This is a genomic window from Mesorhizobium sp. WSM4848 (assembly GCF_055811375.1).
Genome location: NZ_JBVVPX010000022.1, coordinates 1 through 57430 on the forward strand (window position 1 = coordinate 1; position 57430 = coordinate 57430).

The window sequence follows — 57430 nt, forward strand, 5'->3', positions numbered from 1 at the left end:
GTTCCTTCTCGATAGCCATGTGATGATTCTCTCCTTTCCATCATCATGGCCTCGCGCACAGAATTCCTGACAGTCCCACGCGCCGGGGATCAGCGCCGCCGAGCGCGAGCGCTACTTGGAAACGTTGCTGCCGGCCGGCTTCCCGCCATGCGCCTCCGACGAGCAACTGGCTAAGATGACCAATCCAAAACGTCTTCCCGAGTGCCCCAAGTAGCCTTCCCGCGAGCTTCCGTGATCACGCAAGTAGCCTTTATAGCAGCGCGCGAAAATTCAGATGGATCTGCTCAATCGCTACTTGCGGGAGCCATCCACAGAGGACATTCTCATCGGAGCTAGCGCTTATACACCAGCTCTAAACTCACGCGCGCAATCCAACTGAACTCCATTGGAACGTCGGAGCAATAGCTTCCGGCCGGACCTAATGCATGTCGCGCAAAAGTGTGCAGCGGTTTTGCGATAACGACATGCATAAAACACAACCTAAAGCGCGTCGCATGAGGCCGGTCAAACGCGACGCGCTTTAGCGGTGTTGGATCAGGTGAAACAGTGCATCCGCTTCCGGCAACCCTGATGCGCTCGGATACACATTAGCCATTGCTTGCCGGGAAAGACGCATGCTGTGTTAACAAGGCTTTCACGACCGATCGCAAGTCGGTAGTTGCTGCCAGGTCAGTCCCGCCGTGAAGCCTATTGGGAGCAAGTCCGGGCCAGCGATCGCCGACTCGCGCCCCAGCGACGCTGCCGCCCATAAGGGACTAAAACGAGCCGCGCGAACCATCTGGCCATTCAGGCCACCGTCAGAGGCGCATGAGCGTCGAGGACACGACGATCAACGAGTTCACTGCAGGGCCGGCAAACCAGCCCTGGTAGGAACGCGCCTGAATGACGCTTGCCATGTTGAGCGACCGCTGGAGGAAGCCGCAGCGCCTTCAAGCCCCGCCATAGCGCAGGGCATCGACGATGACCTTGAAGGCAGGCAGGTTCTGCCGCCGGCTCGGGTAATAAACGTAGTAGCCCGGGAATTTCGGGCACCAGTCATCGAGCACCTGCACGAGATTGCCAGATGCGATGTGACGCTCGACGAGGTCCTCCGGCACGAAGGCGATGCCGTACCCCTTCAAAGCCGCATCGACCATGGCGTAGGAGGCGTTGAAGGTGAGTTGCCCATCGACCCGGACGCGTAGCTCATGACCGTCCTTCTCGAACTCCCAGGCATAGAGCCCGCCGCCACGTGTCTGGCGCATGTTCATGCAGTTGTGCTGGATCAACTCCTGGGGATGCTGGGGCGCGGGATGCGCGTCGAAATAGTCGGGCGAAGCCGCAGCGACCATGCGCCAGTCTGGGCCAATGCGGACGGCAATCATGTCCTTCTCGACGCTTTCACCTAATCGAACCCCGGCGTCGAAGCCATCCTCGACGATATTGCGCAGCCCGTTGCCGATGCTGAGTTCCAGCTTGATGTCGGGATAGGCTGCGAGCGCCGGCCTGAGCTTCGGCCAGACGAGGCTGTCGAACGCGTGATCCGAAAGGGTCAGCCGGATGGTTCCGGCGGGCTTGTCGCGAAACTCCATCAGCGCGGCTATCTCCGCTTCGATTTCCGCAACACGCGGTGCAAGCGACTGCCGCAGGCGCCCGCCGGCCTCGGTCGTCGCCACGCTGCGGGTCGTGCGCATGAGCAGCCTGATGCCCATACGCGTTTCCAACCGCTTGATGGTGTGACTGAGGGTCGACTGCGTGATGCCGAGCTTTGCGGCGGCGCGCGTGAAGCTCTTTTCCTCGGCAACGGCCAGGAACCACAAGAGGTCGTTGAAGTCTTCCTTGGCCATACCGTTTCCCAAACCTATCGCTGAAGATTTATGTCTCCCATCGATCAATGCAAGCGAATTAACGCCCCTAATGCTGTTGATCGGGAGCGGCTAGCCTGCAGGTCCGACAAGCCAATAGCCAAGGCCAACAGCCAGTCGTGTTGGCTTTCCCGCGAACCAAAAAGGTGAAGGCCATGGAACTGACCATCAACGGCTCGACATTTCAGGTCGACGTCGAACCGGATACGCCGCTGCTCTGGGTACTACGTGACACGCTGGGCATGACCGGAACGAAGTATGGCTGCGGCGTCGCCCAGTGCGGCGCATGCACGGTGCTGATCGACGGACAGGCCACGCGCTCCTGCGTGACGACGGTGGACAGCCTCGTCGGAACGGCGATCACGACGATCGAGGCGATCGAGCAGGATCCCGAGGGCAGCAAGGTGGTCGAGGCCTGGGTCGCCAACCAGGTGCCGCAATGCGGCTACTGCCAGTCCGGCCAGGTGATGGCGGCGACGGCGCTGCTCAAGCAGACGCCGCAGCCGACCGAGGAGGATATCGCCGGCGCAATGGTGAACCTCTGCCGCTGCGGCACCTACAACGCGATCTCGGCTGCCGTCCGACAGGCTGCGCAGGCGTGAGGAGGAAACCATGAACGACATGTCTCCCATACGGGACCACTCCACGCGGGGCGAGGACAGGCCGCTCAACGTCTCGCGCCGTGGCTTCCTCGGCGGCGCCGCAGCGCTCGTCCTATCCGTCACGGTGCCGGTCGGACGCGCCCGGGCGCAGGCCGCAGCCACCGTGGCGCCGGGAACGCGCGTCAACGCCTTCCTGGAAATCCGCCCTGACAGCACCGTGCTGTTCCGCAGCGCCTTCATCGAAGGCGGGCAAGGCATCTTCACCGCCATGGCGCAGATCGTCGGTGAGGAGCTGGATGTCGATCCCGTCAACTTTACTGTCGAGGGAGCGCCTCCCCCCGATTATCTTCTGACCGGCGGCGGCCGCTTCACCGGCGGCAGCATGTCGGTGCGCATGAGCTACGAGACCATGCGCAAGCTTGGCGCCTCGGCACGCCAGATGCTGCTGCAGGCAGCGGCCGTGCGGCTCGGGCTGTCCATCGCGGAGCTATCCCCCGAACCGGGCCGCGTGGTCCATGCAGCGTCCGGGCGGGCGATCCCTTACGGCGAAATCGCTGATGCGGCCGCCGCTCTGTCGGTGCCGACGGATGTCGTACTGCGCGACCGTGCCGACTTCCGCTGGATCGGCAAGCCCGTTCGCCGGCTCGACGGGCGCGAGAAGTCGACGGGGCGCGCGCAGTATGCGATCGACCTCAAGGTCGACGGCATGCTTCACGCCGCCGTCCAGCACAGCCCGTGTCTCGGCGGGGAGCCGGGCGCCTTGACGAACGAGGCCGAGGTTCAGGCCATGCCCGGCGTGCACTCGATTCACCGCTTGCCTGGGGCCGTGGCGGTCGTCGCCGACAGCTGGTGGCGGGCGCGCCGCGCGGTGGAAGCCCTGCAGGTGACTTGGACGGAGCCTGCGGCCGCAACGCCTCGCGCCATGCCGGCCGGTTTCTCCTCCGAGACCCACAAGTCAATGTTGAAGTCGACACCCGGAGACGGCGTCGCTTTCGAGCAGGAGGGCGATGCCGCAGGCACCCTTGCCGGCGCAGCGCGGATTGTGGAGGCGACTTATGACGCTCCCTACCTCGTGCACGGGCAGCTCGAGCCGCCCTCGGCGATCGCGCGTTGGAATGCCGACGGGACTCTCGAGCTTTGGACCCCAAACCAGGCGCCCGAGATGTTCCAGGCCGAGGCTGCAAAGCTCGCGGGCGTCGAGCCGGGCAAGGTGATCATCCACTCACCTATGCTCGGCGGCTTCTTCGGGCGGCATTTCCTTTATCAGACGGCCAATCCGTTCCCGCAGGCGATCCTGCTGGCGAAGGCCGCAGGTCGTCCCGTCAAGCTCATCTGGAGCCGCGAGGAGGAATTCCTGCGCGACACGTTGAGACCAATGGGCGTCGCCCGTTTCCGCGTCGGTCTCGACGGCGACGGTTTGCCGGTCGCTCTGGATGCCGTTGCGGTGGGTGAAGGTCCGACAGGACGTTGGTTCGGCCGCCAGCCGGACAAGGTGGACAGCTCCGCCGTCGAAGGCATCGCGGGCAAGGTCTATGCGATTGCGAACCGGCGCGTCGGCCAGGTTCACGTCGACGACCCGGCGATCATCGGCTTCTGGCGGTCGGTTGGTCATTCGATGAACGACTTCTTCTACGAGACGTTCTTCGATGAAATGGCCGACGCAGGTCAGCAGGACCCCTATGAACTGCGGCTGCGGCTTCTCGCGGACAGCCCGCGCCACAGCAAGCTTCTGCAGGCAGTCGCCGATCTGTCCGGGAGGTGGAAGCGCGGTCCCTTTGCGGCAGAGGACGGTAGCCGCCGCGCGCGCGGCGTCGCGATGGCCTCGCCCTTCGGCAGCGAGGTGGCGACGATCGCCGAAGTCTCGCTGCGCGACGGCGAGGTCGTCGTGCACCAGGTCTGGGTGGCCATCGATCCCGGAAGCATCGTCAATCCGGCGATCATCGAGGCGCAGGTGAACTCGGCGGTCGCGCTTGGCCTGTCCTCGGCACTGCTGGAGGAAGTCGTCTATGTCGACGGCATGCCGCAGGCGCGCAATTTCGACGGCTATCCCATCCTGCCGCCAGACCGCATGCCGCGTGTGCATGTTCGCATCGTCGAAAGCGGTGCGCCGATGGGCGGCATCGGCGAGCCTGGCCTGCCCGGCGTGCCGCCGGCAGTGGTTAATGCCGCCTCGGTGCTCACGGGCCAGCGTATCCGCAGCCTGCCCCTCTCGAAGCTCGACCTGAAAGGCATGGAAGGATGAGGAATCTCATACTAGCTGCCTTGACGATGATTGCAGCACCCTGGGCAACGGATCCGTCCGTTGCCCAAGAGGCGGGTCCCGGTTCAGGAGAGCGCCTGTTCCGGCAGCGCTGCGGGGCCTGCCACCAGATCGCGACCACCCGGAACGGTGCCGGACCTCACCTGCAGGGCGTGGTCGGCCGCGCCGCCGCCAGCGTCGAAGGCTTCAACTACTCGCCCGCCCTGCGCGACTCCGGCATCACCTGGACGTCCGAGACGCTGGAAACCTACCTCGCCAATCCGACCGCCATGGTGGGCGGCACACGAATGGTTCAGCGCTTCAACAATGCCGAGGAGCGGCGCGCCATCGTCGAGTTCCTGAACAGCCCGTAGCGCGGCGCTATTTTCTCGTTCCCAATCGACGAGACGCCAATCGACGACAGCATTCCACAGGCTGCACCCGTTGCAGACATTGAGCGGGGGCGTAGCTCCGTCGCAGCGCGCCGCCCGCCGTCCCAACAATTCAATGGCAGACCATACAGGCCGAACAGCGGTGCAAAGCCATAAGCTCGCGCTTGCGACATATCACCTCTCGAAAAGCCGCGGCTGCATGCTAAGAGACTCAGAACAGCAAACGGACTGAACTGAGGAGGCGGCCGGCATGACAGGCGAAAACAAGAAAGCAGCCCGGTCGGACCTCGACGAAGCCGCCCTCTATTTCCACAAGCACCCACGCCCTGGAAAGCTTGAAATCCAGGCGACAAAGCCGCTTGGCAACCAGCGCGACCTGGCGCTTGCCTATTCGCCCGGCGTCGCGGCGCCCTGTCTGGAAATCCGCGACAATCCGGCGGCCGCCGCCGACTACACGGCGCGCGCCAATCTGGTTGGCGTCGTCTCCAATGGTACGGCGGTGCTCGGCCTCGGCAATATCGGCCCGTTGGCCTCCAAGCCGGTGATGGAAGGCAAGGCGGTGCTGTTCAAGAAATTCGCCGGCATCGACGTCTTCGACATCGAGATCGACGCGCCTGACATCGAGCGGATGGTCGAGACGATCTCGGCGCTGGAGCCGACCTTCGGCGGCATCAACCTGGAGGACATCAAGGCGCCCGAATGCTTTGAGGTCGAGGAACGGCTGAAGGCCCGCATGGCCATACCGGTCTTCCACGACGACCAGCACGGCACTGCGATCATCGTCGCCGCCGCGGTGCTCAACGGGCTGGAATTTGCCGGCAAGACGATCTCCGACATCAAGATCGTCACCTCCGGCGCCGGGGCAGCCGCCCTCGCCTGCCTCAACTTGCTGGTTTTGCTCGGCGCGCGCATCGAAAACATCTGGGTCACCGACCGTTTCGGCGTCGCCTACAAGGGCCGCGTCGACGAGATGGATCGCTGGAAGGACCCCTATGTGAAGGACACCGAGGCGCGCACGCTGGCCGATGTGCTGCCGGGCGCCGACGTGTTCCTGGGTCTTTCGGCCGCCGGCGTGCTGAAACCGGAATTGCTCCAGCACATGGCGCCAAAACCACTGATCCTGGCGCTGGCCAACCCCAACCCCGAGATCATGCCGGAAGCGGCACGGGCGGCGCGACCCGACGCGATGATCTGCACCGGCCGTTCCGATTTTCCCAACCAGGTCAACAACGTACTCTGCTTTCCTTACATTTTCCGTGGCGCGCTGGACTGCGGCGCCAGCGCCATCAACGAAGAGATGAAGATGGCTGCAGTGCGGGCGATCGCAGCCCTGGCCCGCGAGGAACCGTCTGATGTCGCCGCCCGCGCCTATTCCGGCGAAACGCCGATCTTCGGGCCCGATTTCCTGATCCCCTCGCCCTTCGACCCCAGGCTGATCCTGCGCATCGCGCCGGCGGTGGCCAAGGCCGCCTGCGACACCGGCGTCGCGACACGGCCGATTACCGATTTTGCCGCTTATATCGACACGCTCAACCGCTTCGTCTTCCGCTCCGGCCTGGTCATGAAGCCGGTGTTCACGATGGCCAAGACGTCGAGCGCCAAGCGCGTCATCTATGCCGACGGCGAGGACGAGCGCGTGCTGCGCGCCGCCCAGGTGGTGCTGGAGGAAGGCATCGCCGAGCCGATCCTGATCGGCCGCCCGCATGTCATCGAAGTCAGGCTGAAACGCTACGGGCTGCGCATCAAGCCGGGCGTCGATTTCGGCCTGATCAATCCCGAGGACGATCCGCGCTATCGCCACTATGTCGACCTTTTGATCGAGCTCGCCGGCCGGCGTGGCGTCACGACGGAGGCCGCGCGCACCATGGTGCGCACCGACAACACGGTGATCGCCGCACTTGCCCTCAAGCGTGGCGACGCCGACGCCATGGTCTGCGGCCTGGAAGGACGGTTCGAGCGGCATTTGCGCAATGTCACCCTGATCATCGGCCCGCGCGCCGGCATCAAGGATCACGACCTGTCGACGCTTTCCATGCTGATCTCGCAGCGCGGCATCATTTTCCTCACCGACACCCATGTCACCGTCGATCCGACCGCCGAGGAGATCGCCGAGATGACGGTGCTGGCTGCCGAAGAAATCCAGCGCTTCGGCATCGAGCCCAAGGCCGCCCTGCTGTCGCATTCGGATTTCGGCTCACGCGACTCGCCAAGCGCGCTCAAGATGCGGCAGGCAGCGGCGATCCTGGCGCGCATCGCGCCAGACCTGCAATGCGACGGCGAGATGCATGCCGACTCGGCTCTGTCGGAGCCGCTGCGCCAGCGGGTTTATCCGCATTCGCGGCTGAAGGGCGAAGCCAATCTGCTGGTCTTCCCCAATCTCGATTCGGCAAACATCACGCTCACCGCGCTGCGCGCGATGATGGACGCGCTGCATGTCGGGCCGATCCTGCTCGGCACCGACAGACCGGCGCATATATTGACGCCGTCGGTGACATCGCGCGGCGTCGTCAACATGACGGCGCTCGCGGTGGTCGAAGCAGCCCATAAGGCGCAGGCGGTCGTAACTCTGGGCGAAACCGGCCTTTCGCGGTAAGCTACATGAACAGTTAACCGCGGACGCGGTAACCTTCGCAACGGATGAGGCAAGCGGAGTTCCGGATGGGCGGGAGGTGGAAGCTGACGCATGCCGCCGCATCAACTGTCGAAGTCGGCGCGGCCCCTCATCGCCCTGCCGGGCCCCCGTATGGTGACGGGGAGAAGGCGGCTGGCCGCAACGCAGATGCCCTTCTTGCAGCGCTGGCGATTAGCCAAACCGTCGATGACAGCGCCCCTCTCCCCGTCACTATACGGGGTGAGGATGCCGGCAGGCAGGTGAGGGGCAGCGCCAACGCCCGGGGCTTGAAACCGCCGAAGCTGACGCGCGCCGCAGCGCTGCTCGGTGCCCTGGCGTTGTCAGGCTTTGCCGCCACCGAACTGCAGGCCGCCTCCGATGTTTGCCGGCAGCTGGAAGCCGATCTCGCGACCGCTTCGCGCGGTGGCGGCACCAAGCCGGCCCTGCTCAGGAAATATGATGATGCAATCGTGCGGCAGCGCCAGCAGATTTCAAAGGCCGTCAGCCAATCCAGCCGCGCCGGCTGCGGCTTTTCGCTGTCGCGCCGCAACGCCAGCGCATGCGCCACACTCGACGCCACCATCGGTCGCATGGCAGCCAATCTCGACGGCTTGCAAGCCAAGCGCGCTGAACTCGCCGGCGGCGGTGCCCGCCGCGATCGCGCACGCATACTGGCCTCGCTCGACGCCAGTGGCTGCCGCGATGATGCGGCGCCGCCAAAGCCGGCAACGAGCCGCGACGCCAGCCGTGGAACCGGCGACCGAAACTTGCTCGACCAGCTTTTGGGCAGCGACGCAATTGAACCCGGCGTGCCCGACCGGCCTGAAGAGCCCAATCAAGCCGTGGGCCCGCGCGACATCCGCAACATGCTCGATAATGCCGACGACATGGGCCAGCCGCACGGCGAATTCCGCACCATGTGCGTGCGCACCTGCGACGGCTATTTCTTCCCGATGTCGAACGCCGCCTCGCTGGGCGATTTCGAGCGCGACCAGAAGAACTGCGATTCGAGTTGCCCCGGCACCGAGATGCAGGTGTTTTATTCGCGCGGCTTTGGCGACGACTCGGCTGGCATGACGTCTTCGGTAACCGGCAGGCCCTACAGCGAACTGCCGACCGCCTATCTCTACAAGCGGCCCGCGCGTCCGCCGGCCTGCGGCTGCAACGCCGCGCGAAATTTCGAGATCATCGCCGGCAACCCGCCAAGCCCGGAACAGGCTGACCCCGCCGACCCCGAGAGTTTGGCCAATGTCGAAGGCCGGCTCGATCGCGAAGCCATCGAGCGCCTCGCCGAAAAACCCTCGCCGACGACATTGCCGCCGCCGGAACAGCGCAAGGTCAGGGTCGTCGGGCCACCGTTCCTTCCCGACCCAGCAGCGGCAACAGATCTGCAAGCTCCGGCCCCGAGGGCTGGCCCGTAAGCGCCAACCTGAGCGGCGTGAACAGCGCTTTGCCCTTGCGGCCGGTTGCTTCCCTGATCCTGCCGGTCCACTCCTTCCAGACCGATCCGTTCCAGGGGTCTTCCGGCAAAAGGTCGAACGCCTGGCGAAGGAACTCGCGGTCGGCGTCGGAAAAGTCCGGCTGCTCCTGCGGGCCGTCGCGAAGCGTGCGCCACCAGATCGCTGCATCGGCCAGCCTGTCGAGGTTGCCGCGCACCGCCAGCCAGAAGGGCTCAGCCTGTTCGCCGGAAATGCCGAGCACGATCAGCCGGTCGCGCGCCTCGGAAAACGGCATGTGGTGCAGCAGCGTGCGATTGAGCACGAAGAGCTCGTCCGGATCGAATTTGGCGGCGGATTTCGATGTCGCCGCCGGATCGAAGCGCTCGGCAAGCTCAGCCATCGTCTGCACGGCGACGACGTTTTCCGAGGTGCCGACGAGCACCGCCAGCGAGGCGACGGCCATCGGCTCGATGCCGGTTTCGCGCAGGCTTTCGATGGACAGCGCCCCGCTCCGCTTCGACAGGCCCTCGCCCGACGCGGTGGTCAACAGATTGTGGTGGCCGAACACCGGCGGCTCGGCACCCAGCGCCTCGAACAAGGCTAACTGCACGCCGGTATTGGTGACGTGGTCGTCGCCGCGGATGACATGGCTGATCCCCATCTCGATGTCGTCGACCACCGAAGGCAGAGTATAGAGATAGGTGCCGTCCTCGCGCATGAGAACCGGGTCGGAAAGCGAGGCAAGGTCGACGGTTTCCTCGCCGCGCACCAGATCGTTCCAGTGGATTTCGGTGCGCTCCGGCTGCAACGGGTCGCTGGTGAAATTGGGCAGGAGAAAGCGCCAATGCGGGCGGCGGCCATCGGCCTGGTATTCGGCGACCTGCTCAGCCGTCAGCGTCAGCGCCTCCCGGCCGTAGACCGGCGGCAGGCCGCGCGTGCGGCGCACCTTCCGCCTGAGATCGAGTTCTTCCGGTGTTTCGTAGCAAGCATAGAGAAGGCGCGCCGCCTTCAATTTCTCCACCGCCGCATCGTAGATCTCGAAGCGCCGTGACTGGTATTCCGTCGCGTCGGGAAAGATGCCCAGCCAATGCAGGTCGTAGAGGATGGCGTCGGAGAATTCCTGCGTCGAGCGCGCGACGTCGGTGTCGTCAAAGCGCTGGATGAAGCGGCCCTTGTTGTTCATGGCGAACAGCCAGTTGAACAGCGCAGTGCGCGCATTGCCGATATGAATGCGGCCGGTGGGTGATGGGGCGAAACGGACGGTAACTGTCATGAACGGGGCGTACCGGATGGTTTTGCTGTTGACAAGAGACGCCCCCGCGCTTGGCCGCAGAGATAGAACATGACGAAGGCGATGAAAAGGCGGCAGCGCCGCGCGTCGCTCTAACAAACGCACGCGGCGCCAAGTCGTCAGATCGCCAGCCCCTTGGTCAATTCGAGCGCCTGGCGCTCGAACAGCCGGCGGTAGATGCCGCCTTGCAGCCGGATCAGCTGATCATGCGAGCCCTCCTCGACGATGCGGCCGCGATCGAACACCAGAAGCCTGTCCAGCGCCCGTACCGTCGAAAGCCGGTGCGCGATGACCAGGGTCGTGCGGCCGACCATCAACCGCTCCATCGCCTGCTGAATCAGCACCTCCGATTCCGAATCGAGGCTCGATGTCGCCTCGTCCAGAATGAGGATCCGCGCATCGGCAAGGAAAGCCCTCGCGATCGCCACCCGCTGGCGCTCGCCGCCCGATAGTTTCACGCCGCGCTCGCCGACCAGCGTGCCATAGCCTTTCGGCAGATCGACGATGAAGTCGTGCGCGCTTGCCAGCCGTGCGGCATGCTCGATCTCGGCCTGCGTCGCGCTCGGCCGGCCATAGGCGATGTTTTCGGCCAGCGACCGGTGGAACAGGATCGGCTCCTGCTGGACGATGGCGATCTGCCCGCGCAGCGATGCCTGCGCCACCACGGAGATATCCTGGCCGTCGATCAGGATGGTTCCCGCATTCACGTCGTAAAGCCGCTGGATCAGCTTGACGAAGGTCGTCTTGCCCGAACCCGAATGGCCGACCAGCCCGACGCGCTCCCCCGGCGCGATGTCCACCGAAAAGCCGCGATACAGTGGCAGTCGGTGGCTGCCGTAATGGAAGGTGACGTTGTCGAAGCTGATGCGGCCGTCGGTGATGCGGATCGGCCTGGCGCCGGGCACGTCCTCGATGCCGAGCGGCTCGGACTGGAAGTCGACCAGTTCCTCCATGTCGTTGATAGAGCGCTGCAAATTGCGGATGTGCGTGCCGATATCGCGCAAATAGCCTTGCAGCACGAAGAACGAGGTCAGCACGAAGGTGACGTCGCCGGCGCTCGCCTGCCCCCAAGACCACAAAAGCAACGAAAATCCGATCACCGCTGTTCGCAGAAGCAGCAGCATCGAGCCTTGCGTGGTGCCGTTGATGGTGCCGCGCACCCAGGTGCGGCGCGTGCGGGCGCGCCATCTGGCGACGACTTTGGCAAGGCGCGTTTCCTCGCGTTCCTCGGCGCCAAAGCCCTTGACCACAGCGTTGCAGCTCACCGCATCGGCCAGCGATCCGCCCAGGCGCGTGTCCCATGCATTGGCAAGCCTTGCCGCGGGCGCGACATAGCCAAGCGACAGCAGCGCCGTCACCGCGATGAACAGCACCGAGCCTGCGGCGACGACAGCACCCATCAGCGGCCAGAACCAGCCGAGCAGCAGCGTCGAGCCGACGAGCATGACGACAGACGGCAGCAGCGCGATCAGGATCGTGTCGTTGAGCAGGTCGAGCGCCCACATGCCACGGGTTATCTTGCGCACGGTCGATCCGGCGAAGCTGTTGGCGTGCCAGTCGGTGGAGAAGCGCTGGACCCGGTGGAAGGCGTCGGCGGCGATATCCGCCATCATCTTCAGAGTCAGTTCGACGATGGCCATGAAGGCGAGGTTGCGCAGCACGACGCCGGTGAGCGCCAGCGCCACCAGCATCGAAAACGCCGTCATCGCCGCATTCCAGGCAACCTCGTCGGCCGCAGCACTGCTGGCGACGGCGTCGACCAGCCGGCCGGAATAGAGCGGCGTCAGCACGTCGGCCAAGGTCGACAGCAGGAATGTGCCCATGATGAGCGAAAGCCGCCACGGCTGGCGCCGCCAATGACTGAGCGTGAAGCCAAGGACGCTGCGAAAGGCGCCGGCGCGCAAATCGATCTGAAAACGAGCCATGATGTCATTCGGGCGCAAACGAGCCCGGTCCCGGTAAGGTCGAAATTGAGAAAACCGCGTTGGGCGCGTGAGTGCCCAGGAATGCGAAAGGTTCGGCATATTTGGCGGCTCGCCCCGAATACGGGCGGCTACCGGCATCGACGAATGCCTGTCGTCAGATTGCCTGGCCCATGAAGGTGAAAACCTTCCGGCGCGCCCTCTGAGACCTAGGCTTCGCGGCCTCGCAAAACGATGTCAAATCCTGGCATTCGGTCCTCCCATTAGAGCGACGTGCGTCCATACGGACGCACAAAGTACGCTCTAACTTCTTGAATCTGCGCATCGTGCTTTGAAAATCGATTCCGATATTCAGGCCGATGCGTAGGATCGCGGAAAGGCGTTTATAGAGATGTGTCAACGTGTCGCCAAGCCAGCAAGTTGCCGAAAGCGCATCTGGCCCAACTGGTGAGGCGATTTTGCAACAATCGCGGGTTGTGCACTCCCTCGCGGCAACCATTTCACAGGAGCAAAAACGGCGATCTACCCGCCATCCCTGAACCGGTTGGTGATGGGATAACGGCGGTCGCGGCCGAAATTCTTTTTGGTGATCTTGACGCCCGGCGCTGCCTGCCGGCGCTTGTATTCGGCGATGTAGAGCAGATGCTCGACGCGCGTCACCGTTGCCCGGTCGTGGCCGCGGGCGACGATCTCGTCGACACCCATCTCGTTCTCGACCAGACACTCCAATATGTCGTCCAGCACCGGATAGGGCGGCAGCGAATCCTGATCCGTCTGGTTCTCGCGCAGTTCCGCCGACGGCGCCTTGTCGATGATGTTGTTCGGGATCACCTCGCCGGAAGGGCCCAGCGCACCAGGCGGCATATGCGTATTGCGCCAGCGCGCCAGCTCATAGACCTGCATCTTGTAGAGGTCTTTTATCGGGTTGAAGCCGCCATTCATGTCGCCGTAGAGCGTGGCGTAGCCGACCGACATCTCGCTCTTGTTGCCGGTGGTCACCACCATCGAGCCGAACTTGTTGGAGATCGCCATCAAAATGGTGCCGCGCGCGCGGCTCTGCAGGTTTTCCTCGGTGATGCCTTGCTTGGTGCCCTCGAAAAGCTGCGTCAGCGTATGCAGGAATCCCTCGACCGGCTCGAAGATCGGCACGATGTCGTAGCGGCAGCCGAGCGCACGGGCGCAATCCTCGGCATCCCTAAGCGAGTCCTTCGAGGTGTAGCGGTAGGGCATCATCACGGCGCGCAGCCGCTCCTCGCCGAGCGCATCGACGGCAAGCGCTGCGCAGATCGCCGAATCGATGCCGCCGGAAAGACCGAGCACGACATTCCTGAAACCGTTCTTGTTGACGTAGTCGCGCAGGCCCAGCATGCAGGCGCGATAATCGGCCTCCTCCTTTTCCGGGATTTTCGACATCGGCCCTTCGGAGCAGACCCAGCCCTCGGAATTATTTCCATTTTGCGCGCCTGCGGCGACGCGGTTGCGCTTCCAGGTGGTGACGTTGACCGTTTGCTCGAACTGGCTCATCTGGAAGGCCAGCGTCTTGTCGGAACCTATGGCAAACGACGCGCCGTCGAAGATCAACTCGTCCTGGCCGCCAAGCTGGTTGGCGTAGACGATCGGCAAGCCGCATTCGATGACCTGGCGAATGACAATTTGGTGGCGAACATCGACCTTGCCGCGATAATAGGGCGAGCCGTTCGGCACCAGCAGGATTTCAGCACCGCTTTCGGCCAGCGTCTCGCAGACGCTGACATCGCCCCAGATGTCTTCGCAGATCGGAATTCCCAGCCGCACGCCGCGAAAATTGACCGGCCCCTGGATTTCAGGGCCGGCCTGGAAGACGCGCTTCTCGTCGAATTCGCCGTAGTTCGGCAAATCGAGCTTGTAGCGCTCGGCAAGGATCTTGCCGCCGTCGGCAAAGATGATCGAATTGTGCGTGCCGCTCTTGCGCTTCAGCGGCGTGCCGATGATGACGCCGGGCCCGCCATCGGCAGTGTCGCCAGCGAAATCCTGCGCCGCCCGCTCGCAGGCCTTCAGGAACGCCGGCTTCAGCACCAGATCTTCGGGCGGATAACCGGCGAGGAAAAGCTCGGTGAACAGCACGAGGTCGGCGCCTTGTCGGGCGGCATCCGCCCTCGCCTCGCGCGCCTTGGCGAGATTGCCGGCGACATCGCCAACCGTTGGATTGAGCTGGGCGACGGCGATGCGCAATATGTCGGAAGCGGTGTTGTCGGTCATGCCTGCTGACTTAGCGCGACAGAATTCGCCGGGCAATGGCGTTTGCTTGGACCACCCCGGACCGAATGTCCTATGTCATTTGTGTCAGACGGATCGGACCGCCGGATACCGATCGCGTCCTATTCGCCCATATATTCGCGCAGAGCCTGCGGCGAGTGGTTCTCGCCGATCGACATCGCCAGGATGCGCGAAATATGCCGGCGCGGCAGCCAGGTATCCGCCGCCCAGGCATTGATCTGGTTCTGGATCTTGTCGAGATCCCGCTTCGATGTCGGGTGTTCGGCGATGTCCAGGCCGGCGTCGCGCAGTGCCGCCGCCATGTCGCCTGAGATGATGAAGGCGTCCCACTCCAGCCACCTCAAGAAATACTGGCCGGTGTTGCCGCCGAGCCGGCTGCCATGCTTGCCGAGATAGGCCATCAGTCCAACCTGGTCGTCTTCTGGCCAGTCGGCGAGGAACCTGCCAAAGCCGCCATGCTCCTTCGACACACGCTCGACGAAAGCCGCGTTTTCGCGAACCGACTTGATCTTCTGCGGATTGCGCACGATGCGCTCGTCGGCTGTCAGCTCGTGCCAGAAATCGTCAGGCTGGAACAACAGCCGCTTCGGCTCGAAGCCGAGAAACGCTTGTTCGAAACCCGGCCATTTCTGTTCGATGACGCGCCAGACGAAGCCAGCGGCAAAAACACGCTCGGCCATCGTCGACAGGATGCGGTCATCGGGAATTTCAGCCACCGCGGCATTGTCGGGCATCGGCCCCAGCAGCGACGTCAGCACCGCTTCCCCGCCCTTGCGTTTGGCCGCGCGGGCGCGGATTTTCTGAAAATCCATCATTGTTTCCTGACCCTGTCGCGTCAATCTACCACTTCCCGCGCGAACCGACAGCCTTTAGGTCTATCACCTCTACGTCTATCGCTGACGACGGAGGCGACAATGAACAAGACGATCGAAGATCTGGCAAAGCGCTGGCTGAAGCGAAGGCCAGATGGCCTGAGCCAGGTCGAGAGCCAGGTGCTGCAAAGCACGCTCGAACGCACCACGATCGCGAAGGACACCAACAAGGCCGTCGCATTTCACCAGACGTTTGGCGACCGCCTCGCCGATTCCATCGCCCGGATCGGCGGCTCGTGGTCCTTCATCCTGGTCTTCATCGCCTTCCTGATCCTGTGGACGTCAGGCAATGCCTGGCTTTTGTCGCGCGACTCCTTTGATCCCTATCCCTTCATCTTCCTCAATCTTATCCTCTCGATGGTCGCTGCGCTGCAGGCGCCGGTGATCATGATGGCGCAGAACCGCCAGGCCGAGCGCGATCGCATCGACGCCGCCCACGACTACGAGGTCAATCTCAAGGCCGAGATCGAGATCATGGCGCTGCATGAGAAGCTGGACGAACTGCGCCACAGCCAGATCGTTGGCATGCGCGACGAGATCGCGCAGCTGGCCGAGCAGGTGAAGCGGATCGACGAGATCCTGTCGAAGCAGCGGACGCCTTCATGACGGATGCCATCCATAATCTCATCGAGCAATATGGGCTGATTGCCGTCTTTCTGGGCTGTGTCGCCGAGGGCGAAAGTGCCGCCCTCCTCGGCGGGTTTTTCGCGCATCAACATGTTTTCGTCCTGTGGCAGGCGTTTCTGGCGGCCGCCATCGGCGCCTTTGCCGGCGATAGCTTTTTCTTTATCCTCGGACGAAGCTTCGCCGACCATCCGTTCGTGGTCAAACTGAAGGGCCGGCCGGGTTTCAGCCACGCCTCTCGTCTTGTCTCCACCCATCCCGACATTTTCGTGCTGTCGAACCGTTTCATTTACGGCCTGCGCCTGGTCGGCGGCATCGCGGCCGGATTGTCGGGCATTGCCGTGACGCGCTTTGTCATTCTCAACGCCATTTCATCCATAGTCTGGGCCGGATTGTTCACCACCATCGGCTATGTGTTCGGGCTGGGCGCGGAGCGCATCGTCGGCCAGGCGTTGGCCCGTCACGAGCGATTGCTGATCGCCCTGGCGATTGGATTGGGCGTGGCCGTCCTTGCCTGGTTCATCGCTCATCACGTTGCCAAAACGGAGCGTAGCAAGGAGACGTGAGGATCAGTCGATGCCGAGCGCCCGGTCGCCGCGATCAAGGATCAGCGGAATGATCAGGTCTTCCTCATCGGCAAGGTGCCGGGTCAGCATGGCGATCAGCCGGCTGTTCTCGTCGGCATAGGCATCGGCGGCAAAGCGCTGCTTGTCCTCGCTGTCCTGAAGCGTGCGGATGAAGGCGTTTGCGGCCTCGGCATTGCGCTCCAACCCTTCATGGATCGTATGATGATCGGCATCGAGAATCTCGAAACCGCGTTTCAGCCGGGTCTCCGCCTTGGCGAAGACCGGGAAATAATGATTGTCCTCGACGTTATGGTGACCGTCGAGATGACCGAGAAAATGGTTGAGGCGCGGCGCGAACCAGCGCGCAAAGTCCGGCGCCGTGAGCCTGCCCTCGCGATAGTCGCTGATACCGTTGGTCAGCATGCCGCCAAGCTCGCGGAACATGTCGTGCCGCTGCAGCCACATAGTGGCCATGCCATGGATGTTGGTGTGGCCCTGCCAGACCTCGCGCGGATATTTCTCAGTCAGCCAGCGCAGATCGTCCGGCAGGCCTGTGCGTTCGAGCAGCAGGGAATCGGCGGCCATGTCGGTCTCCTCAGACCATGATCCCGGAAAGTGGATACCGGGTTTCGGAGCAGATCATGGGATCAGGTTGTGTTGACCGGCATGTAGGGATTTGATGGCTAGATCGGTAGCCCCAAGATTCGCTCGATGATGGCGATGCCCCAGACGCCGGCAACGATCACCACCGAAATCAGCACCGCCAGCGAACCGCAGTCTTTGGCGAGCTGGATATCGACGTTGAACTCCCGGCTGAACGCATCGCATGCAGCCTCGATGCCGGTGTTCAGCACTTCGACCATGATCAGCAGCAGCACCGCGCCGATCAACAGCGCGTAGCCGCGCCACGACACCGAAACAAACCAGCCGAGCGGCAACGCCAGCACGAGCAGCATCAGCTCCTGCTGGAAGGCTTTTTCGCTGGAAGCCAATTTGCGAAATGCCCGCACTGAATTGAAGAAAGCATCGATCAGCCGCTGCATGCCAAACCTTTCCGAGTCACCGGCAGGGGATAGCGCAATGGCCGGATCAAGGGAATAAGGCGATCTCTGCAAAAATCATTCGTCGGCAACCTCGTCACTCATCCGCGACCTTGATCGACGGCGTCGACTTCTCGAACTGCGGCAGCCCGTCGTCGATCGTGTAGTAGTCGCCCTTGTCGCCGACGAAGATGTGGCATTGGCTCTGAAGTCCGGCGGGCTTGTCGAACAGTCCGGCCAGAACCGAGACATATTCATCATCCTGCGGCTTCCAGAACAGCAACGAGCCGCATGTCTTGCAGAAACCGCGCCTGGCAAACGAAGATGCTTCGTACCAGGTGATGCTTTCCGCGCCCATAATCGTGATGTCTGCGTTGGCAACATTGGTTGCAGGTAAAAATGCCCGCTCTGCTTCCGGCACTGCGAGCAATGGCAGTAGATGACGCCGCGCAAGGCCCCTCGCGTCTTGAACCGCACAGCCCCGCACAGGCATGATCCAGTATGCGTGTCGTCCATCTCGCCTCCAACGCAGTCGTCATCCTCGGCATCCCCTGCCAGGATTCCAGTTTTGCAGCGGCTGCGCCCAAGCAAATGCGACATTCGATGGGTGTGTTCCGCATAGCACGGTTTGGACAAAGCAGCGGGCCGGCGCCAGCAGCCTCTCGACGGCGCACCAGATTGTTGAAGCCGAAATCTTTCCATATGAACTTTTATAGGCTATATTTTCCACAGAAAGGAGAAGCTGCCGACAATGCAACCCGATCTCGCCGCCAACACGGCCGAAAATGCAGTCCTGACCAAGGCGACGCTGCGCGCCGCCGACCTGCTGGACGTTACCGCCAGGATGCTGGCCTCGATCATCGGGGTTTCGGAAGCCACGGTTTCGCGCATGCGCAGGCAGGAATTCCTGCTGGAGCGTGGAACCAAGCCGTTCGAGCTTGCCGTGCTGTTCGTCCGCCTGTTCCGCTCGCTCGACGCCATTGTCGGCGGCGACGAGACCGTCGCCCGGGCATGGCTGAAGAACGCCAACGCCGCCTTCGATGGCACCCCGCTCGAAAAAATCGTGACAATATCAGGGCTTGTCGATGTCATCGCCTATCTGGACTCCCGACGCGCTCTCGTCTGAAGCCGCCACGCGAGACGGCAAGTATGGACTCGACGGCAAATACTGGCGCATGGTCGAGGCGCAGCACCGCGTCTCGACATTGAAAGTCGTTGACACGCTCGACGAGCAGGCCGTCCTCGAAGACCTGATCGAGGAAACCAAGCCGCAAATCCCCTTGGAATGCCGGCATCTGCATTATCTCCTGGCAACGCCCTTCCGCTACGGCTCGATCTACCCGCGCGGTTCGCGCTTCCGCCGCGCCGGCAGGACCAAGGGCGTCTACTACGCGGCGGAAACCATGATGACCGCAGTTTCCGAAATGGCCTTCTACCGCCTGCTGTTCTTCGCGGAATCGCCGGCTACGCCGTGGCCACGCGACGCCGCCGAATACACCGCCTTCGCCGCCGCGATACGCAGCACAAAAATGATCGACCTGACGCGGCCGCCGCTCGACCGCGACGCGGCGGCGTGGACGCACCCGACCGACTACGCGGCCTGCCAGAATATTGCCGATGTCGCGCGCGAAGCCGGGCTGGAGGCGATCCGCTATCGCTCCGTGCGCGACCCGAAAGGCGCTAACGTGGCGCTGCTGGCATGCAGCGGCTTTGCCAAGCCGAAACCGCTGGAACCGCATACCTGGCGCATCCGGCTGGGCGCCTTCGGCGTGCAGGCGATCTGCGAGTTCCCGCAAAAGCGGATCGAGTTTTCCAGGACGGCATTTGCCGCCGATCCCCGACTAAACGGACTGCGCTGGGAGCGCGGGCGCTGACTGGATCCTAGTGAAAATCCGACGCTAAACTACCGCTTGGGGTGGGATGCGACTATGGTCAAATGGAACGATGCGCCAGGAGCGACCATGGCGTCAGCGCGCAAGACCCCTCTTCACGCGCCCCGGCATACTGCACGACGGCATGAGGATAGATGGCACTAGCCGTCAAGTTTTCGGAGGAAATCGACTATTCGAGACGCGGCTTCGTCGGGCTGTTCCAGGGGCAGGAGATGCGCCGCCCCGGGGACATTGACGAGCGTCGCCCGGTCGCCGAGCTCCTTCTGAAGCTGCTCGCCGTTTTCAGGGGGCGCGATCTGATCCTCCGCTCCCTGCAGGATCAGATATTTGGTCTCTCCCGAAGGCGCCCACCAAGCGTCGAGCGGAGTGCTTTCCGCAGCCGCCTTTTCGATAGCCGCCGCTCCAGGATCGAGAGAAGGCTTGAAAAGCTTCCAGACGCGGGCGGAATCCGCAGGATTGGAAACCAGCAACGGGAAGACCGCCAAGATGTCGGCGTCGGTGGATGCCGGGTTGAAGATAATCCCCAAGGCTTTGGCCGCGGGCGGTGCGGGTTGGACCTTCCCACCCGCTGCCAACAAGATAACGCTGCGCGTCAATTCGGGGTGAGACGCGGCCAGCATGCGCGCAACGCGATTGCCGAAGTCGTTGCCAGCCACGTGCACCGGCCCAAGGTTGAGAGCCTTGATCACGCCTGCGACGTCGTCCGCCATCGTCTGAAGCGTGACGCCCTCGCTTGGACCCGTGCTCTTGCCCGAACCCCGGAAGTTGATGCCGACAACACGATAGTCGGCCTTCGCGAGAGCATCCGCCAGGCCATCCAGGTAGCCCACGGTCAGGGTTCCGCCCGGCAGCAGGACTATGGGTTCGCCTTCTCCCCGGCTGAAGTACTCGATCTTGGAGTCCGTCAGCTCGATGAGGCCAGTTTCGATAGTCTGCGCGTGGACAGACGTTGCATACACCGGCAGCGCCAGCCAGGCGATGAACAGGGCGAGCTTTGCCAAATGCCTTGTCGGGTTCATGTCAGCACACTCCCGTACAGTTTGGGGAACGCTATCTTCAACAGCCAGCGCCATCACTGAACCAACTCGATCTCGGTCGGTCGCCATTCCTTGGTGAAGAACGGCTCAAGCGGGCTGTAGAGGCGCAGCAGTGTAAACCAGCCTTTCTTCGGGTCGGTCTGGATCCAGTTGCCCCGAGCGACGCCGTCGGGCTGGGTCGGGCCGAAGTAGATTGTCGTGGAGCCGTCCGCCGCTGCCTCTGCTGCGGGCGATGGATAGCTCTGGCTGCCGGCGCGCGGGTAGCCTTGCGGCGTGTCGAGCATCGAGCGAGTCATGTTGTCGTAGAGCGTGAACGACCAGAAGTTTGCTTCCGGAATGTCCTTCGGCAACGTCACCTTGTAGGTCTTGGCGCCGTCAAAGTAGTTCTTGTCGGCATCCGTGAACGCAAACAGATATTGCGATCCGATACCGGTCAGGCGCATAGCCATGCCGGGCGTGATGCCGGTGATGCCGTAAAAGAAGTTGGTCCGCGCATCCATGGTGCGGTAGCCGGTGGCCGGATAGGGCTTGACACCCTCGGACGTTATTTCAGGGATCGGCGTCTCGAACTCGTAACCGGTCTGGAACAGGTAATTCATCCAGGATGAGTCGGGATAGTAGAACCAGCTCGGATCGCGCGAACTCATGAAGAGGGTGCGCGAGGTAGCGTTCGCCAGCGTCAGCGCCTCGGTCATGATCTTCTTCATCCGCTCGTCGGGCGCGAAGGGCTTGCCCTTGACGACGCCGATCGCTGCGATCGGGCCCATCAGCTCAGGATCGAGCGAGGTCGCCGGTTCATTCTGCACGACCTCGTTGAGCATCTCGTAGAAGCTCCAGTCGTTGGGCGGAAGGGTGTTCATGACCTTGCCGCTTCCGTTGTGAAACACCGTCGGCGGCGGCGGGGCAATCTTGCCGAGCTTGATCTTGCCGGCCAGAAAGTCGGCGACCGGCGTGCCGACACCGCCGACTTCGTAAGGATAGACCTTGGTGAACTTCTTGATCACTTCGACCGCTGGCTTGGGGTCGTTATTTTCCAGGAACGACCGGCCGAACCACACGATAGAATTGGTGCGCGCATGCGCGACAAAGAACCCGCCTTGCGGTAGTGGTCCGGTGAAGTCCGGCCCCACAATCAGATACTTGCCGCCTTCCCCGCGATCAGGCCCAGGCCCGCCGAGGTCGATGACCCAGCGGAACCAGGCGTCCTGCACAGCGCCGAGAAACTTGGGCGGAGTCTCCAGCACCACCGGCCCCTTGCTGAGATCGAGGGTGCCCATCACGTAGATCGTGTCGGCGTTCGCGGTCAGGAACAGCGACTTGGCATCCATCAACTCTTCGAAAACGATGACCTCGTTGTCCTTGACGCCAACGCTTTCCAGACCCTTGCGGAAGCCCTGTATGCTGACGCCACGCAGGTTGTCCATGAACGCGCGATAGGCGTAGGTAAAGTCGAGGTTGTCGTAGAGTTTTTCGGCCGTTTCCTTGCTCGGCACGCCGTCCTTGAAGTCGAGCGTACCGAGAGTCGACTCGACCTTATCGGGGGTGACCAGCGATGGAGGGATGGCCGTCTGGGCAGTCGCCACAATCGTGCCGGCCAGGAAACTGGATGCCGCAAGAAACGTCAGCAGTCGGGTGTGTCCAGAGAATTTCATGGCCGTTCCTCCTCGGGGGGGTACAGCCTTACGCTGCGGCATATGCGAACTGCCTACAAGGTAAATTACGGTAGGCTACGGCTTTAAGAGAGTTACGCTCGCAGCGGATTGAATCCGGAGCCGCGTCCGACGCCTGCCATCTCTCGATATCGGCGAATGTCTACATTGGGTCATCTGTGCGATTCGTCCTTGGCTGACGAACTTCCGCTCTCGTGAAAACAACGTTGAGCCACTATTCAACCGGCGGGTGCGTAGCGCAGCAGCGTCACGCCTTGGGTTAGGCTTTCCTTACCAAGCGGCTTCAAGGTCAGCAACAGGCCGGACTGGAAGTACGGCTTGCCGCCGCCAAGCACGACCGGGTGGATGTAGAGCCTGTACTCGTCGATCAGACCGGAGTGGGCAAGATGCGCGGCAAGATCGGCGCCGGCAACGGTAATCTGGCCATCCGCTTCCGACTTGAGAGATCTCACCACATTCCCGACATCGCCGTTCAGCAGCCGGGCATTGGGTCCGACTTCCCGAAGCGTCGTCGAAAACACGATCTTTGGGGTCTCGCGCCAGGAGCGGGCAAAATCCAGCTCGATTTCGGCGCCGTTCTCTCGGTCCGGACTGTCCCAGAAGCGCATCATCTCGTACATCCGGCGTCCACAGAGTGCGATCGAGGTCTGCCTCATCATGTCGTTGAAATGCCGGTGCAGTTCCCCTTCGGGTACCGGCAAGGCAATGTCTCCGTCCGGCCCGGCGATATAGCCGTCCAGGGACATCAGCATGGCATAGACGATCCTGGCCATCGGCGCCTCCGTTTATGGCCTAGCACCAAGGTGCATAACCGATTGCATTTCGCAATCAGTCTATCGCAAGATGCGTGGAATGCAATGCGTGATCAAGAACCACCGGATTTCTCCGGTGCTTCTTTATCGTGAAATTCCGATGGCGGACTGAAATCAGCCGTTGACGGCCTGCTTGTGCTGGACCGGGTGGCTTTTCTTGAGCAGGTCCGAGACCAGGAACGCCAGTTCGATCGCCTGGTCGGCGTTGAGGCGCGGGTCGCAATGGGTATGGTAGCGATCCTGCAATTCCTCGGCGGTGATGGCGCGGGCGCCACCGGTGCATTCGGTGACGTTCTTGCCGGTCATCTCGATATGGATGCCGCCCGGATGCGTGCCTTCGGCGCGATGCACCTCGAAGAAGCTCTGCACTTCCTTCAAAATGCGGTCGAACGGCCGTGTCTTGTAGCCGGCGGCCTCGATCGTGTTGCCATGCATCGGATCCGACGACCACACCACGCTGCGGCCTTCCTTCTGCACCGCGCGGACCAGCTTCGGCAGATGCTCGGCAACCTTGTCGGAACCGAAGCGGGCGATCAGCGTCAGCCGGCCGGGCTCGTTCTCCGGATTGAGCAGGTCGATGAGCTGCAGCAGGCCGTCCGGCGTCAGCGAGGGGCCGCATTTCAGGCCGAGCGGGTTCTTGATGCCACGGCAGTATTCGACATGGGCATGGTCGGGCTGGCGGGTGCGATCGCCGATCCAGATCATATGGCCTGAGGTGGCGTACCAATCGCCTGACATCGAATCGATCCGGGTCAGCGCCTCCTCATAGCCGAGCAGCAGCGCCTCGTGGCTGGTGTAAAAATCGGTCTCGCGCAGCGCGTAATTGGTCTCCGAGGTGATGCCGACAGCCTTCATGAAGTCCATCGTCTCGGTGATGCGGTTGGCGAGCGACTCGTATTTCTCGCCCTGCGGACTGTCGGACACGAAGCCCAGCATCCATTGATGCACGTTCTCCAGGCTGGCGTAGCCGCCCTGCGCAAATGCGCGCAACAGGTTGAGCGTCGCCGCCGACTGGCGGTAGGCCATCTCCTGGCGTGCGGGATCGGGAATGCGCGACTTGGCGTCGAACTCGATGCCGTTGATGATGTCGCCGCGATAGCTGGGCAGGGTCACGCCGCCCTTGGTCTCGTTGTCGGACGAGCGCGGCTTGGCGAACTGGCCGGCAACACGGCCGACCTTCACCACCGGCTGCGCGCCGGCGAAGGTCAGCACCACGGACATCTGCAGGAAGACGCGGAAGAAGTCGCGGATGTTGTCCGCGCCATGCTCGGCGAAACTCTCGGCGCAGTCGCCGCCCTGCAGAAGGAATGCGTCACCGGCAGCAACGGTCGCAAGCTGCTTCTTCAGCTTGCGTGCCTCACCTGCAAAAACCAGCGGTGGAAAGGTGGCGAGCTGGGCTTCCGTGTTCTTCAGCGCGGCAAGATCCGGATAGGCAGGAACCTGCTGGATCGGCTTTGCTCTCCACGAATTCGGCGACCATTTCGTCATCGTTGCACCCAAAATTCTTTCCAGCGGCTGCTGTCGCCCGCCATTTCGCCCCCAATATGGGGATCGCGGCTCCATACACGAAGCCGATTTCCTATTCTAGACCGGAATTTCGGTGGTGGCGAATGGCGCAAGCTCGCGTTTACGGCAATCGATTCAGACCAGGGCTGGCGCTCGAGCGGCCAATCGTCAACGTTGGCGCTGCCCCTCATTGCCCTGCCGGGCATTTCTCCCCGTTGACGGGGAGAAAGAAGCTGGCCGCAACTTGGCACCCCTTCTGCAACGCTGATGATTGGCGAAATCCAATGCAAAGGCGTCCTTCTCCGTCACTATACGGGGAGAAGTGCCCGGCAGGGCGATGAGGGGCAGCGCAAACTGGAAGCGATTGCCCTGCACGGCCTAAGGCTCAGGCCGAGCCGCGCTAAGCCGCCTTCTCCGCCAGCCGAGCCAGCTGCGTCATGACGACCGCTGAACCCGCCAGCCGCTTTTCCGGAGTAGACCAGTCGCGGACGAAAACGACGCTGTGGTCCGGCCGGATCTTGGCCAGCGCGCCCTGCTCGCCGATGAAGGTGACCAGTCCGACGGGGTTAGAGAACTCGCGCTTGCGGAAATGGATGACGACGCCCTTTGGCCCGGCATCGAGCTTTTCGACATTGGCCTTGCGGCACAGCGCCTTGATGAAGACGATCTTCAAGAGATGTTTCACTTCTTCCGGCAAAGGTCCGAAGCGGTCGATCAGCTCGGCGCCGAAAGCGTCGATCTCCTCGGTGTTTTCGAGATCGCCAAGGCGGCGGTAGAGCGCCAGGCGCAGCTGCAGGTCCGGAACATAGCTTTCGGGGATCATCACCGCCGTGCCGACGGCGATCTGCGGCGACCAGCCGCCATCCTGCACCTCGCCGGAATCCTTGACCTCGGTGACGGCCTCTTCCAGCATCTGCTGGTAAAGCTCGAAGCCGACCTCCTTGATGTGGCCGGACTGCTCCTCGCCGAGAAGATTGCCAGCACCTCGGATGTCGAGATCGTGGCTGGCGAGTTGAAAGCCGGCGCCGAGCGTGTCGAGCGACTGCAGCACCTTCAGCCGGCGCTCGGCGGTGTCGGTCAGCTTGCGGTTGGCCGGCAGCGTGAACAGCGCGTAGGCGCGCACCTTCGAGCGGCCGACGCGGCCGCGCAGCTGGTAGAGCTGCGACAGGCCGAACATGTCGGCGCGATGCACGATCAGCGTGTTGGCGGTCGGGATATCGAGGCCGGATTCGACGATGGTGGTCGACAACAGCACATCGTACTGGCCGTCATAGAAGGCGTTCATGATGTCGTCGAGCTCGCCGGGCGGCATCTGGCCGTGAGCAACAGCCACCTTTAGCTCGGGTACGGATTCACGAAGGAAATCATTGATTTCCGCCAGATCGCTGATGCGCGGCACGACATAGAAGGAATGACCGCCGCGGTAGCGTTCCCTAAGCAGGGTCTCGCGGATGACCAGCGGGTCGAAGGGCGAGATGAAGGTGCGCACCGCCAGGCGGTCGATCGGCGGCGTGGCGATCAGCGACAGTTCACGCACGCCGGTCAATGCCAGTTGCAGCGTGCGCGGGATCGGCGTCGCCGACAGCGTCAGCACATGCACGTCGCTCTTCAGGTCCTTCAGCCGCTCCTTGTGCTTGACGCCAAAGTGCTGTTCCTCGTCGATGATCAACAGGCCGAGATTCTTGAACGAGATCGACGAGCCGAGCAGCGCGTGAGTGCCGATGACGATGTCGACCGTGCCGTCGGCGATGCCTTTCTTGGCCTCGGCCAGTTCCTTGGCGCCGACCAGCCGTGAGGCCTGGGCGACGCGGATCGGCAGGCCGGAGAAGCGCTGCGAGAAGGTCTTGAAATGCTGACGCGACAGCAGCGTCGTCGGCACCACCACCGCGACCTGAAAGCCTTCCATCGCCGCAATGAAGGCGGCACGAAGTGCCACCTCGGTCTTGCCGAAGCCGACATCGCCGCAGATCAGCCGGTCCATCGGCTTGCCGGCGCCCAGGTCGCCCATGACCGAATCGATCGCCGTCTGCTGGTCGTCGGTCTCCTCATAGGGAAACCGCGCGGCGAATTCGTCATAGAGACCGTCGGCCGGCACCAGCGAAGGGGCAGCGCGCATCTGCCGCTCGGCGGCGATGCGGATCAACTGTCCGGCCATGTCGAGCAGGCGTTTCTTCAGCCGCGCTTTTCTGGACTGCCAGGCGCCGCCGCCGAGCTTGTCCAATGTCGCTTCGGCCGAATCCGAGCCATAGCGCGACAAAAGCTCGATGTTCTCCACTGGCAGGAACAGCCGGTCGTCGCCGGCATAATGGATTTCGAGGCAATCATGCGGTGCGCCGACCGCCTCGATGGTGCGCAGCCCGATGAAGCGGCCAATGCCGTGGTCGCTATGGACGACGATGTCGCCGGAGGACAACGCCGAGGCTTCGGCGATGAAATCGGAAGGACGCTTCTTGCGCTTCGAGCGACGGATGAGCCGGTCGCCCAGAATGTCCTGCTCGGCGACGACGACCAGTTTCTCGGTCTCGAAGCCGGATTCGAGCGGCAGCACGGCAAGTCCCGCCTGCCCCGGTTCGAGCTTTTCCGCCTCGGCCAGCGTGGCGACCGGCTCAAGGTTGCCGAGATGATGCTCGGCCAAGATCTGGCCGAGCCGGTCGAGCGAACCTTCGGTCCAGCCGGCGACGACGACGCGGCGGCGGGCGGCGCGCTCGTCGGCAATGTGTTTTACGACGACGTCGAAGACGTTGATGTTGGGGTCGGCGCGTTCCTCGACGAAGCTGCGGCCATGCCGTGAGCCGGCATGGAAGATTTTCCTGGCGCCGGCGTCGGGAGCGTCGAACGGCGTGAAGTCGATCGCCTCGCGCGGGCCAAGTGAGGCGATGAGGTTTTCCGGCGACAGATAAAGCAGGTCGGGCGGCACCGGCTTGTAGGGAACGGCGTCCTTCAGTGCGCCGTCGGCCTGCTTCCTGCGCGCCTCGTAGTGGTCGAGGATCAGCGCATGGCGCTCAGCCAGTGCCTCGTGCGCCAGATGGTCAAACACGACAGGCGTGTCCGGCAGATAGTCGAACACTGTCTCCAGCCGCTCGTAGAAGAACGGCAGCCAGTGCTCCATGCCGGCGAAACGCCGTCCCTCGCTGACCGCCGCATACAACCCGTCGTCGCGCGAGGGCGCGCCAAAAGCGTCGATGTAGCTGCGGCGGAAGCGGCTGATGGTCTCCGGCGTCAGCGCCACTTCGCTCATCGCCTGCAGCGCCATCGACTTGCGCTGGCCGGTGGTGCGCTGCGTGGCGGCGTCGAAGACGCGGATCGATTCCAGCGTGTCGCCGAAGAAATCGAGCCTGAGCGCTTCCGTCCAGCCCGGTGCGAACAGGTCAAGAATGCCGCCGCGCACGGCGAACTCGCCGACGCCGCGCACAGTCGGCACCCGCTCGAAGCCTGATATCTCGAGCCGCGACGCCAGTGCGTTCATGTCGATCTGGTTGCCGGGTTTGGCGTGAAATGTCTGCGCCTCGACGAGGCTTGCCGGCGGAATGCGCTGCAGCAGCGCGTTGGCGGTGGTCAGGATGACGGCGCGGTGCGGTTTTTTTGCCAACGCGATCATCGCGGTGAGCGCGTCCAACCGCCGCGCGGCTGCATCCGAGCCGGGCGAAACTCGGTCATAGGGCAGACAATCCCAGGCCGGCAGTTCGAGCACCGGCAGGCCAGGCGCGGCGAATGAAAGCGCCTCGACGATCGAAGGCAGGCGCTGGCCGTCGCGTGCCACGAACAGCACCGGCTTGTCGGGCGCGATCTCGTGCGCGGCCTGCACCAGCGCGAACGCTTCGTAACCGTCGGCGACGCCGTCGACGATGAACTGGCCGGCGCGGCCTTTCGGCAGGCCGATTGGGGGGATCAGGCTCATGAAATCACGTATTTCAGAATGTCATCGCCTGGCGCGACGCCAGGATTTTTTGCAGGACGGCACAGTCGATGTCAGCCGGAATCGGGCGTTCGCCGGTGATCACCGGCAGGAATTCGGTGTCGGGAACATCGAGGAGCCTCTCATATTGGTCGAGTTCGTCGCCGGTCAAGGCGCCGATCTCGGCGTCAGCGAAACTGCCGAGAATAAGGTCCATTTCGCGCATGCCGCGATGCCAGGATCGAAACAGAAGCTTGCGGCGGCGGGCGTCGAGCCCCTCGCTTGATCGTCTCGTTCCGGTCATTGTCCAGCATCCTTGCCTGAAGCGGCGCATATAGCGTGGATAGAGCGCGGTGTCAGCCTTGCAAGGCAGTGTGAGACGCCCGACAATCAACTTGTAATGATTGCATTCCTTCGCGCCCCTCTCTGTCCTGCCGGACATCTCCCCCACAGGGGGGGAGATTGGCAGCTTCGCCGCCGTGCCTCTTCTCCGCCGTTGGCGATTGGCGAAAGCGGAAGGACAGTCCGATCTCCCCCCTTGTGGGGGAGATGTCCGGCAGGACAGAGGGGGGCGCGAAGGAACTCGGCCCCAACAAAGTCCCGGTTGGCGCGGCGCAAATGAGACCTTCCCTCCTCGATCCGCTGTTTGTCCCGATCACCTCGCTTGCCGGTGTCGGGCCGAAGGTCGGCGCACTGGTCGAGAAAGTCGTGCCGGCCGATCTCGGCGACCGCGCGGCGCGCGCCGGCGACCTTCTGTTCGTGCTGCCGCACACGGTGATCGACCGTCGCAACCGGCCGGGCATCGCCGGTTCGGCTGAAGGCGCGATCGTCACCCTCGAAGTGCGCATCGATCGCCACCAGCCGCCGCCGCGCGGCAACCGATCGGTGCCGTACCGGATCTACGCCCATGACGACACTGGCGAAATCGCGCTGACGTTCTTCCATGCACACGCTGCCTACCTTGAAAAAGCGATGCCGGAGGGCGAGCATGTCGTGGTCTCCGGGCGCATGGAATGGTTCAACGGCCGCCCGACAATGGTTCATCCCGACCACATCGCGTTGGCCAGTGAGGCGGAAAACCTGCCGCTGGTCGAGCCGGTCTATCCGCTCACCGCCGGGCTCTCGGGAAAAGTGCTGCGCCGGGCAATCGGCCAGGCGCTCGCTCGCTTGCCGGTGCTGCCGGAATGGCAGGAGGGTGAGTTTCTGCGCCGCCGCAGCTTTCCCGCCTTCGGTGATGCGCTCGCCCGCATCCACAATCCCGCCGACCCGATCGACGTGTCCGTCGACGGCGCGGCTTGGCGGCGTCTCGCCTATGACGAGTTTCTGGCAGGCCAGGTGTCGCTGGCGCTGGTGCGCGCAAAAGTCCGCCGCCTGTCAGGACGACCGCTGGTCGGCGACGGCCGCTTGGTCGAAAAGCTGTGCGCCGCCCTTCCCTATTCGCTGACCAGTTCGCAGGAAATGGCGCTTGCCGAAATCAATGCTGATCTCGGTGACCCCGAACGCATGCTGCGCCTGCTGCAGGGTGATGTCGGCTCCGGCAAGACGGTTGTCGCGCTGCTCGCCATGGCGCGCGCTGTCGAGGCCGGCGGCCAGGCGGCATTGATGGCGCCGACCGAAATCCTGGCGCGCCAGCATCTTGCGACGATTGCGCCGTTGGCGGAACAAGCCGGCCTGCGCATCGCCATCCTCACCGGCCGCGAAAAGGGCCGCGAGCGCACCGAGACGCTGACCGGTCTGGCCAGTGGCGAGATCGACATCGTCGTCGGCACCCACGCCCTGTTCCAGCAAACGGTGACGTTCCACGACCTGGTCCTCGCCGTCATCGACGAGCAGCACCGTTTTGGCGTCCACCAGCGGCTCGCCATCACCGCCAAGGGCGACGCGCCCGACATGCTGGTGATGACGGCGACACCGATCCCGCGCACGCTGGTGCTGACCGCTTTCGGTGACATGGATGTGTCGAAGCTGACGGAAAAGCCGGCCGGTCGCCAACCGATCCGCACCGTCACCCTGCCGCTCGAGCGGCTCGATGAACTGGTCAGCCGCATGCGCGACGCCGTCGCCGACGGCCAGAAAATCTATTGGATCTGTCCGCTGGTCGAGGAGTCCGAAGAGATCAAGCTGATGTCGGCGGAGGACCGGTTTGCCTTGCTAAAGCCCCTGTTCGGCGACCGGATCGGCTTGGTGCACGGGCGCATGAAGGGCGCCGAAAAAGACGAGGCGATGCGCGCCTTCAAGGCCGGCGAGACACGCATCCTGATCGCCACCACGGTCATCGAGGTCGGCGTCGATGTGCCGGATGCGACGATCATGGTCATCGAGCATGCCGAGCGCTTCGGCCTCGCCCAGTTGCATCAGTTGCGCGGCCGGGTCGGGCGCGGCGAAAAACCGTCGTCCTGCGTTCTGCTCTACAAAAATCCGCTCGGCGCGACGGCATCGCGCCGGCTGTCGGTCATGCGCGAGACCGAGGACGGCTTTCGCATCGCCGAGGAGGATCTGAAACTGCGCGGCGAAGGCGAGTTGCTCGGCACCCGCCAGTCCGGCACACCGGGCTTCCAGGTGGCGCGCATCGAGGCGCATGCCGACCTGCTCGAAGCCGCCCGCGACGACGCGCGGCTGATCCTGTCGCGCGATCCGGAATTGCAATCCGAACGCGGCGAGGCCCTTCGCATGCTGCTTTATTTGTTCGGCCGCGACGAGGCGGTGCGGCTCTTGCGCGCCGGCTGAGGCCCGGCATCCGCAGGCGGATTGCCGATCTGGCCGCCGATCGGCATGCCGTTCAACGTCACCATTTTCGTCTTGACCGCTGGCGCCACCAGCCCGGCCGAAACGATCAGCTTGGCGCCGTCCTCGATCGTCATGTCGAGCAGCACGATATCGGATTTCGGCACATACATCAGGAAGCCGGTGGTCGGGTTGGGCGTGCACGGCATGAAAACCGCGATCAGCGGATCACCCTCCTGGTCGAGCTTCTGGTTGACCTCGGTTTCCTTCTCGCTGGCAACGAAGACCAGCGACCAGACGCCCTTGCGCGGGTATTCGACCAGCCCGACCTGGCGAAACATGTCGCCCTTGTTCGACAGCACGGTCTCGAAGATCTGCTTCAGCGAGCCGTAGATGCCGCGCACCAGCGGCATGCGGCCGAGCAGGCGTTCGCCGAACAGGACGATAGCCCGGCCGACGATATTGGCGGTCAGGAAACCGATCAGGGTGATCAGGATCAAGGCGACGATCAGCCCGAATCCCGGAACCGGCGCCGGCAGATAGCTATCGGGGTTGTAACGCGCCGGAATATAGGGTTTCACCCAGGAATCGACCCAGCCGATGAACGACCAGGCGATGTAGGCGGTGATCGCCAGCGGAGCGCACACGACAAAGCCTGTCAGGAAGTAATTCCGCAGCCGGGTCATGCCTGAGGTCTTGGAAGCATCGGACATGGTTCACCGCAGCGCTGATTTCGGCGCGACATTAATGAACCGCATTCGGCTTTGGAACTGCGAATTTTTTAAAAGATCAACTATGCCGCGACTTCCAGCGGCTCGATTTTCTCGAGCTCCGGCGCGAGTTTCCGTGCCTCGGTTTCGAGCTCGTAGGCCTGCTGAAAATTCATCCAGAATTCGGGCGTGGTGTTGAAGAACCTGGCGAGGCGAAGCGCGGTATCGGGAGTCAAGCCGATCTCTTCCTTGGCAATGCGTTCGATACGAGTGCGCGGAAGATTGAGCTTCTTCGCCAGCGCGCCAGCGCTCATGCCAAGCGGGAGGAGATATTCCTCGCGCAGGAATTCTCCGGGGTGAATTGGACGTGCGAACTTGAGCATAGTTCAGGGACCTCGAAGGATTAGGGCACGCAAGGAAGACGTATCAGGAATTGATACATGCATCCAGCCGCGGCGACCGCTATTCCACCGTCACCGATTTCGCCAGGTTGCGTGGCTGGTCGACGTCGGTGCCCATGAACACCGCGGTGAAATAGGCCAGCATCTGGATCGGCAGCGCGTAGATGATCGGTGAGATGATTTCTGGCACGTCCGGCAGCACGATCATCTCCATCGTCTTCACCGTGGCGTGTGCGGCACCCTTGCTGTCGGTGATCAGGATGATCTTGCCGCCGCGCGCCGCGACTTCCTGCATGTTCGACACGGTTTTTTCAAAAATGCGGTCATGCGGGGCAATGACGATCACTGGCATGTTCTCGTCGATCAGCGCAATCGGCCCGTGCTTCAGCTCGCCGGCGGCATAGCCCTCGGCATGGATATAGGAGATTTCCTTGAGCTTCAGCGCGCCTTCCATGGCCAGCGGGAAATTGGTGTCGCGGCCAAGATAGAGCACGTTCTTGTAGTGCGAGAGGTCGCGCGCGACCTTTTCGATCTGGCCGTCGAGTTTCAGGACCTGGTTGGCATAGCGCGGCGCTTCCGACAGTTGGCGAACCAGCGTCGTTTCCTGTTCCTGCGAAATCGTTCCGCGCGCCACGCCGGCCCGCACGGCAAGCGAGGCCAGCACCGACAGTTGACAGGTGAAGGCCTTGGTCGAGGCGACGCCGATCTCCGGCCCGGCCAGCGTCGGCAGGATAACGTCGGATTCGCGCGCCATCGTCGATTCGCGGACATTGACGACCGCGCCGATCTTCATGCCCGCCTTGCGGCAATAGCGCAGCGAGGCCAGCGTGTCGGCGGTCTCGCCCGATTGCGAGATGAAGAAGGCGGCGTCGGTCTTCGACAGCGGCATTTCACGATAGCGGAATTCCGAAGCGACATCGATGTCGACCGGCAGCCGCGCATAGCGTTCGAACCAGTATTTGCTGATCAGGCCGGCCAGATAGGCAGTGCCGCAGGCCGAAATCGCCAGCCGGTCGATTTTGGCGAAATCGAACGGCAGGTCGAGCGGCTTCGAGACGCCGCCAACGAAATCCACATAATGCGCCAGCGTGTGCGAGATCACCTCGGGCTGTTCATGGATTTCCTTCTCCATGAAATGGCGCCGGTTGCCCTTGTCGACCATGAAGCTGGTGCTGAGCGACTGCTGGCGCTTGCGGTCGACCTTGTTGCCGTCCATGTCGAAGATGGCGACGTCGTTACGGCGCACCACCGCCCAGTCGCCGTCCTCCAGATAGGTGATCGAATTGGTGAAGGGGGCAAGCGCGATGGCGTCGGAGCCCAAAAACATCTCGCCATCGCCATGGCCGACGGCCAGCGGCGGGCCGTTGCGCGCGCCGACGATGAGATCCTCGTCTCCCCTGAACATGATGGCCAGCGCAAAGGCGCCTTCCAGCCGCTTCAGCGCCTGGTGCGCGGCCTCGACCGGCTGCAGGCCCCTGGCCAATTCGCGCCCCACCAGATGTGCGACGACCTCGGTATCGGTCTGCGATGAAAATATGTAGCCGTCGCGCATCAGCTCGTCGCGCAATTCGGCGAAATTCTCGATGATGCCGTTGTGGACGATGGCGACGCCGTCGGAAAAATGCGGATGCGCATTGGTCTCGTTGGGCACGCCGTGCGTCGCCCAGCGCGTGTGACCGATGCCGATCATACCGTCGAGCGGTTCGTCCTTCAGCCGGCGTTCGAGATTGATCAGCTTGCCCTCGGCGCGGCGACGCGCCAGCTGGCCGTGCTCGACGGTGGCGACGCCGGCCGAATCATAACCGCGATATTCGAGCCTTTTCAGCGCATCGACGATCAGTGGCGCGACCGGCGAGTGACTAACAATTCCGACGATACCGCACATAGACGTTGCCCCGATTCCGGCATGAAAACCCGGCGCCATTTAGGGTTGGCCGGGCTGCCGCGAAAATCACATTGCGTTTCGTTCCGTATCAGCCGGAACGGTTCTGCACAGATGCACCATGACCGAGTGCGCTTGCAATCCGGTTACCGCAGCCAGGCTAGCCTTTTTTCCGGGCAGCCGCAGCCGAAGCAAAACGCTCGCGCAATTCCTTGCCCTTGCCGGGCAGCGTCCTCTGGCGGGCGCGGCCGAAGGCCAACCCATCGTCGGGCACGCTTTCGGTGATCACGCTGCCCGAAGCGATGTAGCCGCCCTTGCCGATTGTCACAGGCGCCACCAGCGAGGAATTCGAGCCGACGAAGGCGCCTTCGCCGATGTCGGTGAAGAACTTCGAATACCCGTCATAGTTGCAGGTGATGGTGCCAGCGCCGATATTGGCGCCGGCGCCGACGCGGGCATCGCCGATATAGGTCAGGTGATTGACCTTGGCGCCCTCCTCGACAACAGCCTGCTTGACCTCGCAGAAATTGCCGACCTTGGCTTTTTGCCGGAGATCGGCGCCTGGCCGCAGCCGCGCAAACGGACCGACATCGCAATCGGAAGCGATCGTGGCGCCTTCAATATGGCTGAAGGCATGGATCTTGGCGCCGGTGGCGATTGTCACGGCCGGCCCAAACCTGACATTGGGCTCAACGATCGTGTCGGCGCCGATCTCGGTATCGTGCGAAAAAAAGACTGTTTCGGGCGCGATCAATGTGACGCCGGAGAGCATGGCTTCGCGCCGCCGGCGGGTCTGCCAGATGCCTTCCGCCGCGGCGAGTTCGGCACGGTTGTTGATGCCGAGCACATTCTCGAATCCGGCCTCTGCCGCAACGACGTCAAGGCCTTGCCCGCCGGCGATCTCGACGATGTCGGTGAGGTAATACTCGCCCTTGGCGTTGTCGTTGCCGACTTGGTCGAGCAGCTGCAGCGCGTGCTTGCCGGCAACCGCCATCAGACCGCCATTGCAGAAGGTGATTTTCTTCTCCTCGTCGGTGCAGTCCTTTTCCTCGCGGATGGCGATGAGCTTGCCGCCCTTTTCGATCAGCCGGCCATAGCCGGACGGATTTGAGGTGCGGAAGCCGACCACCACGACGGCAGCACCTTCGGCCAGCTTCAGGCGCGCAGCAACCAGCACCTCCGGATCGATCAGCGGCGTATCGCCGAACATCACCAGGACATCGTCGTAACCCTTTGAGATCGCGTCGCGAGCAGCCAGAACGGCATGCGCCGTTCCGAGCCGCTTGTCCTGGACGAAGGTCTCCGCCTTCGGCGCGAATTTTTGCGTGGCCTTGCGCATCTCGTCCGCGCCATGGCCGATCACCAGCGCCAGATCACCGCTGCCTGCGGCTTCCGCAGCCTTGACGACATGGGCGACCATCGGCAGGCCGGCGATCGGGTGCAGCACTTTTGGCACAGCGCTTTTCATGCGCGTGCCTTCGCCGGCGGCGAGAATGACGGACAGGCAGGTTCTCTGGCTCATGGAATGGCAACCATATGAAAAGGGTTGGGAATCAAGGCATGGATTGGCGCCATGCTGCACCAATGCGGTTAAATTCCGGTGAGGTGGTCGAGCAACTGACTTTTAATCAGTAGGTCTAGGCGGGCGGCAGTCACTTTAATGCGTCGTCCCGGGTGGAAGCCGGAAGGGGAACTAAAACGTTCCGGTTCACTTCGATCAGGTGGTTACCCTACATCTCCGGTTTCCGCTTTAGCAGCGGCTGCAACCGCCAAGCCTTGGCGTTTGCGCGGAAATTGGCATCGGAAGATGGAATGAATTCAAACAGCCAGCCTGCACGACTTTACGCTCCTTACGTGGAAGCATTGTCAATGATCTGGCCATTTCCTGCTAGTGATAGGCCTTTTCCGTTATATTAGCATCTGATACGTTCGCTCGGGGGAGTTGTTCCTGCCATGCGCAGCGCTTGTTTTATCCTCATCCTATTGTTTACAGCTGTTTCAGCGGATGCGCTCGCAGATAGACGCGTCGCGCTGGTGATGGGCAATTCGGCGTATCAGAACGTACCCGGACTTCCTAACCCCAAGAACGATGCCAGTGACATGACCGCCAAATTGAAGGATTTGGGTTTCGAGGTAGTGACCGGTCTGGACCTCGACTTGGTCAGGATGCGTGGCACGGCACGCGACTTTATCAAGAAGCTCGATAAGGCGGACATTGCGCTGTTCTATTATTCCGGGCATGGCCTGCAGGTTAACGGCAACAATTATATGGCGCCTGTGGATGCGCACTTGTCGTCTTATGACGACCTCGATTTCGAGACCCTGCCGATGGACCTTGTTCTTGCGGCGATGGAGCGCAGTTCCAAGGTCAATCTTGTCTTCCTCGATGCCTGCCGGGACAACCCGCTCGCCGAGAATCTTGCCCGGTCGATGGGAACACGATCCGGTTCTGTGGGTCGGGGTCTAGCCAAGCTTGGCAGCGGTGTCGGTTCTCTCATCGCATTCGCAACGCAGCCGGGCAACGTGGCATTCGACGGGTCAGGTAGAAACTCTCCCTTCACAACTGCATTGCTCAGGCACCTCGGCACGCCGGGGCAGGATATCACCCGCGACCTCGTTCATGTGCGACGAGATGTGCTCGAAGCGACGTATGGAAAGCAAGTTCCATGGGACAATTCCTCGCTCACGGGCGATGTGGTGTTGAATCCTCTCCCGATTCAGGAGCCGAAGACGGAATCCGCCCGCACGCCGGTACCAGTCGGGCCTGACAATGCGGTTGAGATCGCTTATTGGGAAACGATCAAGGACTCGGCGGACAAGAGTTTCTTTCAAGCGTACCTACAGCAATATCCGAATGGCGCGTTTGTAGCCCTAGCTAAGTTAAAGATCGACGCAATAAACAGTCGGGTCGATTTGCAACGGCAGGCGACTGAACGACAAAAGGCAGAACAAGATCGCGTGCAAGGGAGGCCTGTCGGAAAGGCTTCAGACGACGTCAAGACCGTCGCCAGGCTTGAACAGCCCAATCCGGAAGTCCAAGCAGAGAGGTCTTCGGTAGATTCTGAGGGCTCCGGCGAACTTGCTCTTTCCACGCAGAGGGAATTAGTCCGAATCGGGTGCCTTATTGGCCAAGTCGACGGAAAATGGGGTTCCGCCAGCCAGAAAGCTTTGAACGACTATGCGAAGCGGCAAGGGATTAAGCTCGCGTCGGTCGAGCCGACGGGGGACCTTCTGAAAGGGCTGAAAGCGATTCCAGCTAGGGTCTGCCCCCTTTTTTGTGCTGACGGAATGGAGGCACGAGAGGGTCGTTGCGAGGGTGCAGGATTTGCCGGTTTAAGTGCTTTCGACGGAAGATGGGCTTTGACGAGACGTGCCACCAATTCGTTGTGCGGGTGGCGGGAGCTTACAGCAGATGTTTCGATCAAAAGCGGTAAGATTTCTGCCCCATCGTGGGAAGGAAAAATCGCGACCGATGGCACCTTAAGAATAATACATCGCTTTGTTGACGAGGGAAAAAAAGGAAGCAATATTTTGAATGGAAAGATAAAAGGTAATAGAGGTAAAGGGAAATTCTATCACGTAGGCGGAGAGTGTGCAGGGATTGTTGAAATCACCAAAATGTCACCAATTCAGTAAACAGTATCTATCTCGCAGATTGAGTATAGGCCAAATTCTGTGCGCCAGCATGGGTTTGTGGATACGAGACCTACCCCAACTGCCCCAGCACCGGGAAATTCTCCAGCAGCCAGTAGGATGCGGCCTGCACGCCGCCGGTCAGGAAAAACACGCCGGCGACGACCAGCAGCGCGCCCATCGCCTTTTCGACACGGCCGAGATGGACCCGGAATTTTGCCAGAAAGCGCATGAAGGCGCCTGAAAACAGCGCCGCTATCAGGAACGGTATGCCGAGGCCGAGCGAATAGGCGGCGAGCAGAGCCGCGCCCTCGCCCACCGTCTCGCGGCCGCCGGCCAGCGTCAGGATCGGCCCCAGCACCGGTCCGATGCAGGGTGTCCAGCCGAAGGCGAAGGCCAGTCCCATGACATAAGCGGCAACGATACTGGCCGGCTTGCCCTGCGACTGGAAGCGCGCCTCGCGCGAAAGCAGCGGGATGCGCAATATGCGGAGAAAATTCAGCCCCATCAGGATGATAAGCACGCCGGCCGCCATCGCTAGCGGCTCCTGCCAGACGCGCAGCAGCCGTCCGATGGTCGAGGCGCCGGCGCCCAGGGCCACGAAGACGGTCGAGAAGCCGAGAACGAAGGCGATCGAGGCATAGAGCAGAGCGCTGCGTGCGTCGGCCTTGGCGGTGACGCCGGCATTGCCGCGGAAATCATCGACCGACACGCCGGCCATATAGCAGAGATAGGGTGGCACCAGCGGCAGCACGCAAGGCGACAGGAACGAGATCGCCCCCGCCCCGACCGCGCTGACATAGCCGATGTCCAATGCCATTCCCGAACTCCAACTGTATCGGCGCCGATATAGCGGCGCGCGGGCTTGTCCGCCAATCACCATTGCGTGGCAAGTTGCCGCCTCGCATCGGAAGAAACGACACGCCAAGCACGTTGATGCAACGAGGCCGCGGCTTTCCGCGCGCTTCTCGATCATATCAGGGAGAGCGTCATGAAATCGATCACAGTTGGGCTGGCGGTGCTTTTGCTCGGCACCGCCACCTCCTATGCCGGCGAAGCGTGGAAAGAAGCCGATGTCGGCGGCACCAAGATATACACCGATGCCAACGGCATGACCCTTTACACCTACGACAAGGACGAGATGGGCAAGTCGAACTGCTACGACAAATGCGCCACCAATTGGCCGCCGCTGAAGGCCGAGGCCGACGCCAAGGCCGAGGGCGAATGGACAATCGTCGACCGCACCGACGGCACCAAGATGTGGGCCTATGAAGGCAAGCCGCTCTACACATTCATCAAGGACAAGAAGGCCGGCGATGTGACCGGCGACGGCGTCGGCGGCGTCTGGCACATCGCCAAGGCCGACTAAGCCCCGAACCTCAATCCTCGCCTTGACCGGCGGGGAATGGCTGGCTGCCGCGTAGCCCCGCAGGCCTCCTGGCGGCCAGCTTCCTGTGCTGTCCCGCTGGACACACGAACCCCACTCGCCACGCCAGTCTCGCCCGCCAGCGTCGTCTCATCATGCCGGGCTTGCCTCAGCTGGGGCTGGCGCGTGATCGATGTTTCTCTTATATCGGCGGAAGTATTTGTCCCGTTCTCCCGGATTCATTGCCGGTTTGTCCAACGATCAGGGCAGCCGCTCTCCCTATCCAGGATTGCGGATATCACATGACGCACCGCTCGATGCAGGACTGCATTTTGGGCGCTTCCCCTTGACCGGATGCAAAAGCACGGCCATGTGAGCGACAATTATACGAGATTTCGTCGCGCGCAGCGGAATTCTTCTGCCGCACCACAGCTGATATGAGACCTCATGGACGTCGTCGTCGTCGAATCGCCGGCCAAAGCGAAGACAATCAACAAGTATCTTGGAAAGAACTACAAGGTCCTGGCCTCGTTCGGCCACGTCCGCGATCTGCCGGCCAAGGATGGCTCGGTGCGTCCGGACGAGGATTTCGCCATGTCCTGGGCTGTCGACACCGCCTCGAGCAAACGTCTTGCCGACATCGCCAGGGCGGTCAAGGACGCCGACGGCCTGATCCTCGCCACCGACCCGGACCGTGAGGGCGAAGCCATTTCCTGGCACGTTCTGGAAGTGCTGAAGCAGAAGCGCGCGCTGAAGGACAAGCCGGTCAGCCGCGTCGTCTTCAACGCCATCACCAAATCGTCGGTGCTGGAAGCGATGGCCAATCCGCGCCAGATCGATGCGCCGCTGGTCGACGCCTATCTCGCCCGCCGCGCGCTCGACTATCTCGTCGGCTTCACGCTTTCGCCCGTGCTGTGGCGCAAGCTGCCCGGCGCCCGCTCCGCCGGCCGCGTCCAGTCGGTGGCGCTGCGCCTCGTCTGCGACCGCGAATTGGAAATCGAGCGCTTCATCCGCGAGGAATATTGGCAGATCGCCGCCATTCTCGGCACGCCGCGCAAGGAAAATTTCGAAGCGCGGCTGACCGCCTTCGATCGCAAGAAGCTGCAAAAGCTCGACATTTCGAACAAGGCGCAGGCCGACGACATCAAGGCAATGCTGGAAGGCGCGACCTTCAAGGCGCTGTCGGTCGAGGCCAAGCCGACCAGGCGCAATCCAGGCCCGCCCTTCACCACATCGACGCTGCAGCAGGCCGCCTCCTCGCGCCTCGGTTTTTCAGCAAGCCGCACCATGCAGGTGGCGCAGCGGCTCTATGAAGGCATGGACATCGGCGGCGAGACCACCGGCCTGATCACCTACATGCGAACCGACGGCGTGCAGATGGCGCCCGAGGCGATATCGGCGGCGCGCGATGCGATCGCAAAGGAGTTCGGCCCAAAATACCTGCCCGAAAAGCCGCGCAACTACACCACCAAGGCCAAGAACGCCCAGGAAGCGCACGAAGCCATCCGCCCGACCGATTTCATGCGCACGCCGGCCTCGGTCAGGCAATATCTGGATGCCGACCAGGCGCGCCTTTACGAGATTGTCTGGAAACGCGCCATCGCCAGCCAGATGCAGCCAGCCGAGATCGAGCGCACCACGGTCGAGATCGAGGCGGTCAACGGCGCCCGCAGCGCCGAGCTTCGCGCCGTCGGTTCGGTCGTTCGCTTCGATGGCTTCATTGCCGCCTATACCGAGCAGAAGGACGAGGATGCCGAAGACGAGGAAGACCGCCGTCTGCCCGAGATCCGTGCCGGCGAACAACTCGACCGCGAGGCGATCAACGCCACCCAGCACACCACCGAACCGCCGCCGCGCTATTCGGAAGCCTCGCTGATCAAGAAGCTGGAAGAGCTCGGCATCGGCCGGCCGTCGACCTACACGGCTATCCTGAAGACGCTGGAGGATCGCGACTACGTCACCCTGGACAAGCGCAAGCTGTTGCCGCAGGCCAAGGGCCGGCTGTTGTCGGCCTTCCTCGAGAGCTTCTTCGAGCGCTATGTCGAGTATGATTTCACCGCCTCGCTCGAGGAAAAGCTCGACGAGATTTCCGACGGCAAGCTCGCCTGGAAGGATGTGCTGCGCGATTTCTGGAAGGATTTTTCCGGCGCCGTGGCCGACATCAAGGAATTGCGCGTCACCGACGTGCTCGACGCCCTCAACGAGGAACTGGCGCCGCTGGTGTTTCCCGCGCGCGAGGACGGTTCGAACCCCCGGATCTGCCCGAAATGCGGCACCGGCAACCTGTCGCTGAAGCTCGGCAAATTCGGCGCCTTTGTCGGCTGCTCGAATTATCCCGAATGCTCCTTCACCCGCCAGCTCGGCGACGCCGCCAACCCCAATGCCGAAAACGGCAATGGCGAGGACGGCACCAAGGTGCTGGGCAAGGACCCCTACACGGCGGAGGAAATCACGCTGCGCAGTGGTCGTTTCGGCCCCTATGTCCAGCGCGGCGACGGCAAGGAAGCCAAGCGCTCCAGCCTGCCCAAGGGCTGGACCGTCGATTCGATCGACCACGAAAAAGCCCTTGCCCTGCTGTCACTGCCGCGCGACGTCGGCAAGCATCCGGAATCCGGCAAGATGATCTCGGCCGGGCTGGGGCGCTACGGTCCGTTCGTGCTGCACGACGGCACCTACGCCAATCTCGACAACATCGAGGACGTGTTCTCGATCGGTCTCAACCGCGCCGTATCGGTGATCGCCGAGAAGCAGTTGAAGGGCCCCGGCGGTCGCAATGGCGGCACGCCGGCCGCCTTGAAGGAACTTGGCGAGCATCCGGCGGGCGGCGGCAAGATCGTCGTGCGTGACGGCAAATACGGGCCTTATGTCAATTTCGGCAAGGTCAATGCGACGCTGCCGAAGGGCAAGGACCCGCAGTCGGTGACGATCGAGGACGCGGTGGCGCTGATTGCCGAGAAGGAAGCCAAGGGCGGCAATGGCGGCAGAAAGCCCTTCCGCAAAGCGGCCGCACCTGCCAAAAAGCCTGCGGCCAAGAAACCGGCGGCCCAGAAACCGGCTGCCAAGAAAGTGGCCAACAAAAAGGGATAGTGCATCGTGGCGCGCAGGGTATCCGGAAGAAGTCATGGCGATCTGCGCACCGCCGACACCAGGGCCAAGGTCAAGGATGATTACCGGCCGTCCCGCGACGAGATCCTGCGCTACATCGCCGAAAATCCGGATCGCTCAGGCAAACGCGACATCGCCAAGGCGTTTGCGCTGCGCGGCGAGGACCGTATCTGGCTGAAGGACGTTTTGCGCGACTTGCAGGATGAGGGCCTGCTGACCAAGGAGCGCAAGCGGCTCGCCCGCGTCGGCGCCCTCGCCCATGTCGCCGTGCTCGACATCTTTGGCCGCGACGCCGACGGCGTGCTGCTGGCGCACCCAACCGAAGCCGTGGGCAACGGCGAACCTCCTGTCATAGCGATCCGCGTGTCGCGCGGCGGCGGCGGCCCGACACCGGGCATTGGCGACCGCGTGCTGGCCAAGACCTTTCCAACCGATGATCCGACCGGCCCTGCCTATACCGGGCGGGTGATGAAGATCTTCGAGAAGCGCGCCGATGCAGTTCTCGGCGTTTTTCGCGTGCTGCAGGACGGTACCTTCCGCATCGAGCCTGTCGAAAGGCGCCAGCCGGAGCTGGTCGTCGACAAGGAATTCCAGAACGGCGCCAAGAACGGCGATCTGGTCGAGGTCGAGCCGGCGCGGGCCTCCCGCTACGGGCTGCCCAGGGCCAAGGTGCTGGCGGTGCTGGGTTCGCTGACCAGCGAAAAGGCGGTCTCGATGATCGCCATTCACGCGCACGACATTCCGCATATTTTCCCGGCAGACGTCATCGCCGAGGCGGAGGCGGTCAAACCGGCGACGCTGGCCGGCCGCGAAGACTGGCGCGAGCTGCCGCTGGTCACCATCGATCCGGCCGACGCCAAGGACCATGACGACGCTGTGTTCGCCACAGCAGATCCGGACGAGAAGAACCCCGGCGGCGTGGTCGTTACCGTGGCGATTGCCGATGTTGCCGCTTATGTGCGCTATGGCACCGCGCTCGACCGCGAGGCGCTGAAGCGTGGCAACTCGGTCTATTTCCCCGATCGCGTCGTGCCGATGCTGCCGGAGCGCATCTCCAACGACCTTTGTTCGCTGCGCGAAGGCCAGGACCGCCCGGCGCTGGCGGTCCGCATGACCTTCTCGGCCGACGGCCGCAAGCTCAGGCATTCGTTCCACCGCATCATGATGAAATCGGCGGCAAAGCTAGCCTATCCCCAGGCGCAAGCCGCGATCGACGGCGCGCCGGACGACAAGACCGGCCCGATCCTCGACACGGTGCTGAAGCCGCTGTGGGACGCCTATGCGGTCGTGAAGCGCGGTCGTGAGACGCGCCAGCCGCTCGAGCTCGAACTGCCGGAGCGGAAAATCCTGCTCAAGGAGGACGGCACCGTCGACCGCGTCGTCGTGCCGGAGCGGCTCGACGCGCACAAGCTGATCGAAGAATTCATGATCCAGGCCAATGTCGCGGCGGCCGAGACGCTGGAGGCGAAACGACAGGCGCTGGTCTACCGCATCCATGACGCACCTTCGCTCGCCAAGCAGGAATCGCTGCGTGAATTCCTGCAGACGCTTGGCCTGTCGCTGGCGCGCGGCGCCCAGATGCAGCCGAACCAGTTCAACGGCATTCTGGATCGCGTCCGCGGCGCCGACCATGAGGGGCTGGTCAACGAGGTGGTACTGCGCACGCAGATGCAGGCCGAATATTCGCCAAGCAATATCGGCCATTTCGGCCTCAATCTGAAGCGCTATGCGCACTTCACCTCGCCGATCCGCAGATATGCCGACCTGATCGTGCATCGCGGGCTGATTGCCGCGCTCGGCTTCGGAGCAGGCGGACTGACGCAGGATGAAGCGGAGCGGCTGGAAGAAGTTTCTGCGCTGATCTCAGCCACCGAACGCCGCGCCATGGCCGCCGAGCGCGACACGGTCGACCGGCTGATCGCCGCCTATCTCGCAGAGCGTGTCGACGATCGCTTCGATGCACGCATCTCGGGCGTCACCAAATCGGGACTATTTGTCCAATTGCCGCAGTATGGCGCAGATGGTTTCATTCCGGTGTCAAGTCTGGGCGGCGATTACTATATATACGACGAAACTGCCCGATCGCTTTTCGGAGAACGCACCGGCAAGGGCTATCAGCTTGCCGACCGCGTCGAGGTTCGCCTGATCGAGGTGGCGCCTATGGCCGGCGCGATGCGTTTCGAGATGCTGACCGACCCAAAGCCGCTGCCCGGCTCCAAACGGTCGTTTCACAAGGCCAAGGGCCGCGCCCGTGCGTCGCAATCGCGTCCAGGCTCGCGCGGCAGGAGACGGTAATGCCAAGCGATCTAAAAAAGAACCAACAGGTTTTCGGCGGCCAACATCAGTCGGGCCGGATCGCCCGCCCGCTGTGGACGGCGATGAAGCGTGGCGCGCTTGGCCGCTGCCCGCATTGCGGCGAGGGAAAACTTTTTCGTGCCTTCGTCAAGACCGTCAATAAATGCGATCATTGCGGCGAGGCGCTTCATCACCACCGCGCCGACGACCTGCCGGCCTACCTGGTGGTGGCCATCGTCGGCCACATCGTGCTCGGCGCCTTCATGGGTGTCGAAGCGGCCTCCACTCTGTCCACCTGGCAGCACATCGCCATCTGGGTGCCGCTGACCATCCTCATGGCGATCGTCTTGCTGCAGCCGGTCAAGGGCGCCGTCATCGGCCTGCAATGGGCGTTCTATATGCACGGCTTCGGCGGGGAAGAAGATCTGATCGAGTCGCATCCCGAGGCTTGAAACCGAGGCTGGCGCAAATCGGCATGGCTGGACGCCACTTTCGCATCGGAGAAGATTCCGCTAGGTCGTGCGCATGGACGTTATGACCAAGGCGGAAGTCGACAAGGTTGAGCCGATCGCGCTCGACGCCAGGCCTATACGCCCGCGCGACGCCGCGACGCTGATCCTGCTCGATCGCAGGGACGCCGAGTTCCTGGTGCTGATGGGCAGGCGCCACGCCCGTCACGCCTTCATGCCGGGGAAATTCGTCTTTCCCGGTGGCCGTACCGATCCGGCCGACAGCCGAATTCCCGTTGCCACAGGGCTGCATCCTGAGGAACAGGTGAGGCTGACCGCCGGCGTCGGCCGCACCAGCCCGGCCCGCGCCCGCGCCATCGCTCTGTCGGCGATTCGCGAGACCTATGAAGAAGCCGGCCTGCTGATCGGCCAGAAGGGCGCCTTCGCCACGACCAGGCGCGATTGGCAGGGTTTTGCCGAGCACGGCGTAAGACCGTCGCTGGAAGCGCTGCGCTTCATCGCGCGCGCCATCACGCCGCCAAACCGGGTGCGGCGCTTCGACACGCGCTTCTTCAGCGCCTGGCGCGAAGATGTTGCCGTCGAGCTGCCGGACGGCGGTCCAACCAACGAGCTGGAGGAACTGGTCTGGCTGCCGCTCGCCAAGGCCCGAGAAGCTGATATTCCCGACATCACCAGGGCTATCCTGGAGGAGCTGGAAAAGCGGCTCGTCGACGATCCGCTGCTGCGCCCCGGTGGTTCCGTGCCGTTCTACCGGCTTGTCCGCAATCGCTTCGTTCGCGAAATTCTGTAGAGCATAGAGCATTCACATCCCATGACGGTCGATACCCAGCAAGAGATCGAGGAACGGGTCCATTGGTTGCCGATGATCGCGGCGATCTCGTCGATCAGCGTCGTCGGCATCGCCATCGGCCTCGGCATGCCGCTGCTCAGCGTCATTCTCGAAACGCGCGGCCATTCGGCGTCGATGATCGGCTTCAACACCGCTGTCGCCGGCCTCGCCTCGATCGCCGGCGCACCGCTCGCCACCCCGCTCGCGATGCGGTTCGGCGTCGCCAGGACGATGCTCGCCATGATCGCCACGGGAGTGCTGGCCTTTGTCGGCTTCCATTTCGCACCGGACTTCTGGATGTGGTTTCCGCTGCGCGTCCTGCTGCACATCGCGCTGACGGTGCTGTTCATCCTGTCGGAATTCTGGATCAGCACATCGGCGCCGCCGCACCGGCGCGGTCTCGTCCTCGGCATCTACGCCACGGTGCTGTCGCTCGGCTTTGCCGCCGGGCCGTGGCTGTTCGCCCAGCTCGGCAGCGCCGGCTTCCTGCCCTTCGGCGTCATCATGGCGCTGGTGACGCTGGCCGCCATTCCAGTTCTGGCCGCACGCAACGAGAGCCCGACGATCGTCTCCAATGGCGAAACCAGCAACTTCCTGCGCTACATCTGGTTGGTGCCGACGGCGACCGCTGCGGTGCTGGTGTTCGGCGCGGTCGAGACCGGCGGTTTTGCGCTGTTTCCCGTCTACGGCAATCGCATCGGCTACTCCGAGGCCGACGCCGCCCTGCTGCTCACCATGATCGGCCTCGGCAACGTGCTGTTGCAGATCCCGCTCGGCATGATCAGCGATCGCGTCAGCGACCGCCGTTATCTGCTTCTGGCCTGTGCAACCATCGGGCTTGCCGGCACCATCTTCATGCCGCACTTCGCGCAGAACTGGCATCTGATGGCGGCGCTTCTGTTCGTCTGGGGCGGCGTCGTCGCGGCCATGTACACGATCGGCCTGGCCCATCTCGGCTCGCAGCTTTCCGGCCACGACCTGGCCTCGGCCAACGCCGCCTTCGTGCTCTGCTACGGTGTCGGCATGGTGCTCGGCCCGCAGGCGATTGGCATCGGCATGGACCTTTTCGGCCCCTCCGGTTTCGGCTGGGCGCTCGGCATGTTCTTCGCCTTCTATATCGCGCTGGTCGGCGCCAGGCTCGTCCGAAAAATCCTGTAGAAAGACTGGTCGATGCCTCAGATGGCGCAATGCTGCTGACATGACCGTGTCAGCAGCACCTGGGTAGATTGTCAGCAACACGCCACGAATTTGAGGATGCCGCCATGATCGACTCCGGGTTTGAAACGAAATCGCTGCGGATGGAATTGCTGCTGCTTGTGACCTTCCAGGCGCCGGCTTCCGATGTCGATCGCATCATGGAAGCGGTGGTCGCGATCGCCCCGCTCACCATGGGCAAATACGACAGCAATGCCTACCAGTCGGCGCACGGCATCGAGCGCTACCGGGCGCTCGTAGGTGCTGCCGCCGGCGCCGAGACCGATTTGCGCCGACGGCATGGCACGGTGGAAGTGTCGTTCGAGCTGCCCGACGACCAGGCGTTGGCCGCCCGCGTCGTCGAGGCGATCTTCCAGGTCCACAGCTATCAGGAGCCGGTGATCCGCATCCAGCCGATCCTCGCCAGCCGCTCCAAGGGATTGGACGACCGCTCCAACCCGAACCGCTGGTGGAACACCACGGGAGACTGGAAGAAGGCCGCCCCAGTTAAGGAAGAGGCGCTCTCACAGGGTTGACTTTCCGGGCGCGTTGTTTATGTGTCGCGCCAAGTTTCCCGCGTCCGGGTGTTTTCCCGTGCTCCAGCGGCCAAGACTCCACGAACATAATGGACTGATACAATGGCCAAAGCCGCAAACATCAAGATCAAGCTTCTGTCGACCGCCGACACCGGTTTCTTCTACGTGACCAGCAAGAACAGCCGCACCAAGACCGACAAGCTGTCGTTCCGCAAATACGATCCGGTCGCCAAGAAGCACGTCGAGTTCAAGGAAACCAAGATCAAGTAATCTGCTTTCCTGCTCTAGACAAAAACGCCGCCCCTGTGGGCGGCATTTTTGTTTTCAAAGCTCGAAAAGTCAATAATTTCCAATGCTTGGCGCAGAGTCTTGATTTCATTTTGAGAATTGGGGGCCGGCCGGCGTTTGGCAGCGGTACGAGGAGGCCACTATGTGCCAGCGCCGGCCGGCCGACCCCACGGACCCAGGAGATGCGGCGGACCTGAATCATGGGGTATTCTTCGGATCGATCCGGCGATCTACCCTCGCGCCGATCCCGTCATTGGCCTGCACATTTGCGCAACAGCCTGTGAAAATCAACAATTTCTTAACCAAGCCCGGCGAATCGCTTGCGTTAAGGTAAATTCGTAACCCTGTCGCATTGACAGGATAATCGGACCTTACGCCGCCTTGGCGACGACCCGGTTGCGGCCGGCGCTCTTGGCTTCGTAGAGCGCGAGGTCGGCCCGCTTCATCAGCCCGGCAACCGAGTCGACACCCCTCAGCACCGACGACACGCCGACGCTGACGGTAACCTCGATCGTCTTGCCGTCCTGACCGACGGCAAACGGCATCTGGGCGATTTCGGCGCGAATACGCTCCGCGACCTTTTCGGCGACCGCGCCGTCCGTGTCCGGCATCACCACGACGAACTCCTCGCCACCGAAGCGGCAGGCGAGATCGATGCCGCGCACATTCTTGCGCAGCCGCCGCGCGAATTCGCGCAGCACTTCGTCACCGCCGTCATGGCCATGCGTATCGTTGACGGTCTTGAAGCGGTCGAGATCGGTGATCATCACCGACAGCGGCCGCCGCCGCGCCACGGCGCGGTCGAACAGTGTCTGCAGATGGCTGTCGAGGTAACGGCGATTGTGCAATCCCGTCAGCGCGTCGATCACCGCCATCTCGATGGTCTGGGTTACGCTGGCGCGCAGCTGATCGTTGTAACGCTTGCGGCGCACCTGCGTGCGCAGCCGAGCGGTTAGCTCCTGCTGGTCGATCGGCCGCATCAGATAATCGTTGATGCCGAGCTCGAGCCCGCGGACGATGCGCCCCTCCTCACCCTGCTCCGCCAGAAGGATGATCGGCAGGAAACGGGTGCGATCGAGCGAACGCAGCTGCGAGCAGAGCCTGAGCGGATCGAAATCGGCAAAACCCGTCGAGATCATCACGCATTCATAGGGCGTCTCGGCGGCCTGGAAGAAGCCGGCATGCGGATCGGTGGCAATGTCGAGGTAGGCGCTGCCGCGCAGCATCTTCTGGACGCGCTCGAAGGAGGATTTGCGGTCGTCGATCAGCAGAACCTTCGGCGTGGTGTCCGCGGATGCGAAGTTGCGGCTCAACAGCTCCTCGATGCCGATATTGCGCGTGGTCGAGGCGCGCAGGCGCAGCTCGTCGGTCAAAGTCTTCAGCCTGACCAGGCTTTTGACGCGCGTCATCAATTGCAGATCGTTGACCGGCTTGGTCAGAAAATCGTCCGCACCGGCCTCAAGGCCGCGCACCCGGTCCGAAACCTGGTCGAGCGCGGTGATCATGACGACCGGGATGTGCGACGTCGCCGGATCGCTCTTCAGCCGGCGGCAGACTTCGAAGCCGTCCATATCAGGCATCATCACGTCGAGCAGAACGACATCGACCTTGCCGTTTTCGCAGGTCTCGATCGCATCCAGCCCGTTGGTGGCGGTCAGCACCTCGAAATATTCGGCAAGCAGCCGGACCTCGAGCAGCCTGACATTGGCAGGGATGTCGTCGACGACGAGGATCCGTGCAGTCATCTCATAAAGCTCCGGCTCGGCTGGAAGGGCGCATCAGGCGTCGCCCAGATAGGATTTGATGGTTTCGATGAAACGCGGCACCGAGATCGGCTTGGAAATATAGGCTTCGCAGCCACCCTGGCGGATACGCTCCTCATCGCCCTTCATCGCGAATGCGGTGACGGCAATGACCGGGATGACATGGAGGTCGTCGTCCTCCTTCAGCCATTTGGTCACTTCCAACCCCGACACTTCGGGCAGCTGGATGTCCATCAAAATGAGGTCCGGCTTGTGCAGTCGCGCCAAATCCAGCGCTTCCAGACCGTTGCGCGTGCGTACCGTCTCGTAACCGCTCGCTTCGATGAGGTCGCGAAAGAGCTTCATGTTGAGCTCGTTGTCCTCGACGATCATGACCTTCTTAGGCATCAAATTCCCGTCCCGGCCTGCCTTCCGCTCGAAGGATGCCGCCATGCGCCCTCGCCGGTACGCACCAAACCATGCTCGACTCTACCGCGAGATAATTGACGAAACGGAAACCGGCTGCCGGAAAAGCTTCGGATTTCACCGCGAACTCCGCATTGCAGAGACAGATGGCTTGCCGCAGGCGACGCTTGCGATTACTGCCAAAAACAGACTCATTCCACCGCACAAGAAGGTAGCGATGGCAAACGCAGCGTCAATGCGCGAGGGAGCGGAAACCATTGCCGTGAAGGCATTGGGCTTCGTCGCCGCCGATCCGGAACTTCTGTCGCGCTTCCTAGCGATCACCGGCATCGAGGCGCATTCCATCCGCCAGGCCGCTGGCGAGCCGGGATTCCTGGCCGGCGTGCTGCAGTTCGTCCTCGCCCACGAGCCGACGCTCATGCGGTTCGCGGCGGAAACTGGCACGCCGCCGGCTTCCGTCGGCAGGGCGCTGCGGGCGCTGCCGCTGGGCGACGACGATCACGAGCGTTCGATATAAGCGACGACCGGATCGCCAAAGCGGCTACGGCGTCGTTTCTTCTTCGCTGCCGTCGCCGTCACCATTCGCATCCGGATCGGCCGGCTTCACCATGACACCATTGACGGTGACCGAACCGTCCGGCTTGCCGTTGACGACCCATTCGATACGGCCGTCCGGCAGCGTCTTGCCGAATCCCTTGATCGCAAGCGCCACCGGCACATATTGCGCGGCTTCCGGCTCCGACTTCGCCGCCGCCTGCAGGCTTTCCACGATCCTGTCATAGCCCGCGATATCGATGGTCACATTGGCCTCCGGCTTCATGCCGGCGAACGTCATCTCGCCTTCCATCGCGATTTCCATGTCGCCGTTTTTCACCGTGCTGTGGCCGATGACAAATTTCGGCATCTTGGCCATGAAATCGGCGGTCAAGGTGTCGCCGAAGTCGGCCGGCAGCGGTGGATTCTTGTTCAGATCAAAGGCTTCGATCGCCTTCTTCGCCATGCTGTCGAGATCGATATTGGCGCCGCCGAAATTCAGGCTGACATCGGTGGGCAGCAGCGCCGTGCCCCAGGCGGGCATGAGATTGTCAGGGATCTTCAGTCCCGCGGCCTTGATCGAATAGTTGATTGCTCCGTTCTGGGCGATGCCGTCGGTCCCGAAGCCTGTGTCCAGCTCAGTCGCACTGAAATGCCCGACCGGGCTTTCGACGGTGAGATCCTTGAACCCGTAGGTTCCGTCGATCCGCTCCCACAGCGGCAGCGCGGCGAGCAAGAGCGATTTGAGCTGCGCCTGGTTGGCCTTCAGTCTGGCCTCGTCTTCATTGGCCACGGCAAATGCCAGCAGATCGAGAAGCGGCCTGGTCCGCACGCCTTTGCCGGTCGCGTTCACCGACAGCGTTGGCGATTTGATCGTAAGCGGGAATTTCAGCCCGCTTTTGGGATCGTCAAAGTCGAGCGCTTCGGTGAAATCGGCGAGCGTCTGCGTCGCGGTGAAATCCACGCCGCCATTCGCAGCTTTGCTTGCGTTCATGGTGGCCGTACCGGCGCCGGTGCTCACCTTGGCGCGCTGCACGGTGTCCTGGGAATTCATCGTCATCCCGGCTATCGACTGTGTGGCGCTGGTGAAAGCCGCCAGTACGGGATCGTAGACGCCGGAAAACTTGCCGTCTGTAATCGAGAACCGCATGCTCTGCGGGCCCTCTGGCCCCTTGAACTCGAAGGACCCGCTTTGCGACACATCCGCCGAGACGCTCCATGTCCCGTTGCTGCTTGGCTTGACGAGCAGTGCGTAGGGGCTGACGTCGAACTTGAAGGAATGCTGCGCCGCCAGCAGGTCCACGACAGGTTTGAAATCGACGGCGAGTTTGTAGGCGTCGCCTTCCACCGAAACCTTGAGGAAGCCGCTGTCGATCGCCTTGCTGCCGATATAGCGGGACAGATTTTCGGAGAGCTGCTTGGCACCCTCGCCGTCGACGGTCTGGCCGAAGGCAGGCGCGCTGAGCGCGAGGACAAAGACGGCCGGCAGAACACGATTCACGCAGAATCTCCGTTGCTATTTCTGTGGTAAAAACTCCAGCCGCAACCGTAAGCGGAAACCGGCGGGGTGCAATCCCCTCGTCGGGGCTGGAAGCCGATCTATAACCAGCCTTCGCCCCCCGCGCTATCCTCCGGCATCGACTGTGGAGCCTCGGGTCGCCTTCTTCGACATAACAACGCAGGCGGTGCGGGCGTTGAGCAGGCCCCAGCCGAAGACGGCGTCCTTGCCCGGCGTGCCGAGATCTTCCGCCGACTTGCCGAGCGCGTCTTGAATGTCGGCTGCGGTGGCGTTGCTGTTTGCCGACTTCATCAACGCCGCCGCGGCGGCGACAAACGGCGCCGCGAAGGAGGTGCCGGTCTTCGGCCGTGCGCCGCTGACCGACGCGGCTGTCCATATGTCGACGCCGGGGGCCGACAAATCGATGTGCTCGCCGCGGCCGGCGCGCCTGTAGGGGCGTTTCATGCGATCGACCGCCGTCACCGCGACCACTTCAGCGTAGGCCGCCGGATAGGCAGGCCCGGCTTTCGGGCCGCCATTGCCGGCGGCTGCGACAATCACCATGCCGCGTTCGGAGAGTCTTCGGACAACCTGCTCGAGAAGCGCGTTCGGCGGACCCGACAGGCTCATATTCGTCACCTGCACGCCGCGCGCCGAAAGAAGGTCGAGCGCGCGAAGCAGATCGTAGGCGTCCGAGCGGTCATCCTGGCGATCGCCCCGATGAAACGCATCGACCGCGATGAGCCTGGCGTGCGGCAGCAGGCCGGGGGTACGGCTGTCGGCGCCGCCGACGAGCAGGGCCGCGACGGCGGTGCCGTGCTGGCGGCCGGACTCGGGAACGCCGTCGTCCGACAGGCGAAGAACTTCGACCCGGCCTTTCGAGAAGGCGGCGTGCGCAGGATTGATCGCCGTGTCGATAAGGCCGATCGTGACATTGCCACCGCAGCCGGCTGGCAGCCCGGTACCGGCCGGCCAGCCGATCAGGCCCGCGGCGGCGCAGTGCGGCCCGGCACATTCGGCTTCTTGTCCGGGCCGGTAGTAATGCACGAATCTGCCGTCGACTGCGGAGCGGCATCGATGACAAGATCGCGCGCAGCCTCCAGCGGCATGTTAGGTGGAATGCGCAGCCGAATCAGCTCGGATCCAAAAAGCTGAATGTCGGCACGGTCCAGTACGGTGAAGCCGGTTGCCTGAAGCCGACCGATCTCAGCCGAACTCAGCCCGGTCGCCACGATCTGGTCCGGTGCCCGAGACGGCAACGGGACTGCTGGCCGTTGCGCACGCCTTGGCGGGCGCGGAAGAAACCGATCCGTCAGCGTGCGAAACAGGTTCGGTCCGGTCGATCGGCGGGACGACGTTCGCGATCCGCCAGACGAAGCGCCGGACTGACCGCCGTCATCACCACCGTCATCACCACCGCCATCGTCACCGCCACCATCGTCATCGGCGAACGCCGATCTTGGTCCGAACCCACCGAGCCCCAGTTGGCCGCTCGGCGCCTGAGGATCGACGATCAATGCGACGGCGACCCAGAAAAGCAGCAGGGCTTTTGGTCTCAACCAGGAGCTGTAGCGCATCGTCTCCCTCCACATTTCCGGCCGTCGCCGATTTTCAAGGTCGCGAGGCTAGCGGAGCTATCCGGCAATAAGCTAGCCTTGCGAGGAACGGGCGCGGGGCCGCTTTATTCCAGAACTTGGAGCAACATGCCGGAAAAAGCCGATCGCGTCCAAGATCAGCTTGTCGCATTTCTGCCGAATCTGCGCCGGTTCGCGATTGCGCTGTGCCGGTCCCGCGATATGGCGGATGATCTTGTCCAGCGCGCCTGCGAACGGGCGCTCGCCAACGAGCAGCGGTTCGAGTCAGGGACGCGCTTCGACGCGTGGATGTTCAGGATTCTGAGAAATCTGTGGATCGATGACATCCGCAAGCGCAAGGTCGCCGGCCCGCAGGACGATATTGACGAGCGCCATGACATCGCCGGCGTTTCCGGTGAGCGCGAGCTGGAGGCGCGGCTGGCGCTGAACAGCGTGGCGCAAGCCATAGGCGAGCTCGCCGCCGACCAGCGCGACGTGCTGCTTCTGGTCTGCGTCGAAGAGCTTTCCTACAGGCAAGCCGCACAAGTCCTCGCCGTGCCGATCGGGACGGTGATGAGCAGGCTGGCCCGAGCGAGGAAGAATCTGGCGGAGGCGACCGGAATATCTTCGGCGCCCACCCGTTCTCCGGTCACAAAAGGGGTTGCAAAATGACCGAAGAGACTTTTTCGGACGAAATCCTGATGCGTTTCGCCGATGGTGAGCTTGATCCCGACATGGTCGCCAGGATCGAGCAGGCGATGGAAACGGACGACCGTCTGGTTGCCAGGATTGCTGTGTTCATCGAAACCAGGGCGCAGGCGCAGGCCGCGCTGAAGCCGTTGCTCGACGAGCCGGTTCCCGAAAACCTTGTCGCGGCCGTCGAGCAGATGATCGAGGCCAGGCGTGCCGGCGAGAATTCGGCCACAGCATCGATACTGCCCTTCGGCAGCAGGCGCGCAGCAGCGCCTGCTTCGAGGTCTCGCTGGATGCTGCCAATTGCCGCCTCTCTCGCGGCGGCCGTTGTCGGCGGGCTCGCCGGCTATTGGGCAGCGGCCACCAACGAACGCACGCAGGGCGGCTTGTGGGTTGCCGGCGTCATCAGGCCGGCCTTGGCCCAAGCCCTTGAAACGGTCGAGTCCGGCAAGGAAATCAAGCTCGCAGGGATCAGCGACCGGTTCCGGGCCATCGCTACGTTCCGTAACGATAAGCAGGATTTGTGCCGCGAATTCGAGGTCGACTCGCAGAACCGCTCCACTGTGGTGTCGGTCGCCTGCCGTTCCCGCGACGAATGGCGCGTCAGCTTCGCGGTCGTGGCGCCCGGCGACGCCGGAGGCTATGCCCCGGCCTCGTCGACCGAAGCCCTCGACGCTTACCTTTCGGCGATCGAAGCAGGCGCTCCGATGTCTGCCGAGGAGGAAGTCCAGGCGCTGACCGAGGTCCGTCAAAAGGACCGGAAGTGAAACTGCGACGGTCCGGCTTTTTCTGAATGGAATAAAACCGGAGATCGCCCGTTACTCCGCCGGGCCGCAACTGCCGGTCCGGTCTGAAACAAGGAGTAACTGCCATGGCAAGACACTGGAAACTCAAGTCGGCACTGGTCGCAGGAATGGCAGCGCTCGCGGGCACCGCGGCGCAGGCGAAGGAGTCTCCCGCGGCGGCGCCGGAAACCGAGCGTCCGCCGGCCGCTATGTCCAGCCAGAGCGACGGTTCCTTCATCGTCGCTGGCAACAGCTCTTCAAATTCGAGCTCCAATTCGTCGTCCAACGGTTCGTCGAATTCCAGCTCTAATTCGTCGAGCAATTCGAATTCGAACTCCAGCTCCAATTCCTCGAGCAACTCGAATTCGAACTCATCGTCGAACAGTTCCTCCAACTCGAGCTCGAACGGTTCGGATCGCGGCTGGTCGCGCAACTGGCGGCTTTGATGTCGGCCGAGCGATAGAGCGGCGGCGCGCTTCGACTTGTGTCCGCCGCTTTCGCAATCCACCGAGAAACGGGGGCCAGTTGGCCCCCGTTTCGCATTCGCCGGCGATTGGCAGGCCGGCGCTCCACGGCGCCCCCCTCTGTCCTGCCGGACATCTCCTCCACAGGGGGGAGATTGGCTGTCCCCTCGGCTTTCGCCAATTTTCAATGTTGAAAAAAGGGCGCCGTCGCCGAAGCCGCCGATCTCCCCCCTGTCGGAGGAGATGTCCGGCAGGACAGAGGGGGCGCCAAGGATCACTACAGATCAGCATTAGGCTCCTGCGCCGCGTCGCTTGGCGCCCTTGGCAACCCATGCGAAACGGGGCCTAGCGGCCCCGTTTCGCATTCTTCTCCGGCAAAAAGTCTAGCGGGCGGCGCGGGCCCATTTGCGATACCAGCCTTCGCTGGCAATGGTGTTGCGGTAGACCGTTTCGCGCTCTGTCGCCTCGGCTCCGGTTTCCGCCTGGATCTCGGCCTTGAGCGCCGCATCTTCGCGGCGAAACGGAATGACCTGGACAAGCGGCGTTGCCTTTTCGATGACGTAGAGGCCATCCGGCGCCGTCGCAAAGAACGGAAAATGGATGTGGGCTGCATAGGTGTCGGTATCGACGATGCCGGCGACGCATTCAAAAGGCTGAGCCGGCCGATTGAGCGGCGGCAGGAACAGACAACTCCAGCCCGGCGGGGTACGGATCGACCAGTAATTGTGAAACTTGCATGGCGGTGCCGGTTCCTTCGGATTGCCTGCGACCTGATGGGCACCATGATTGCTGACCATCACCCTGTCGAACTCCCAGCCGGCATCGACGGCGCTGCCGCCATCCTTGATCTCAAGGCGGACGGTCGCCGCGAGCGGCAGGATCCAGCCGGTTGTCATCGCGTCGAGAAATGGCATGCAGCGCTTGACGGTCAGGCCATTATTGGTGGCCGAGGCTTGCTGCTGATCGACCGCCGGCAATTTGCGGAACCAATCCGGCATAACCGTCTTGGCCGCCACTGGCGGCGCGATGACGCCATGATCTTCCGGCCGACAGGCAAACCGGATCAAGCGAGAGGTCTTCTGAGAGCGAGAAGACTGGGAAAAATGAAACATCGATGGCCTCCATGGAAAAATCCGAGGAGGAACGGGCCACAGCCGGATTTATTCCCGGGTGGCCGTCTGATGATGCAGGCCGACTACGATTGTTCGGCTGTCGCAGAGCGACAGCCGCGCGCAAAGCTCACAGCTAAAGCACCAATCGCATCAGCGGCCGGCCTGCCTTGCGCTCGACCAGCCTCTCGAAACCGGCTTTCTCGAAGACCCGCGACGAGCCGACGAACAGCCCGATCGAACGCGAATCTTTCGACAGGTCGATCGGACATGCCTCGATCAGCCGCGCGCCATTCTGGCGAGCAAACTTGATCCCGCCTTCGACCAGCCGGTGCGTCACGCCCCTGCCGCGCGCCTTGACGCGGATGAAGAAGCAGGAAATCGCCCAGACGCCCGGATCGGTGGCGTCGGCGGGATCGACCGGCGCCGACCCCCTGCCCTTATTGTTCCATTCGGGCACGTCGGCGCGCGGGCCGATCTGCATCCAGCCGACCGCCTTGCCATCCTCGAACGCCAGCAGGCCCGGTGGCGGTCCCGCCTCGATCCGCGCCTTGATGTGGTCCTTGTTGCGCTCCCGGTTGCTGGCACGGCGCGCTGCCGGCGACAGCCGGAAATGTGTGCACCAACAGCCGTAGCAGGCGCCCTGCTTACCGAACAGATCT

General features: G+C 62.8%; 48 protein-coding genes and 1 pseudogene (1 of these 49 cut by a window edge). 22 read left to right on the forward strand and 27 right to left on the reverse strand.

Translation table 11 applies throughout. From position 1 onward, the window contains the following. Window positions 1–929 precede the first annotated feature (929 nt). On the reverse strand, window positions 930–1826 hold the full coding sequence (locus AC0L16_RS19895) for a LysR family transcriptional regulator (RefSeq protein ID WP_473622718.1): 897 nt from the start codon (window positions 1824–1826) through the stop codon (window positions 930–932). A 173-nt stretch (window positions 1827–1999) separates the two neighbouring features. On the opposite strand from AC0L16_RS19895, the gene AC0L16_RS19900 reads away from it, so the two are divergent. From AC0L16_RS19900 to AC0L16_RS19920, 5 genes are all read left to right on the forward strand, one after another. After that, a complete protein-coding gene (locus AC0L16_RS19900) occupies window positions 2000–2446 on the forward strand; it encodes a (2Fe-2S)-binding protein (RefSeq protein WP_473622719.1) in 447 nt (148 codons plus the stop codon). Window positions 2447–2456: 10 nt separating this feature from the next. Beyond that, window positions 2457–4688, forward strand: coding sequence for a xanthine dehydrogenase family protein molybdopterin-binding subunit (locus tag AC0L16_RS19905; RefSeq protein ID WP_473622720.1), 2232 nt, complete (start codon window positions 2457–2459; stop codon window positions 4686–4688). Next, on the forward strand, window positions 4685–5059 hold the full coding sequence (locus AC0L16_RS19910; RefSeq protein WP_473622722.1) for a c-type cytochrome: 375 nt from the start codon (window positions 4685–4687) through the stop codon (window positions 5057–5059). Before AC0L16_RS19905 ends, AC0L16_RS19910 begins: the two co-directional genes overlap by 4 nt. Window positions 5060–5327: 268 nt before the next feature. Next, the gene (locus tag AC0L16_RS19915) at window positions 5328–7670 is read left to right on the forward strand and encodes an NADP-dependent malic enzyme (protein WP_473622723.1); all 2343 of its coding nucleotides are present in this window, start codon (window positions 5328–5330) and stop codon (window positions 7668–7670) included. Window positions 7671–7735: 65 nt separating this feature from the next. Continuing rightward, a complete protein-coding gene (locus AC0L16_RS19920; RefSeq protein ID WP_473622724.1) occupies window positions 7736–9109 on the forward strand; it encodes a DUF2865 domain-containing protein in 1374 nt (457 codons plus the stop codon). On the opposite strand, the gene gltX is transcribed toward AC0L16_RS19920, so the two are convergent. From gltX to AC0L16_RS19940, 4 genes are all read right to left on the reverse strand, one after another. Next, entirely contained in the window at window positions 9027–10400 is a 1374-nt protein-coding gene (gene gltX / locus AC0L16_RS19925; protein WP_473622726.1) for a glutamate--tRNA ligase, read from the reverse strand. The two genes, AC0L16_RS19920 and gltX, sit on opposite strands and share 83 nt — an antisense overlap. A gap of 137 nt (window positions 10401–10537) precedes the next feature. Beyond that, window positions 10538–12343: an ABC transporter ATP-binding protein gene (locus AC0L16_RS19930; protein ID WP_473622727.1), complete on the reverse strand. Its 1806-nt coding sequence runs from the start codon at window positions 12341–12343 to the stop codon at window positions 10538–10540. Window positions 12344–12862: 519 nt separating this feature from the next. Then, the gene (locus AC0L16_RS19935; protein WP_473622728.1) at window positions 12863–14578 is read right to left on the reverse strand and encodes an NAD+ synthase; all 1716 of its coding nucleotides are present in this window, start codon (window positions 14576–14578) and stop codon (window positions 12863–12865) included. 119 nt (window positions 14579–14697) lie between these two features. After that, the gene (locus AC0L16_RS19940) at window positions 14698–15411 is read right to left on the reverse strand and encodes a DNA-3-methyladenine glycosylase I (protein ID WP_473622730.1); all 714 of its coding nucleotides are present in this window, start codon (window positions 15409–15411) and stop codon (window positions 14698–14700) included. A gap of 99 nt (window positions 15412–15510) precedes the next feature. Here AC0L16_RS19940 and AC0L16_RS19945 point away from each other — a divergent pair, with 99 nt between their 5' ends. Continuing rightward, entirely contained in the window at window positions 15511–16074 is a 564-nt protein-coding gene (locus tag AC0L16_RS19945; protein ID WP_473622731.1) for a DUF1003 domain-containing protein, read from the forward strand. Continuing rightward, complete coding sequence (locus AC0L16_RS19950; protein WP_473622732.1) at window positions 16071–16658, forward strand: DedA family protein; 588 nt, start codon at window positions 16071–16073, stop codon at window positions 16656–16658. The genes AC0L16_RS19945 and AC0L16_RS19950 overlap by 4 nt, the downstream gene beginning before the upstream one ends. Window positions 16659–16661: 3 nt before the next feature. Here AC0L16_RS19950 and AC0L16_RS19955 read toward each other — a convergent pair whose 3' ends face one another. From AC0L16_RS19955 to AC0L16_RS19965, 3 genes and pseudogenes are all read right to left on the reverse strand, one after another. Next, a complete protein-coding gene (locus tag AC0L16_RS19955; RefSeq protein ID WP_473622734.1) occupies window positions 16662–17243 on the reverse strand; it encodes a hemerythrin domain-containing protein in 582 nt (193 codons plus the stop codon). A gap of 98 nt (window positions 17244–17341) precedes the next feature. Beyond that, window positions 17342–17701: a diacylglycerol kinase gene (locus AC0L16_RS19960; RefSeq protein WP_029352991.1), complete on the reverse strand. Its 360-nt coding sequence runs from the start codon at window positions 17699–17701 to the stop codon at window positions 17342–17344. Window positions 17702–17795: 94 nt separating this feature from the next. Next, window positions 17796–18214, reverse strand: a pseudogene (locus tag AC0L16_RS19965) (GFA family protein). A 235-nt stretch (window positions 18215–18449) separates the two neighbouring features. On the opposite strand from AC0L16_RS19965, the gene AC0L16_RS19970 reads away from it, so the two are divergent. Both AC0L16_RS19970 and AC0L16_RS19975 read left to right on the forward strand, forming a co-directional pair. Continuing rightward, window positions 18450–18824: an antitoxin Xre/MbcA/ParS toxin-binding domain-containing protein gene (locus tag AC0L16_RS19970; RefSeq protein ID WP_473622735.1), complete on the forward strand. Its 375-nt coding sequence runs from the start codon at window positions 18450–18452 to the stop codon at window positions 18822–18824. Further along, window positions 18784–19572 carry an RES family NAD+ phosphorylase gene (locus tag AC0L16_RS19975; RefSeq protein WP_473622737.1) on the forward strand — a complete coding sequence of 263 codons (789 nt, stop codon included), beginning with the start codon at window positions 18784–18786 and terminating at the stop codon, window positions 19570–19572. Before AC0L16_RS19970 ends, AC0L16_RS19975 begins: the two co-directional genes overlap by 41 nt. Before the next feature lie 158 nt (window positions 19573–19730). On the opposite strand, the gene AC0L16_RS19980 is transcribed toward AC0L16_RS19975, so the two are convergent. From AC0L16_RS19980 to AC0L16_RS20005, 6 genes are all read right to left on the reverse strand, one after another. After that, on the reverse strand, window positions 19731–20609 hold the full coding sequence (locus tag AC0L16_RS19980) for an alpha/beta fold hydrolase (protein WP_473622738.1): 879 nt from the start codon (window positions 20607–20609) through the stop codon (window positions 19731–19733). A 53-nt stretch (window positions 20610–20662) separates the two neighbouring features. Beyond that, window positions 20663–22279, reverse strand: a complete 1617-nt coding sequence (locus AC0L16_RS19985; RefSeq protein WP_473622739.1) for a DUF1254 domain-containing protein — start codon at window positions 22277–22279, stop codon at window positions 20663–20665. A gap of 236 nt (window positions 22280–22515) precedes the next feature. Continuing rightward, a complete protein-coding gene (locus AC0L16_RS19990; RefSeq protein ID WP_473622741.1) occupies window positions 22516–23070 on the reverse strand; it encodes a dihydrofolate reductase family protein in 555 nt (184 codons plus the stop codon). Window positions 23071–23223: 153 nt separating this feature from the next. Next, a complete protein-coding gene (locus AC0L16_RS19995; RefSeq protein ID WP_473622743.1) occupies window positions 23224–24597 on the reverse strand; it encodes a class II 3-deoxy-7-phosphoheptulonate synthase in 1374 nt (457 codons plus the stop codon). A gap of 418 nt (window positions 24598–25015) precedes the next feature. Continuing rightward, a complete protein-coding gene (gene mfd, locus AC0L16_RS20000; protein ID WP_473622744.1) occupies window positions 25016–28513 on the reverse strand; it encodes a transcription-repair coupling factor in 3498 nt (1165 codons plus the stop codon). 13 nt (window positions 28514–28526) lie between these two features. Next, window positions 28527–28814: an FAD assembly factor SdhE gene (locus AC0L16_RS20005; protein WP_473622746.1), complete on the reverse strand. Its 288-nt coding sequence runs from the start codon at window positions 28812–28814 to the stop codon at window positions 28527–28529. A 314-nt stretch (window positions 28815–29128) separates the two neighbouring features. Here AC0L16_RS20005 and recG point away from each other — a divergent pair, with 314 nt between their 5' ends. Beyond that, on the forward strand, window positions 29129–31237 hold the full coding sequence (gene recG, locus AC0L16_RS20010; RefSeq protein ID WP_473622747.1) for an ATP-dependent DNA helicase RecG: 2109 nt from the start codon (window positions 29129–29131) through the stop codon (window positions 31235–31237). Here recG and AC0L16_RS20015 read toward each other — a convergent pair. The 4 genes from AC0L16_RS20015 to glmU form a co-directional block, all read right to left on the reverse strand. Beyond that, window positions 31189–31947: a DUF502 domain-containing protein gene (locus tag AC0L16_RS20015; RefSeq protein WP_473622748.1), complete on the reverse strand. Its 759-nt coding sequence runs from the start codon at window positions 31945–31947 to the stop codon at window positions 31189–31191. The genes recG and AC0L16_RS20015 overlap by 49 nt on opposite strands. Window positions 31948–32027: 80 nt before the next feature. Continuing rightward, window positions 32028–32327 carry a HigA family addiction module antitoxin gene (locus AC0L16_RS20020; RefSeq protein ID WP_077383967.1) on the reverse strand — a complete coding sequence of 100 codons (300 nt, stop codon included), beginning with the start codon at window positions 32325–32327 and terminating at the stop codon, window positions 32028–32030. A 79-nt stretch (window positions 32328–32406) separates the two neighbouring features. Then, window positions 32407–34230, reverse strand: a complete 1824-nt coding sequence (gene glmS, locus AC0L16_RS20025) for a glutamine--fructose-6-phosphate transaminase (isomerizing) (protein ID WP_473622750.1) — start codon at window positions 34228–34230, stop codon at window positions 32407–32409. 157 nt (window positions 34231–34387) lie between these two features. Further along, window positions 34388–35749, reverse strand: a complete 1362-nt coding sequence (gene glmU, locus AC0L16_RS20030) for a bifunctional UDP-N-acetylglucosamine diphosphorylase/glucosamine-1-phosphate N-acetyltransferase GlmU (RefSeq protein ID WP_473622751.1) — start codon at window positions 35747–35749, stop codon at window positions 34388–34390. Window positions 35750–36180: 431 nt separating this feature from the next. On the opposite strand from glmU, the gene AC0L16_RS20035 reads away from it, so the two are divergent. Next, window positions 36181–37863 carry a caspase family protein gene (locus AC0L16_RS20035; RefSeq protein WP_473622752.1) on the forward strand — a complete coding sequence of 561 codons (1683 nt, stop codon included), beginning with the start codon at window positions 36181–36183 and terminating at the stop codon, window positions 37861–37863. Window positions 37864–37933: 70 nt separating this feature from the next. On the opposite strand, the gene AC0L16_RS20040 is transcribed toward AC0L16_RS20035, so the two are convergent. Next, a complete protein-coding gene (locus tag AC0L16_RS20040; RefSeq protein ID WP_473622754.1) occupies window positions 37934–38680 on the reverse strand; it encodes a cytochrome c biogenesis CcdA family protein in 747 nt (248 codons plus the stop codon). A 171-nt stretch (window positions 38681–38851) separates the two neighbouring features. Between AC0L16_RS20040 and AC0L16_RS20045 the strand changes: the two genes are divergently transcribed. The 8 genes from AC0L16_RS20045 to rpmG all read left to right on the forward strand — a co-directional run bounded on the left by AC0L16_RS20045 (window position 38852) and on the right by rpmG (window position 47925). Then, window positions 38852–39229: a COG4315 family predicted lipoprotein gene (locus AC0L16_RS20045; protein ID WP_473622755.1), complete on the forward strand. Its 378-nt coding sequence runs from the start codon at window positions 38852–38854 to the stop codon at window positions 39227–39229. A gap of 444 nt (window positions 39230–39673) precedes the next feature. Next, complete coding sequence (gene topA, locus AC0L16_RS20050) at window positions 39674–42313, forward strand: type I DNA topoisomerase (RefSeq protein WP_473622756.1); 2640 nt, start codon at window positions 39674–39676, stop codon at window positions 42311–42313. A gap of 6 nt (window positions 42314–42319) precedes the next feature. After that, window positions 42320–44626: a ribonuclease R gene (rnr, locus tag AC0L16_RS20055; protein ID WP_473622757.1), complete on the forward strand. Its 2307-nt coding sequence runs from the start codon at window positions 42320–42322 to the stop codon at window positions 44624–44626. Beyond that, window positions 44626–45078 carry a DUF983 domain-containing protein gene (locus AC0L16_RS20060; RefSeq protein ID WP_473622758.1) on the forward strand — a complete coding sequence of 151 codons (453 nt, stop codon included), beginning with the start codon at window positions 44626–44628 and terminating at the stop codon, window positions 45076–45078. The genes rnr and AC0L16_RS20060 overlap by 1 nt, the downstream gene beginning before the upstream one ends. Before the next feature lie 73 nt (window positions 45079–45151). Beyond that, complete coding sequence (locus AC0L16_RS20065; protein WP_473622759.1) at window positions 45152–45886, forward strand: NUDIX hydrolase; 735 nt, start codon at window positions 45152–45154, stop codon at window positions 45884–45886. A 21-nt stretch (window positions 45887–45907) separates the two neighbouring features. Further along, window positions 45908–47083: an MFS transporter gene (locus AC0L16_RS20070; RefSeq protein ID WP_473622760.1), complete on the forward strand. Its 1176-nt coding sequence runs from the start codon at window positions 45908–45910 to the stop codon at window positions 47081–47083. A gap of 104 nt (window positions 47084–47187) precedes the next feature. Further along, the gene (locus tag AC0L16_RS20075) at window positions 47188–47655 is read left to right on the forward strand and encodes a YqfO family protein (RefSeq protein ID WP_473622761.1); all 468 of its coding nucleotides are present in this window, start codon (window positions 47188–47190) and stop codon (window positions 47653–47655) included. 102 nt (window positions 47656–47757) lie between these two features. Next, the gene (gene rpmG, locus AC0L16_RS20080) at window positions 47758–47925 is read left to right on the forward strand and encodes a 50S ribosomal protein L33 (protein WP_006201775.1); all 168 of its coding nucleotides are present in this window, start codon (window positions 47758–47760) and stop codon (window positions 47923–47925) included. A 389-nt stretch (window positions 47926–48314) separates the two neighbouring features. Here rpmG and AC0L16_RS20085 read toward each other — a convergent pair whose 3' ends face one another. Both AC0L16_RS20085 and AC0L16_RS20090 read right to left on the reverse strand, forming a co-directional pair. Beyond that, complete coding sequence (locus AC0L16_RS20085; protein ID WP_473622762.1) at window positions 48315–49688, reverse strand: PleD family two-component system response regulator; 1374 nt, start codon at window positions 49686–49688, stop codon at window positions 48315–48317. A gap of 33 nt (window positions 49689–49721) precedes the next feature. Then, window positions 49722–50078, reverse strand: coding sequence for a response regulator (locus AC0L16_RS20090; RefSeq protein WP_287247952.1), 357 nt, complete (start codon window positions 50076–50078; stop codon window positions 49722–49724). Between the two features lie 250 nt (window positions 50079–50328). Here AC0L16_RS20090 and AC0L16_RS20095 point away from each other — a divergent pair, with 250 nt between their 5' ends. Then, window positions 50329–50628, forward strand: a complete 300-nt coding sequence (locus tag AC0L16_RS20095; protein ID WP_473622764.1) for a DUF3572 domain-containing protein — start codon at window positions 50329–50331, stop codon at window positions 50626–50628. A gap of 24 nt (window positions 50629–50652) precedes the next feature. Here the strand turns inward: AC0L16_RS20095 and AC0L16_RS20100 are convergent, their stop codons facing one another. The 4 genes from AC0L16_RS20100 to AC0L16_RS20115 form a co-directional block, all read right to left on the reverse strand. After that, window positions 50653–52146 carry a hypothetical protein gene (locus tag AC0L16_RS20100; protein WP_473622765.1) on the reverse strand — a complete coding sequence of 498 codons (1494 nt, stop codon included), beginning with the start codon at window positions 52144–52146 and terminating at the stop codon, window positions 50653–50655. A gap of 123 nt (window positions 52147–52269) precedes the next feature. Beyond that, window positions 52270–53190, reverse strand: coding sequence for a S8 family serine peptidase (locus tag AC0L16_RS20105; RefSeq protein WP_473622766.1), 921 nt, complete (start codon window positions 53188–53190; stop codon window positions 52270–52272). Next, a complete protein-coding gene (locus tag AC0L16_RS20110) occupies window positions 53124–53375 on the reverse strand; it encodes a hypothetical protein (RefSeq protein ID WP_473622768.1) in 252 nt (83 codons plus the stop codon). The genes AC0L16_RS20105 and AC0L16_RS20110 overlap by 67 nt, the downstream gene beginning before the upstream one ends. 80 nt (window positions 53376–53455) lie before the next feature. Further along, window positions 53456–53587 carry a hypothetical protein gene (locus tag AC0L16_RS20115; RefSeq protein ID WP_473622769.1) on the reverse strand — a complete coding sequence of 44 codons (132 nt, stop codon included), beginning with the start codon at window positions 53585–53587 and terminating at the stop codon, window positions 53456–53458. A gap of 259 nt (window positions 53588–53846) precedes the next feature. Here AC0L16_RS20115 and AC0L16_RS20120 point away from each other — a divergent pair, with 259 nt between their 5' ends. Beyond that, window positions 53847–54389 carry an RNA polymerase sigma factor gene (locus tag AC0L16_RS20120; protein ID WP_473622771.1) on the forward strand — a complete coding sequence of 181 codons (543 nt, stop codon included), beginning with the start codon at window positions 53847–53849 and terminating at the stop codon, window positions 54387–54389. Further along, complete coding sequence (locus tag AC0L16_RS20125) at window positions 54386–55177, forward strand: anti-sigma factor family protein (protein ID WP_473622773.1); 792 nt, start codon at window positions 54386–54388, stop codon at window positions 55175–55177. The genes AC0L16_RS20120 and AC0L16_RS20125 overlap by 4 nt, the downstream gene beginning before the upstream one ends. Window positions 55178–56042: 865 nt before the next feature. On the opposite strand, the gene AC0L16_RS20130 is transcribed toward AC0L16_RS20125, so the two are convergent. Next, on the reverse strand, window positions 56043–56771 hold the full coding sequence (locus AC0L16_RS20130; protein WP_473622774.1) for a DUF6065 family protein: 729 nt from the start codon (window positions 56769–56771) through the stop codon (window positions 56043–56045). Window positions 56772–56904: 133 nt separating this feature from the next. Continuing rightward, a protein-coding gene (locus AC0L16_RS20135; RefSeq protein WP_473622775.1) for a GNAT family N-acetyltransferase crosses the window boundary here: on the reverse strand, window positions 56905–57430 show its 3' portion. 50 nt of this gene lie beyond the right edge of the window; 526 of the gene's 576 nt are visible here — the last part of the coding sequence; its start codon lies beyond the right edge, outside the window; it ends in the stop codon at window positions 56905–56907.

Excerpts from the sequence above, each read along its gene's own strand:
- AC0L16_RS19985 (WP_473622739.1), bottom strand. The coding sequence starts at position 22,279 with ATGAAATTCTCTGGACACACCCGACTGCTGACGTTTCTTGCGGCATCC.
- AC0L16_RS19970 (WP_473622735.1), top strand. The coding sequence starts at position 18,450 with ATGCAACCCGATCTCGCCGCCAACACGGCCGAAAATGCAGTCCTGACC.
- AC0L16_RS19910 (WP_473622722.1), top strand. The coding sequence starts at position 4,685 with ATGAGGAATCTCATACTAGCTGCCTTGACGATGATTGCAGCACCCTGG.
- AC0L16_RS20125 (WP_473622773.1), top strand. The coding sequence starts at position 54,386 with ATGACCGAAGAGACTTTTTCGGACGAAATCCTGATGCGTTTCGCCGAT.
- rpmG (WP_006201775.1), top strand. The coding sequence starts at position 47,758 with ATGGCCAAAGCCGCAAACATCAAGATCAAGCTTCTGTCGACCGCCGAC.
- AC0L16_RS19940 (WP_473622730.1), bottom strand. The coding sequence starts at position 15,411 with ATGATGGATTTTCAGAAAATCCGCGCCCGCGCGGCCAAACGCAAGGGC.
- AC0L16_RS20045 (WP_473622755.1), top strand. The coding sequence starts at position 38,852 with ATGAAATCGATCACAGTTGGGCTGGCGGTGCTTTTGCTCGGCACCGCC.
- AC0L16_RS20035 (WP_473622752.1), top strand. The coding sequence starts at position 36,181 with ATGCGCAGCGCTTGTTTTATCCTCATCCTATTGTTTACAGCTGTTTCA.
- AC0L16_RS19980 (WP_473622738.1), bottom strand. The coding sequence starts at position 20,609 with ATGAACCCGACAAGGCATTTGGCAAAGCTCGCCCTGTTCATCGCCTGG.
- AC0L16_RS19960 (WP_029352991.1), bottom strand. The coding sequence starts at position 17,701 with ATGCAGCGGCTGATCGATGCTTTCTTCAATTCAGTGCGGGCATTTCGC.
- AC0L16_RS19990 (WP_473622741.1), bottom strand. The coding sequence starts at position 23,070 with ATGGCCAGGATCGTCTATGCCATGCTGATGTCCCTGGACGGCTATATC.
- AC0L16_RS19915 (WP_473622723.1), top strand. The coding sequence starts at position 5,328 with ATGACAGGCGAAAACAAGAAAGCAGCCCGGTCGGACCTCGACGAAGCC.
- AC0L16_RS20090 (WP_287247952.1), bottom strand. The coding sequence starts at position 50,078 with ATGATCGTCGAGGACAACGAGCTCAACATGAAGCTCTTTCGCGACCTC.
- mfd (WP_473622744.1), bottom strand. The coding sequence starts at position 28,513 with ATGAGCCTGATCCCCCCAATCGGCCTGCCGAAAGGCCGCGCCGGCCAG.
- gltX (WP_473622726.1), bottom strand. The coding sequence starts at position 10,400 with ATGACAGTTACCGTCCGTTTCGCCCCATCACCCACCGGCCGCATTCAT.
- AC0L16_RS20005 (WP_473622746.1), bottom strand. The coding sequence starts at position 28,814 with ATGACCGGAACGAGACGATCAAGCGAGGGGCTCGACGCCCGCCGCCGC.
- AC0L16_RS19945 (WP_473622731.1), top strand. The coding sequence starts at position 15,511 with ATGAACAAGACGATCGAAGATCTGGCAAAGCGCTGGCTGAAGCGAAGG.
- recG (WP_473622747.1), top strand. The coding sequence starts at position 29,129 with ATGAGACCTTCCCTCCTCGATCCGCTGTTTGTCCCGATCACCTCGCTT.
- AC0L16_RS20020 (WP_077383967.1), bottom strand. The coding sequence starts at position 32,327 with ATGCTCAAGTTCGCACGTCCAATTCACCCCGGAGAATTCCTGCGCGAG.
- AC0L16_RS20070 (WP_473622760.1), top strand. The coding sequence starts at position 45,908 with ATGACGGTCGATACCCAGCAAGAGATCGAGGAACGGGTCCATTGGTTG.
- AC0L16_RS20085 (WP_473622762.1), bottom strand. The coding sequence starts at position 49,688 with ATGACTGCACGGATCCTCGTCGTCGACGACATCCCTGCCAATGTCAGG.
- AC0L16_RS19950 (WP_473622732.1), top strand. The coding sequence starts at position 16,071 with ATGACGGATGCCATCCATAATCTCATCGAGCAATATGGGCTGATTGCC.
- AC0L16_RS19955 (WP_473622734.1), bottom strand. The coding sequence starts at position 17,243 with ATGGCCGCCGATTCCCTGCTGCTCGAACGCACAGGCCTGCCGGACGAT.
- glmU (WP_473622751.1), bottom strand. The coding sequence starts at position 35,749 with ATGAGCCAGAGAACCTGCCTGTCCGTCATTCTCGCCGCCGGCGAAGGC.
- AC0L16_RS19895 (WP_473622718.1), bottom strand. The coding sequence starts at position 1,826 with ATGGCCAAGGAAGACTTCAACGACCTCTTGTGGTTCCTGGCCGTTGCC.
- AC0L16_RS19995 (WP_473622743.1), bottom strand. The coding sequence starts at position 24,597 with ATGACGAAATGGTCGCCGAATTCGTGGAGAGCAAAGCCGATCCAGCAG.
- AC0L16_RS20115 (WP_473622769.1), bottom strand. The coding sequence starts at position 53,587 with ATGACGATGGTGGCGGTGACGATGGCGGTGGTGATGACGGTGGTGATG.
- AC0L16_RS20015 (WP_473622748.1), bottom strand. The coding sequence starts at position 31,947 with ATGTCCGATGCTTCCAAGACCTCAGGCATGACCCGGCTGCGGAATTAC.
- AC0L16_RS20130 (WP_473622774.1), bottom strand. The coding sequence starts at position 56,771 with ATGTTTCATTTTTCCCAGTCTTCTCGCTCTCAGAAGACCTCTCGCTTG.
- AC0L16_RS20060 (WP_473622758.1), top strand. The coding sequence starts at position 44,626 with ATGCCAAGCGATCTAAAAAAGAACCAACAGGTTTTCGGCGGCCAACAT.
- AC0L16_RS19975 (WP_473622737.1), top strand. The coding sequence starts at position 18,784 with ATGTCATCGCCTATCTGGACTCCCGACGCGCTCTCGTCTGAAGCCGCC.
- AC0L16_RS20065 (WP_473622759.1), top strand. The coding sequence starts at position 45,152 with ATGGACGTTATGACCAAGGCGGAAGTCGACAAGGTTGAGCCGATCGCG.
- AC0L16_RS20075 (WP_473622761.1), top strand. The coding sequence starts at position 47,188 with ATGATCGACTCCGGGTTTGAAACGAAATCGCTGCGGATGGAATTGCTG.
- AC0L16_RS19920 (WP_473622724.1), top strand. The coding sequence starts at position 7,736 with ATGGGCGGGAGGTGGAAGCTGACGCATGCCGCCGCATCAACTGTCGAA.
- AC0L16_RS19930 (WP_473622727.1), bottom strand. The coding sequence starts at position 12,343 with ATGGCTCGTTTTCAGATCGATTTGCGCGCCGGCGCCTTTCGCAGCGTC.
- AC0L16_RS20120 (WP_473622771.1), top strand. The coding sequence starts at position 53,847 with ATGCCGGAAAAAGCCGATCGCGTCCAAGATCAGCTTGTCGCATTTCTG.
- glmS (WP_473622750.1), bottom strand. The coding sequence starts at position 34,230 with ATGTGCGGTATCGTCGGAATTGTTAGTCACTCGCCGGTCGCGCCACTG.
- topA (WP_473622756.1), top strand. The coding sequence starts at position 39,674 with ATGGACGTCGTCGTCGTCGAATCGCCGGCCAAAGCGAAGACAATCAAC.
- AC0L16_RS19935 (WP_473622728.1), bottom strand. The coding sequence starts at position 14,578 with ATGACCGACAACACCGCTTCCGACATATTGCGCATCGCCGTCGCCCAG.
- AC0L16_RS20095 (WP_473622764.1), top strand. The coding sequence starts at position 50,329 with ATGGCAAACGCAGCGTCAATGCGCGAGGGAGCGGAAACCATTGCCGTG.
- AC0L16_RS19900 (WP_473622719.1), top strand. The coding sequence starts at position 2,000 with ATGGAACTGACCATCAACGGCTCGACATTTCAGGTCGACGTCGAACCG.
- AC0L16_RS20040 (WP_473622754.1), bottom strand. The coding sequence starts at position 38,680 with ATGGCATTGGACATCGGCTATGTCAGCGCGGTCGGGGCGGGGGCGATC.
- AC0L16_RS19905 (WP_473622720.1), top strand. The coding sequence starts at position 2,457 with ATGAACGACATGTCTCCCATACGGGACCACTCCACGCGGGGCGAGGAC.